We start from the raw sequence: 56,467 nt of genomic DNA on the forward strand, positions 1-56,467 counted from the left end.
GGCCGTACCCGGACGTCACCGACCGTCCGTCGGATCGGCGGTAGCCAGCAGCGCTCCGAGCCGTTCGACGCCGTCCCTGATCATCTGGCCGTACGGGTCGTCGCCGAGCGCCGGCAGACTCTCCCGGGCCAGGGCCAGATGCGCCCGGGCCTCGTCCGGCCGGCCGAGCTTGCGGTAGTCCTCGGCGAGGTTGAGCTGCAACGACGGCCGGAACGCCGCGACCTGGAGGCTGGCGTCGTGCCGCCGCGCCCGCTCGTCGGTCAGCGTGTCGGCGGCCGCCAACGCCCGCAGGTCCCAGCGGAGTTCCTCGGCCGGGTCGTCCTGGAGGTCGGCCAGATAGTGCGCCAGGGTGCAGCGGTGGAACGGGTCACCGCTCGGACCGATCCGCCCCCACAGCTCGGTCAGCCGCTCCCGCGCCGCGCCGGTACGCCCGGCCTGGCCCCACTCGACCGCCTCGATGATGCTCGCCATCGTGTCGTCGGTGTCCTGCTCCATCGTCCACTCCCCTGTGTCGGCCGGTTCGGCACCGCCGATGCTGGAGCCTCGACGAGGTCGAGGGTCAAGCGCACAGCCTCCGGACGCTCTCCGGCCACCCCGACGTCGGCGGCCGTGGCCACCGGGAGGAACACCAGCATGGCCACGGCGAGCAGGATGTAACTGTTCGAGCCGAAGAACCCGAGGACACCGCTGTGGTCCACCGACCACAACCAGACGACGCTGCCGCAGAGCAGCAGGTAGGCGCCGGTCCACCAGCACCACGCCCGGCGGCCGGTGCCGCGTCGGGACGCCGCGCCCCCGGCCGACCGGCGCAGCAGCGCGGAGTCGGCGAGGACGACCAGGGCCGGCACCAGCCAGACCAGGTGGTGTACCCAGGTCACGGGGCTGACCAGGCAGCCGGCCACCCCGGTCAGGGCAAAGCCCGCCCGCTCGTCGCCGCGCCGGGCCGCCTGGCGGGACCGGTACGCCCACACCGCCAGGACCACCGCGACCAGCACGATCCAGACGAGCCGGTCCGGATGCTCGGGATTCCACCGCGCCACCAACCCGAGCAGCGACTGGTTGGAGACGTAGTCCAGCGCACCGACCCGGCCGGTGTCCCAGAGCGCCCGCCCGAAGTACTCCCGGCTGGCCTCCGGGGCCACCAGCCCGGCCAGCAGGGTCGCCGCCGCCCCGGTCGCCGCCGCCGTGCCCGCCGCCCGCCAGCGCCGGGTGACCACGAGATAGCCGATGAAGATCGCCGGGGTGAGTTTGACCGCCGCCGCGATGCCGGTGCCGACGCCGGCGAGCCGGTGACCCCGGTCGAGCAGCCAGGCGTCGGCGTAGACCAGCGCGAGCAGCACCAGGTTGACCTGGCCGAAGCTGACCGTGTCGCGTACCGGTCCGAGCATCGCGAACAGGCACGCGGCGAGCGCGAAGCCGAACCCCCGGTGCCAGCCCTCGCGCCGGGCGATCGGGTCGACCAGCAGCCACAGCACCAGCCCGGCGGCCAGCGCGCTGACCGCGACGTTGACCGCGATCGTCGGGTGCCAGTCCAGCCAGGCCATCGGCAGCATGCACAGCGCCGCGAACGGCGGATAGGTGAAGCCGTAGTCGGTGCCGGGCCGGACGTAGTCGTAGAGCTGGCCACGGTCGTGCAGCCAGTGGTTGACGGCCCCGTGGTAGACGCCGACGTCGAACCAGCCCCGGTGCCCGGGCAGCAGCGCGATCGCGACCGCGATCGCCCCGGCCAGCCCGAGGACCACGCTGACCCGGGCGTACCTGCCGGACGGTCCGGTGCTCATCGGGACGTTCCCTCCAGGGCCCGGCCGTTCCAGGTCGGGCCGGCCAGTGCCGCGTTGGTGCCCAGCCGGAAGCACCCGACCGCGACGATGCCGAGCACCACCCCGGTGGTGGCGAGGACGAGCTGTGCCGGATCCGGCCCGAAGCCGCTGGGCAGGGTCAGGAAGGCCACCGCCGCGGCGACCAGGGAGGCCAGCCGGCGTACCGGTCGGTCGGGTGCGGCGGCGGCGATCAGCACCAGGCCCCAGAGCAGGTACCAGGGCCGGGTGGCCGGCCCGAGTACCGCCACCGCGGCCAGGACCAGGCCCAGCGCGTACGTCGGTCCGAGCCGGTGCCGGTGCCACCAGACGACGGCCGTACCGCCGAGGGCGGCGAGCAGGCCGCCCCAGGTCCAGAACTGCATCGGGGCGGTGCCGAGGTCCCACCCGGCCGCCTGGCCGAGCCGGTCCGACGCTCGCCCGAGGGCGCTGGAGACCGACCAGCTGTGCTTGTAGATCGGTGTCCGGAGCGCGGCGATCCAGCCGTACCCGAGACCGGTGGCGGCGGTGACCGCGACCGCCGTCAGCAGCGCCAGCCCGGCGGCACGCAGCGTCGCGGACCGGATCCCGTGGTGCGGCCGGGCCAGCGCCACGACCACCAGCAGCCCCGCCACCGCCGGCACCTTGACCAGCGCGGCCAGGGTCACCAGCACCGTGGCCAGCCCGAAGCGGCGCTCGAACGCGAGGCAGAGCCCGGCCACCAGCAGCCCGAGCATCACCGCCTCGTTGTGCGCCCCGGCGACCAGGTGCAGTGGCACCAACGGGTTGAGCACGCCCAGCCACACCGCCGCGCCCGGCTCGACCCCGCCGTGCCGGGCCAGTCGGGGCAGGAACACCGCCAGCAGGCCGACGCCGAGCAGGGCCACCAGGCGCAGCCCGATCACCCCGGCCGCCACCTTCGTACCGGCCGCACCGGCGACCAGCGCGGAGAGGCCGAGGAACACCGGCCCGTACGGTGCCGGCGTGTGCTGCCACATCTGGGGCACCTCGGCGGCGAACCGGCCGCCGAGCTGCGACACCCCGTGTTCGTAGACGTCGCCGCCGGCCAGCACCATCGCGCCCTGGGCGAGATAGCTGTAGACGTCGCGGCTGAACAGGGGCGGACCGAGCAGCAGCGGGCCGGACCAGAGGGCGAGGGTGGCCAGCAGGCTGCGGACCTCGACGCCGTCCGGCCGCCGGATCTCGCGCCCCACCCACCACCAGGCGGCCACCAGCATGGTGAGCCCGAGATATCCGCAGAGCAGGGCCGGTCCCGGATGGTGCCGCCAGTCGGTCAGCCACAGCTCCGCCCCGGTCTGGTCGACCGGCAGCGCCCCGGCGGCCAGCCCGGCGCAGGCCAGGATCGTCGTCCCGGCGGTGCCCAGGATGCGGTAGGCGATCACCGCGGGCGGTGAACCTCTTCCAACCTCCCTTGCGGCCCGACGGACCGCAAGGTCGGACGCGGTGGGTGGGCGCCGCGCGGTTCAGGTTGAAAAGGGTTCAGTCTCAGCACACCGGAAGGATTCCTGTGTGATATGGCCGCAAAACGACGGTTCGATGATGCGCCGGTGGCGTCGGCGTGCACGCGGACAGGGGCCACCGGTCGTCGCCCGCCGCCGGGTCGGCTGGCGGATCCGGGCACCGGACTACCGCGTTCGTGGTACGCCTCCGGGTGCCCGGCTTCGTACAGTGGCCGGATGAGGGGCGGGGCGGTGGCGGCGCTCGGCGGTGCCCGGGGGCGGCGCTGGGCGGTGGACGCCGGGATCGCGGCGGCGGCCGGCGCCATCACGGCGTACCGGATCGCGGTCGTGGCGGTGCAGCCGGGCGACCAGGCGCCGGACATCTGGGCGTACCTCCTCGGCGCGGCGATGGCGGCGGCCCTGCTCGCCCGGCGGCGCTGGCCGGCCGCGGTGCTGGCGGTGGTCGGCGGCCTGTTCCTGGCCTACCACGTCTCGCGGTATCCCGGCGGCGCACCGGCCGCCCCGGTCTGGGTCGCGCTCTACTCGGTCGCGGTGGCCCCGCGCCGCCGGCTCGGCCTGGCGCTGGCCGCGCTCTTCGTCCTGCTGGACGCGCAGGGCCGGATCGTGGTGGCCGGGGTGGAGCCGCTGGACGCGACGCTGGACAGCTCGACCGTGGTGTTCGTGGCGACGCTGCTGCTCGGCGAGACGGTGCGGAGCCGCCGGCTGCGGCTCGCCCTGCTCACCGCCGAACGGGACCGTACGGCGCAGCGGCGGGTGGTCGAGGAGCGGATCCGGATCGCCCGGGAACTGCACGACGTCACCGCACACACCCTGGCGGTGGTCGGCGTGCAGGCCGGGGTGGCCGCCGACGTGCTGGACGACGACCCGGAGCAGGCCCGGGCGGCGTTGGAGGCGGTCCGGCAGGCCGCCCGGGAAGCGCTGACCGAACTGCGGGCGGCGGTCGGGGTACTCCGGGACGGCACCCGCCCGGCCGGCCCGGAACCGCCGGCGCCCGGCCTGGACCGGCTGCCCGCACTGGCCGAGACGACCGGCGCGGTACTACGGCACGACGGTACGCCGCGCCCGCTGCCCCGCGCGGTGGAGGCGACCGCGTACCGGATCGTGCAGGAGGCGGTGGCGAACGCGGTCCGGCACGCCGACGCCGACCGGATCGAGGTACGGGTCGGCTACCGCTCCGACGGGCTCGACCTGACCGTCTCCGACGACGGCCGGGGCCCGGCCGGACCGCCCGGCAACGGCCTGCGCGGGATGGCGGAACGGGCCGTCGGGCTGGGCGGCTGGCTGCGCACCGGTCCAGCCGACGGTGGCGGTGGTTTCCAGGTACGGGGGTGGCTGCCGGGATGACGGTCCGGGTGTTGCTGGCCGACGACCAGACACTGGTCCGGGCCGGCTTCCGGGTGCTGCTGGAGCGGGCACCGGAGATCGAGGTGGTCGCCGAGGCCACCGACGGGGACGAGGCGATCGCGCTGACCCGGGCGCACCGGCCGGACGTCGTGCTGATGGACATCCGGATGCCGGGCACCGACGGGCTGACCGCGACCCGGCGGATCCTCGCCGACGACCGGCTGCCCGGGGTCCGGGTCGTCGTGCTGACCACCTTCGAACTCGACGAGTACGTCTACGCGGCGCTGCACGCCGGGGCGAGCGGCTTCCTGCTGAAGAACCTGGAGCCGGACGAGCTGCGCCGGGCGGTCCGGGTGGTGGCGGCCGGCGACGCGCTGCTGGCACCCGAGGTGACCCGCCGGCTGATCGCCGCGTACGCCGCCGGTCCGGAGGTGCCCGGCCTGCACACGCTGACCGCCCGGGAACGCGAGGTGGTGACGCTGGTCGCGGACGGGCTCTCCAACGCGGAGGTGGGTACCCGGCTCGGGATGAGCGCGGCGACCGCGAAGACGCACGCGAACCGGGCGATGACCAAGCTCGGCGCCCGGGACCGGGCCCAGCTCGTGGTCTTCGCCTACCGCAGCGGGCTCGCCGGGATACGACGACCGCGGTAGCCCGGCAGCGCCGTCGGGCGGATCCGACGCCGGCCGGCCGTTCGTAGCGTTTCCGGCATGTTTCTTCTTCTGGGACCGTTGCTGAACTTCGTCTCCGGCTTCTTCTGGGAGCCCGACTCGCAGGGCATCACCGCCGGCACGCTCGCCGCGCTCTCCTGCGCCTGCTGGCTGATCGGCCTGATCGGCCTCTACGACCGGCTCCGCGCCGCCGCGCCCCGCTACGTCGCGGTGGCGATGCCGCTGACCGTCTTCGCGGCCGTCGGCGGGGTGGCGTTCGGAGTGCAGAGCATCCACGAGGGGCTCTTCGACGCCTCGCACGCCGCAACGATCGAACTGCTCGACCAGCATCCGCTCGCCGCCTGGCCGCTCTACTGGGTGGCGGGTCCGCTCTTCCCGCTCGCCCTGTTCGGGCTGGGCGTGGCCCTGCTCCGGCTGCGCGCCGCACCGGTGCCGGTCGGCGTACTGGTCTGCCTGGGCGCGGTGGCGTTCCCGCTCAGCCGGATCACCCGGGACGCGACGATCGCGCACGTGGCCGATCTGCTCCTGCTGCTGCCCTTCCTCTATCTCGGCGTACGCGCGCTGACCGGGCGGCGTGACCCCGCTGCCCTGGAGACCGGAGTCGGGTCCCCGCGCCCCGGACAGCCGGTGGGAAGCGCCTGACCGGCCGCGGGAGGGCGGATGCGGGCGCTCAGGCCGAGACCAGTTGCCGGGCCTGGGCCAGGGTGACCGGCTCGCCGTGGCTGTCGACGTACCACTGGTAGTCGTCGTCGAGCAGGTCGCGCATCATCGCCAGGTCGGGGCCGTCGTCCGGGTCGCGCAGGTGTGCCGGCGGTGGGTAGAAGCAGTCGCCGAGCAGCGCAACCCGGGCGTCCGGGACGTACACCACGGTCGAGTCGGGGGCGTGCGCGCCGCCGACGTGCCGCAGCCGTACCCCGGTCGGCAGGGTCAGCTCGTCGGTGAAGGTACGGGTCGGGGGCAGGACGGTGAAGTCGGCCCAGTCGTCCATGGCCAGCGCCCGGGCCCGGAAGCTCGGGCCGAGTCGCGGATTCTCGCGTACCTGGGCGCGCAGGTAGCGGTGGCTCCACGGCCGGGCCGCCTCCTGCCGGAGCAGCTCCCGCCCCGCGACCTGCCCGACGATCTCCACGTCCGGCCAGGCGCAGGCGCCCCAGACGTGGTCCCAGTGGTGGTGGGTGTAGACCAGCCACCGGGCCGGGGGGAGCCCGGCGGCCCGCATCGCCGCCTGGACCGCCCGGGCGTGCGCGGGGCTGTGCCCGGCGTCGACGACCACGCTGCCCCGGTCGTCGGCGACGACCGCCACCGCGGCCTGGACGTTCGCCGGGTCCGGGTCGCCGGGCGAGAGCCAGACCCGGCCGGCGAGCTGCCGGATGGTGACGCCGTCGATGATCGCGTGACCTCCTCGAACGGGGCCCGGGGCGGACCGGGGTGCCGTGCCCCACACCCTATCCGCGCCATCCGGCGGCCCCGGATACGGTACGGCGTACCAGGTGGAAGGGGCGACGAGGGTGATCACCCGTACCGATGTGCAGGAGGCGGCGGCCCGGATCGCCGGACACGTCCGGACGACCCCGCTGGCCCGGGTCGAACCCGACCTCGCCGGTCCGGCCGGGGCGCTCTGGCTGAAGCTGGAGTTCCTGCAGCACTCCGGGTCGTTCAAGGCGCGGGGCGCGTTCAACCGGGTGCTGGCCGCCGCCGAGCGCGGCGAGCTGCCGGCCGCCGGGGTGGTCACCGCGTCCGGCGGCAACGCCGGCGCCGCCGTGGCGTACGCGGCGAGGTCTCTCGGGATACCGGCCGAGGTGTACGTGCCGACCGCCGCCCCCGCCGTCAAGGTCGGCAAGCTGCGCCAGCTCGGCGCCACCGTGGTCCGGCACGGCACCGAGTACGCCGAGGCGTACGACGCCGCGGTCAAGCGGGCCGCCGACACCGGGGCACTGTTCTGCCACGCCTACGACCAGCCGGAGATCTGCGCGGGTCAGGGCACCCTCGGGCTGGAGCTGCTGGCGCAGACCGGTGAGCTGGACACCGTGCTGGTGGCGGTCGGCGGCGGCGGGCTGATGGCCGGGGTGGCCACCGCACTGGACGGTCGGGCCAGGGTGGTGGCGGTCGAGCCGGAGGGCGCCTCGGCGCTGCACGCGGCGCTGGCGGCGGGCGGGCCGGTCGACGTACCGGTCGCCGGGGTGGCCGCCGACTCGCTCGGCGCCCGCCGGGTCGGCGCGATCGCGTACGAGGTGGCGGTCCGGGCCGGGGTGCGCAGCGTGCTGGTCACCGACGAGCAGATCGTGCAGGCGCGACGGCTGCTCTGGAGCCGCTACCGGGTCGCCGTCGAGCACGGTACCGCCGCCGCGATGGCCGCGCTCACCTCCGGGGCGTACCGGCCGGTCGCCGGGGAGCGGCTCGCCGTGCTGCTCTGCGGGGCCAACACCGACCCCGCCGACCTGGCCGGCTGATCCGCTCAGAGCTAGCGCACCACCCGCAGGGCGGCGCGGCGCCGGGCGTACCGGCCGGGCCAGTCCGCCTCCGGGCCGAGCAGGGCGGCGAGGCTGGCCGCGTCCCGCTGTGCCTGGCCCGCGCAGCAGTTGTTCAACAGGACGTGCAGCTCGTCGGTCTCGTCGGCGAGGCCGCGCAGCCGCTTCGCCCAGTCGGCGAGTTCGTCGTCGCCGTACGCGTACCGGAACCGGGCCTCCTTGTCGCCGGTGGTCCACTCCGGGCTGTGGCCGTGGAACCGCATCACCGCCGGCTCGGCGGTGGCCAGCAGCAGCGGCGGGATCGACGACTCGTGCCCCTGCGGCATGTCGACACTGACCATCGTGATGTCGTGCCGGGCGAGGAAGCCGACGGTGTCCGGCGCGTTGTCACCGTCGAACCAGGACGCGTTGCGCAGTTCGACCGCGACCCGCCAGGGCCGGGCGCGCTCGGCGGCGTCGCGGATCCGCTCCTTCGCCCGCTCGCCGTGCGCCAGCCAGGGCGGGAACTGGAACAGCAGTACGCCGAGCTTGCCGGCTCCGGCGATCGGCTCGACGGCCTCCCGGAACCGCTGCCACAGCTCGTCGTAGGTCGACTCCGGCAGGTCGCGGCGGCGTACCCGACCGGTGTCCCGGCCGTCCGGCCGCAGGTCCCGGGGCAGCGCCGCCAGCTCCGCCCCGTGCCCGGTGAACAGGCCGAACGCCTTGACGTTGAAGGTGAAGTCCGGCGGGGTACGGTCCGCCCAGGCCGACGTCGTCTCCGGCGCCGGTACGGCGTAGTAGGTGGTGTCCACTTCGACCAGACCGAACCGCTCGGCGTAGTAGGCCAGCCGCCCGGCCGGGGTGTTGGCCGACCGGGGGTACCAGCCGGACGCGAGCAGCGACCGGTCCGCCCAGGAGGAGGTGCCCACCTTAATCTCGCCCATGTCCACAGTCTCTCCCCACCGGCCACGGTGGTCGAAACCTACCGACCCGGGACAGACCGGAGAACTACTCGATCGTGGAGGGCCCGCCCACCCTGCTGCCGTCCGCCGGGTACCCGACCTGACGCCGGCATTCCGGAGCGGGTCGCCCGCTGGCTCGATGGCTGGCCGACCCCGTTTCCAGACCGGGCCGCCGCCGTCCGGCACGTCGGCGGCGGCCGGCCGGCGGTCAGCACGGCGGAGATCCGGATGCCGGGCACGACGTACACCTGGACGGCCCGGATCGGTGGTGGGAGGTGCTCGGCGACTTGCCGGCTTCCGCGCCACGGCAGCGGACCTGACTCCGCCGCCTTGTCACCTCGGGTCGGCACGGGGACGGCGAACGGCGTTATCGAGACCGACAGTTCCGACAAATCATATGCTGGTGCGGTGACGACCAGCGGCTCCGACGGCCACCGCCGGGCACACACCGGTCGGCGCCGCAACGAGGAGGCTCGGCAGGCGATCCTCGACGCGGCGCTCCGGCTGCTCACCACCCGGCACGACGGCGGGCTGACCGTCGACGTCATCGCCCACGAGGCCGGGGTCGGCAAGCAGACGATCTACCGCTGGTGGCAGTCGAAGGGCACGGTCCTGCTGGAGGCGCTGACCGACTGGAGCGACTCGCTGGTGCCGGTCCCGGACACCGGATCACTCCGGGAGGATCTCTGCACCTACCTCGCGCACACCTTCCGCCGGGCGGGCGAGCCGGCGACGGCGGCGGTGCTGCGTACCCTGGCCGCCGAGGCGGCCCGCGACCCGGGCACCGCCGAGTTGTTCCGGCAGTTCACCCAGACCCGCCGGGACGCGCTGCACGCCATCGTCCGGCGGGGCCGGGAGCGCGGTGAAGTCGGCCCGGAACTGGATCTCGACCTCCTGGTCGACCAGGCGTACGGACTGTTCTGGTACCGCTTCCTGCTCGGACACGGGCCGCTGAACCAGGAGACCGCCGTCCGGCTGACCGACGCCCTGATCTGCCAGTGAGATCACTGCAGGTTGTCGTGCAACGACCAGCGGCAACGAGATCGGACATCTCGTCCGGCCGGTCGCCGGCGTGTCATGCTGGCCCGTCGGGAGCCTGCGGCTGCGATGCTCGGCCGGAGCCCCCGCCGACCGACCAGACGAGGAAGGCCAGCAGTCGAGCCAATGAGTTCCGAACACACGCACAGCCACCTGCCCCGCCCCGGCCGGCCGACCAGCCGCGCCGCGCGCCGGCTCAGTCTGGCCCTGCTGATCCCGGCGGCGGTGCTCACCCTCGTGTCGATGGTGCTGCTGTGGCCCCGGGACACCCCGGCGCCCGGTCCGGCCGACGGTCCGATCCGGGTGCTCGGCACGGTCGTCGCCGTCGCGTCGACCCCCTGCGCCGCGCCGCCCGCCGGGGAGGAACTGCCGACCGGCGCCCCGACCGACTGCGGCACGGTCACGGTGGACCTGACCGAGGGCATCGGGGCCGGCCAGCAGGTCACCACCGACGTACCGTCCGGGCCGGGTGCGGTCCGGGTGGCCGCCGGGGACGAGGTGGTGCTGCTCTATCTGGAGGAGAGTCCGGAGCGGCAGTACTCGATCATCGACCACCAGCGGTCCACCCAGTTGTGGCTGCTCGGCGCGGTGTTCGCGCTCGCCGTACTCGCCTTCGGCCGGTGGCGCGGCCTGAGCGCCCTGGCCGGGCTCGGCGTCACCTTCGCGGTGCTGCTGATGTTCATCGTGCCGGCCATCCTCGACGGGCGCTCACCGCTGCTGGTCGCCATCGTCGGCGCCGCGGCGATCATGCTCACCGTGCTGTACCTGACGCACGGGTTCAGCATGACCACCACGATCGCGGTGGCCGGCACCCTGGCCAGCCTGACCATCACCGCGGCCCTCTCCGCGATCGCCACCGCCGCCGCCCACCTCTCCGGGATCGCCGACGAGACCTCCAACTACCTCTCCATCACCCAGGGTGAGGTCAACATGCGCGGCCTGCTGCTGGCTGGCATCGTGATCGGCTCGCTCGGGGTACTCGACGACGTCACCGTCACCCAGTCGGCCACGGTCAGCGAACTCGCGCTGGCCAATCCCGGGTACGGCTTCCGGCGGCTCTACTCGGCCGCCACCCGGATCGGTCGGGCACACATCGCATCAGTGATCAACACGATCGTGCTGGCGTACGCCGGCGCCTCCCTGCCGCTGATGCTGCTCTTCGCCGCCGACGCCGCCACCCCGATCGGCGAGCTGCTCACCAGCCAACTGATCGCCCAGGAGCTGGTACGCAGCGCGGTCGGCACCATCGGGCTGATCACCGCCGTCCCGATCACCACCGCCCTGGCGGCCCTGCTCGCCGCCCGGCGCGGCATCGAGCCGGGGGCAGGTCCGGTACCACCGGTCCCGGCCACGCCCGCTCCGGCTCCGGCGGCCCGGCGCGACGACGCCGAGGTCGGGGGCGGAGAGCGGCCATCGCCGTCGGTACCGTCGGGCGGGCCCGCGCCGGGGGCAGGTGGCGACGCGCCGGTGCCGGCAGCGGGTGGCGATGCCCCGGAGGCCGATCCGTGGATGGCCTTCGTCGACCGCCACCCGGACGGGAAGCGGTAACCGGGGGCCGCGACCAGGGCAACGCCCACAGCGGCCGGGACGGCGGGGTACGCCGCAGGCTCGGCCCCCCGCGACGGTGCCGGCCCGGCCGCGCAGTGCCGGATCGAGGCGTTCGACGGCGAGGGCCACCGGCTGGGCAACGCCGAGAGGGTCGTCACCACCCTGCCCGTACCCCGGACCGGGTGCTGCTGCTGACCCGTGAGCCCGCCGGCCTCAGCCCGGGGTCGGTACCGGCGGGGTCGGCCGGTTGGCGTCGGCGGCGGCCTGGACGAACTCCCGGACCCGGGCGGTGGTGTTGGTGGCCAGCCAGATCGGGCCGCGTTCGATCGGCGGCGCGTCGGAGATCGGCACGTACGCGAGGTCGGGGCGGGGATAGTAGCGGCGGCTGTGCTCGCCGACCGGCAGTACGCCCCGGCCGAGCGCGACCAGCGAGAGCATCTCGGAGAAGGTGTTCCCGACCGGCCCCTTCGGCACCGGCCGGCCCGACGGGGTGTGCTCGGGCGTACGGTCGCGCTTGAACTCGGCGGAGGTGACCGCCGGATACTGCACCACCGGATGGTCCGCGAGGATCTCCAGGGAGACCGATGCCGCGCCGGCCAACGGATGGTCGGCGGCGACCGCGAGGACCCGCCCCTCGGAGAGCAGCGCCGGCCCGTTCGCCATGCCGTCGAACGGGTACGAGGCGATCAGCACGTCCACCGAGCCGTCCAGCAGGCTCGACCGGGTGTTCGCGAGCTGCGCCTCGTGCACCTCGACCTCGCACTCGGGATGCCGCTCGGTGAAGAGGTTGACCGCCCGGAGCAGCAGCGGCGCTGTCCCCTCCCCCAGGAACGCCACCCGGAGCCGCCCGGTGACGTTGCGCCCGGCGTCGACGGCCCGGCGTACGGCCTCGTCGATCCCGGCCACCAGCGGGGTGAGGTCGGCGGCCAACTGCCGCCCGATCGGGGTGAGCCGGACGACCCGGCTGGTGCGCTCGAACAGCGGCGCCCCGACCCGGCGTTCGAGCTTCTTCACCACGTGGCTGATCCGCCCGGTGGTGACGTGGAGCCGCTCGGCGGTACGGCCGAAGTGCAGCTCCTCGGCGAGGGTCAGAAAGGTCTCGATCTCGTGTCGTTCCAGCACGTCGGCGCCCATCGTTGAATCTGGCTCAACGATCGTAGCCCGATCGCGGCTTGGTGCCGATCGCCGTGCGGCGGATCGTAAGAGGCGTCACCAGCGGGCCGGGGTTCCGGCCAGAACGCCGAGCAGCAGACGACCGGCGTGGTCCAACAGGAGGAAAACATGGGCACCACCGAGATCACCGACTACCTGCGCGGTCTCGACGCACCGCTGCGGGCGATCGGCGAGAAGCTCCGGCCGATCGTCGACGCGGCGCTGCCGGAGGCGACCAGCGGGATGTGGCACGGCCACCCGACCTGGAGCCTGGGCGGCAGGCCCGGACAGCAGCCGGTCTGCCTGGTGAAGGCGTACCGGTCGTACGTGACGTTCGGGCTGTGGCGGGGGCAGGAAGTGGCCGACCCGGGCGGCCGGCTCGTCCCGGGCGCCCGCCGGATGGCCGCGGTGAAACTGCACGCCGTCGACGAGATCGACCCGGCGCTCTTCACCGGCTGGCTGCACCGGGCCGCCGACCTGGAGAAGAGGTGACGACGATGAAGGTCACGGCATTCGACCATCTGGTACTCACCGTGCAGGACGTGGAGCGCTCCCTCGCGTTCTACTGCGGGACCCTCGGCCTGGCACCGGTCCGGGTGGACGAGTGGCGGGCGGGCAAGGTCCCGTTCCCCTCGGTCCGGATCACCCCGGAGACCATCATCGACCTGGTGCACGGCCAGCGGGGCGAGTCGAACGTCGACCACATCTGTCTGGTCGTGGAGCCGCTGGACTGGGCCGAGGTGATCGAGTCGGGGACCTTCACCGTCCTGGAGGGGCCGGTGGGCCGGTTCGGTGCCCGTGGCAACGCGATCTCGATCTACGTCTCCGACCCGGACGGCAACACCGTCGAGCTGCGCTGGTATCCGGAGGACCGCGCGGGATAGCGCGGGCGGGCCAGGTGCGGCGGACGGGCGAGCCGTCCCGTCCGCCGCGCCCGGTAGTCCCCGCCTCGGCTACCCGGACGACCGGCGGCGGAGATCGAGGCGTTCCCGCGTCGGCTCTCCGACCGGGGATGGCCGCGAAGATCAGCGCGCAGAACGATATCGTTGAATGTCTGAGTTGCGACCGGCGCTGCGCCGAGCGCACCCCACCTGCACCGAGGCGGCGATGTCATGGCCAACCTGCTCGACCGGATCGACCGGGCCACGTCTGGTCTCTGCCCCTGCGGCGCCGCCCCCGCCGCCGGCTCGGCATACTGCTCGGACGACTGTCGGCCCAGCCATGTCGGCGATGACACCGACACCCGGGAGACGGGTCACCTGGCCACGCCGATGCGGTGGCGCCCCGACCTGATCACCGAGGGCGACGACAGCGACCTGGTCGACCTCGGCGCCCAGACCTGGTACGACGGGCTCTACCGGGCCCAGATCTTCGACCGGGCCAGCCGACCCGGCAATTGGCACCTGCGGCTGGACGACGGACACCGGTACGTCGGCTGCGACCTCGGTGACCCGGTCGAGACCGGACCGGGGCCGGTGCCCGAGCATTTCGTCGGACGGATTCGGGACGTCTGGCGGCGGCTGGAACGGGAGCTGACCGACCCCCGCCGCACGGTGCCGTACGCCGGCCCGTGGCAGGCCGCCTTTGCCACCGGCGGCAGGCCGTCATCTGCCGGCGCGGCGTTCGGGCCGGCGCCACCGCGCAGTGCCCCGACCCAGGCGTGGCAGCGGCGGTGCCGGCGCTGCGACCGGCACGGCGTACCCGTGGACGGCCGGCGCAACGGCGAGCCCTGCCAACTGTGCCCGCACTGCCGGGCGCCGTTCCCCGGGCCGGCGCTGATCCCGACGCTCCAGTCCCACGGCCGGCACACCGTGTTGAAGCTGAGCTACGTCGCGAACGGCGAGTACTTCACCCGCAGCGCCTTCGTACCCGGGCGCGACATGATGACCGCCGAGGATCCGACGGAGCTGCTCCAGTCCGCGTGGGACCGGCTCGAATCCTTCCTGCTGGACCAGATTCCCCGGTCGCCGAGCGGGTCGGACGATCCGCCCGCTGAATAGCGGGGAAACGGCCAGCTCCCGGCACCCGGCCGCGCCATCAGGACGACGGACGGTTGCCGCGCCGTGTATGCCGGGCCGGCAGAATCGACCGGAAAGTTCCCCGCGTCGGCGGATGGAGTCGGTCAATGCCTGAGCACGCCACCGGACCCGATCCCCGCACAGCCACCTCCCCCACCGGGTACGTCGCGCTACTGCGCCAGGTCCGGTGCGGGTCCGGCCTGACTTACCGGGAGATCAGCCGACGGGCCCGGGAGACCGGCGGGACGCTCCCGCCCAGCACCCTCGCCAACATGCTGGGCCGGAACACCCTGCCCCGAGCCGAGTTGGTGGTCACCTTCCTCACCGCCTGCGGAAAGCCGCCGGAGCAGGTGGCCACCTGGGTCGACGTACGGCGCCGGATCGCCGAAGACGTCGCGGCCGCCGCCGCGACGGCGGCGCCGGCACGGCCGTCCACCGTGCACCCGCCGTCGGTCGCCGGCCAGGCACGGGTACGTCAATGGCGCCCCGCCCTGGCGATCGGCACCGTCGCACTGCTCGCGATCGTGGCGCTGGCCTGGCGTGGCCTCGACAGTGAACTCGCCTCGGCACACGACGGCCGCCCGCCGGCCGGTACGGCGATCCACACCCCGTCGCCGGGCGCCCCGGCCGTGCCGGCACCCGGCTACTACCTGGTCCGCGCGGCCCACTCCAGCCTGTGCCTGACCGAACGCGTCGGCACCGACGACGGGCAGCTCTTCCAGAGCGCCTGTGCCAGGGCCTTTCCGCCGAGGGCGCTCCGGCCGACCGGCACGGGACACCGGTTCGAGACGCTGCATCCCGAGTTCGGTCCCGGCTGCATGGGCGTGATGGCGGCGAGTCGGGACGTCGGCGGGGTGGTCCAGGACGGATTCTGCGGTGCGGGACTCGCGCAGGAGTTCTGGTTGGAGCCGGTCACCACCCCGGCCAGCGGCTTCCGGATCCACGCCGTGCACAGTGGGCTCTGCATCGGAGTGGTGGACGGCTCGACCGAGGACTGGGCACCGGTCCGCCAGGTCGCCTGTGACCTCAGCACACCCGGTCAGGTCTTCACCTTCGACGCCGCGCCCGCGCCGTCTCCGGCCGCTGACCGCCGCGATTCCGGCCGCTGACCTCCGCGATTCCGGCACGGCGTCGCGATGGGCCGATCGCCGAGGTCGGGGCAGGCCAACCGGGTGGATCGGCGGATCGGCTCGGCCTGGTCGTCCGGTCGGCCCTGGTTGTCGGCGGTTTTCGCGTCCCTCGCGAATATTTCCATGATCTTTTCGGGCCGACACGCGGTACGGTCCTTACTACCGCGGCGTGCACGCGCCCCGACGCACGTCGCCACCCACGGGGCATCGTGCACGGAGGACATACGCATGACCTATCGGTCGGATCGCACACCAGGCAGGAGACGCCGGCTCGTCGGCGTGGCGGCGGCAGCCGTACTCCTCGCCTCCCTGCTGCCGGGGACGGCGTCGGGCCAGGAACCCGCGCCGGACCCGCGGATCGGCCTCGGCGCGGGCTGGCTGGACGCGCAGAGCGCGAGCAACAACCTCGAACTGCTGGCCCACCGCGACAAGCCGGCAGGCTTCGTCAACCCGGCCAACCCGGGTGACTTCGGCTACGCCGGATCGGATCTCGCCTTCGGCGGCGCTCACGCCTTCATCGGCAACTTCAACGGCTTCAACATCTACGACATCTCGCAGCCGGCCAACCCGGCACTGGTCACCAGCGTGGTGTGCCCGGGTGGGCAGGGCGACCTGAGCGTCCACGGCGATCTGCTCTTCATGTCCGTCGAGGAGACCCGTGGACGCCTCGACTGCGGTACGGACCCGGCGGTCGGCACCCGCTTCCAGGGCGTACGCGTCTTCGACATCAGCGACGTGGCGAACCCGGTGCAGGTCGCCGCGGTGCAGACCTGCCGAGGCTCGCACACGCACACCCTGGTCACCGACCCGGACGACAGCGCGAACGTCTACGTGTACGTCTCCGGCACCGCCGGTGTCCGCCCGGCCACCACGATGGCCGGCTGCAACAACACCCCGGCGGCCGGCGACAACCCGGCCCGGTGGCGGATCGATGTCATCAAGGTGCCGGTGGCGGCCCCCGAGCAGGCGGCGATCGTCAGCGGTCCCCGGCTGTTCGCGAACCCGCAGACCGGTGCGGTCGACGGCCTGCAGAACACCCCGCCGGCTCCGACCCACCCCTCGGGCGGTTCGTGGAGCCCGTCGCCGGTGACCGACGCCTGCCACGACATCACCGCCTATCCGGAACTCGGCCTGGCGGCCGGCGCCTGCGAGGGCAACGGCATCCTGATCGACATCTCGAACCCCGCCAACCCGGTACGCATCGACGAGGTCTCCGACCCGAACTTCGCGTACTGGCACTCCGCGACGCTCAGCAACGACGGCAAGAAGGTCATCTTCACCGACGAGTGGGGCGGCGGCACCGGGGCCCGGTGCCGGACCACCGACCAGCCGCAGTGGGGCGCCAACGCGATCTTCGACATCGTGGACCGGAAGATGCGGTTCGCCAGCTACTACAAGCTGCCGGTGCCGCAGACGCTCCAGGAGAACTGCGCCGCGCACAATGGCTCGCTGATCCCGGTGCCGGGGCGGGACATCCTGGCCCAGGCGTGGTACCAGGGCGGCATCTCGCTGCTGGACTTCACCGACTCGGCCAACCCGCGCGAGATCGGCTACTTCGACCGGGGGCCGATCAGCCCCACCAGCATCATGCTCGGCGGCTTCTGGTCGGCGTACTGGTACAACGGTCAGGTCTACGGCAGTGAGATCGCCCGCGGCTTCGACGTCTTCGGGCTGAAGCCGAGCCAGGACCTCAGCGCGGCGGAGATCGCGGCCGCCCGCGAGGTGCGGGTGCCGGAGTTCAACGCCCAGCACCAGACCAGGACCACCTGGACGCCGAGCCTCGCGGTGGCCCGGGCCCGCTTCGACCAACTGGCCCGGACCTGCACCTCGACCATCTCGACGCGGCACAACGGGCCGCTGACGGTCACCGGCGTCACCTGCCTGACCGGGGCGACCGTCTCCGGCCCGGTCACGGTCCGCCCGGGTGCCTCGCTGCTGGCGCTCGGCTCGACGATCTCCGGCCCGGTGTCGGCGTCGAACGCGGCCGCGGTGCACCTCTACGGCAGCACGGTGCGCGGGCCGGTGAGCATCACCGGTACGAAGGGCAGCGCCGCCATCGTGCAGACCGAGATCTCCGGACCGGCCGTGCTGACCTCGAACCGTACCGGGACGGTCGAGCCGATCGTCGCGGACAGCACCGTACGCGGCCCGCTGAGCTGCACCGGCAACTCGCCGGCGCCGATCAACCTCGGTAAGGCCAACACGGTGCAGGGGCCGGTCGCCGGCCAGTGCGCCAGCCTTGACTGACCCGCGCTAGACACCGTTGGCAGTGGGGGCGTGTCCGGTCGGGGGGTACCCGGCGGGACGCGCCCCCGGCGCGTTCCCGGGCCGGCGGCGCAGTTCCGGGCCGGCCCAGCGCGTTCCCGGGCCAGCGGCAGGCCCTGGCACCCCGCTGGCTGGCTGCCCGGCCGGCGCCGAGCCGGCCGGGGACGTCCGCAAGAGGTGCCGGGCGTCGTCGCCGGCGGCTCAGCCGGCCAGCTTGGCCAGCAGTTCCTGGAGGCTTCTGATCTCGATCGCCTGGTCGGCGTTGACCTCGCGGGCGAACCGGTCGGTCGCCGGCTCCAGCCCGCCGCCGGCCGCGTAGAGCTGCTGCACCATCGTCAACGCCCCGTTGTGGTGGCGGATCATGAGGTCGACGAAAAGCCGGTCGAACTCCCTGCCCCGGGCCTGCCGCAGCTGGCTCATCTGCTCCGGAGTGAGCATTCCCGGCATCGCCGCCTCATGCCCGGCGTGGTGGGTGTGCGGGCCGGGGACCGGTGCGCCGCGTTCGGTCAGCCACCGCTCCATCTGCGCCGTCTCGTCCCGCTGCGACGTCTGGATCCGGCCGGCGAGCAGTGACACCTCGGGGCTCTCCGCGCGGTCGGCGACGAGGGCGGTCATCTCCAGCGCCTGCGCATGGTGCGCGATCATCCGCTGCATGAACTGGACGTCGGCTTCGGTGTGCGCCGGAGGCGGCGGCAGCTTGGACTGCTCGACCGGGGAGAGGGCGCGGCCCGGCTGACCCGGCGCTCCGGGCTGGACGACCCGGGTGGCGGCGGCCGGTTCGTCCGGTCGGTCCCCGGTGAACCGGAGCACGGCGAACGACCCCGCGCCGAGGGCGACGACGGCGGCCGGCAGGGCGATCAGGAGACGGCGACGGGACGAGAACACTATTTGATCACCGTAGCCGACAACGTCTCCTTGGGCGAGAGCCGGCGAGGCAGATCGGCATCACCGGCTCGGTCGACCGGCCTCGACGCTCACCGGGCCCTGCCGAAAGTACGACCGCTGGCAGCGGAAACTGTCGCGCAGGCCCTCGGAGCCGGAGATGGCCGCCTGGTTGGAGTGTGATCGGAAGATCCTCGTCGACGAGGCCATGCGACACTACCGACTCAGGCCGAGCCAGGTGATCGCCCATGCGTCCATCGAGGCGCCCGCCGACTCCTACAAGCGGGCACGGTTCCGCGGCGGGCCATGGCGTTACTCGAGATACCGCCTCCTGCCCTTCCTGTTGACCGATGACGGCGTACGCCAGGTGGACATCGATCTCGACTTCGAGAAGTGCTCCGCCAACCGGACGCAACGCCTGAACTACCGCTTCGACGCGGTAGCCGCCGTACGCGTGCACGGCGCCGCGAAACAGCAGCAGACGTTCGAGCTGACATTGGTCAACGGCGAGCCGGTCAGCGTACGGGTGACCGAGTCGCACACCGAGGATCCTCGGCAGGACGAGGATCCGGAGATGCTGTCCCAGGTCACACTGGACGCGTCTGGCCTTCCCCGCACGCTGAACGTGCTGGAGGGCATCGCCGCCGAGGGCAAGGAGTGGATCAGGCATCAGCGTCGGCGCGCCGACGAGCGTCTCGCCGATCTGACGGCAACCGTACGCAACCTGATCGACTGACCTTTCCGCTCCGGTCTGACCGGTCCGGCGCCTCCGATCGGGCGAAACCGACCGAGCCGACGGGCCACCATAAGTTTCCATTATCTCCGGTTCAAGAAACCCGCATTTCCGCCTGCTGCGTTTGGTCTCCCGGTGGACCGGTCCCTACGGTGTGCATGCGGCGTACGGGACGGCCGCGCGGCACCGATCTCGACCTCCGGGAGTTGTCGGGTCGTGAGTCACCGGAAGACGGTCGTCCGTCACGGCAGCCGGAACCCCCACCGGCCCGAGCCGCAGCGCATGATTTCGGGAGGTTCATACACATGCGACGGTCGCACCGCGGTCGCGCCTCCACCGGTTCCGGCCAGCGCCGCCGCCTCCTCGCCGTGGCCGCCGCTCTCGCCGTGTTCGGTGGCCTGGTCGGTGTCACACAGATCTCCAACGCGGAGAGCCAGCAAGCTGCCCCCGGCTGCGAGCCAGGCTCCCCACCGCCGTCCGCCGCCGCGTCGGAGAGTCCCGGCGCCGCCGGGGACGACGCGACCGCCGAGGCGTCGCCGCCGGCGTCCACCGAGACGTGTCCACCGTCGACCGGCCCGGCCAGGCCGTCGGGTACCCCTGGCGGAGCCACTCCGGGTGGCGGCGGCCTGAACGCCCTGGGCGACGACTGCGAGGCGAGCGAGCTTCCCGCGCACACCGGCTTCCAGGACGGCGGCCGGTGCGTGCCGACTGCCTTCGGTGAGGTGGGTGCCGCGGAGCAGAACCCGACACTGCTGATCGCCCAGGCGCCGCGGACCGTACGCGAGGGACAGCCGTTCCGGCTCGTGGTGAGCACCCGCAACCTCGTCCGCGACCGGTTCCTGCCGGCCGGGCGGGGCGGCTACTACCTGGAGTCCTCCCTGCTCAACGACGAGGGCCTGGTCCGGGGTCACTTCCACACCGCCTGCCGGATGCTCACCACCACGACCGAGGCGGCCGACCCGGCTCCGGTACCGGCGTTCTTCGTCGCGACGGAGGACGGCAAGGGCGGCGACGAACCGGACTCGGTGATCATCGAGGTACCCGGGCTGCCCGCCGGCCTCGCCCAGTGCTCGTCGTGGGCCGGTGACGGTTCACACCGCATCCCGATGATGGTGCGCGCCAACCAGATCCCCGCGCTCGACTCGGTCCGCATCCAGGTCCAGCCGGCCGAGGAGGAGCCGCCGGCCGAAGAGCCCGGCAACGAAGAGCCACCGGCGGAGGAGCCGGGCAACGAAGAGCCACCGGCCGAAGAGCCGGGCAACGAGCAACCGCCCGCCGAGCAGCCCGGCAACGAGCAACCGCCCGCCGGCAACCCCGGTGGCCAGCAGCCACCGGCGGAGCAGCCCGGTGACGACTCCCCCGAGCAGGAACCGGACCAGGAGCAGCCGGGGAACGGGCAGGAACCGGCCGGACAGAAGCCGACTCCGCAGAAGCCGACTCCGCAGAAGCCGGCGGCTGGCGCGACCACTCCGACCAGCCAAACCACCGAGCCGGTGACCGAGGAGTCGCCAGCGGGCGGGGCGAACGTGGCCCAGGGCCCGCCGGCCCGCGACAACGCCGAGACGGCGGCGTCCGGGGGTGGCGGCGGGTTGGCGCTCACCGGTACGAACACCATCACCTTCCTCGGGGTCGGCGTGGCGTTGCTGATCGCTGGCGCGGCCTTCCTCTACCTGAGCCGCCGACGCCGGACGGTACGCCGCTGACGCCGGTCGGCTGGACAGGCTGATCCAGCAGCGGACAAGCGCAGGCCCGGCTCGTCGGTGGACGAGCCGGGCCTGGCGGGTCCGGACCGACCCGGGTGGGCCGGTCCGGAACATCAGGATCAGGCGATGTCGAACCGGTCCAGGTTCATCACCTTGACCCACGCGGCGACGAAGTCGCGGACGAACTTCTGCCGGGCGTCGTCGCTGGCGTAGACCTCGGCGAGCGCCCGCAGCTCCGAGTTGGAGCCGAAGACGAGGTCGGCCCGGGTACCCGTCCACTTGACCTCGCCAGTGGCGGAGTCACGGCCCTCGAAGGTGTTCGCGTCCTCGGACGTCGCCCGCCACGTCGTGCCCAGGTCGAGCAGGTTGACGAAGAAGTCGTTGGTCAGCGACCCGGGGGTCGTGGTGAAGACGCCCAGCGGCGACTGCTGGTAGTTCGCACCCAGGACGCGCAGGCCACCGACCAGGACGGTCATCTCCGGCGCGCTCAGGGTCAGCAGGTTGGCCCGGTCGACCAGCAGGAACTCGGTCGGCAGCCGGTGGCCCTTGCCGAGGTAGTTGCGGAACCCGTCCACCGTCGGCTCCAGTGCCGCGAAGGACTCCACGTCGGTCTGCTCCTGCGACGCGTCCGTACGCCCCGGCGTGAACGGCACCTCGACCGTCTGGCCGGCGGTCTCGGCGGCCAGCTCGACGGCGGCGGAGCCGCCCAGCACGATCAGGTCGGCGAGCGAGATCTTCTTCCCGCCGGTCTGGGCGGCGTTGAACGCCTGCTGGATCCCCTCCAGGGTGTGCAGCACCCGGGCCAGCTCGTCGGGCTCGTTGACCTCCCAGCCGTTCTGCGGCTCCAGGCGGATGCGCGCCCCGTTGGCACCACCGCGCTTGTCGCCGCCCCGGAACGTCGACGCCGACGCCCAGGCGGTGGAGACCAACTGGGACACCGACAGCCCCGAGGCGAGGATCTGGGCCTTTAGCGCGGCGACGTCCGCGGCGTCGACCAGTTCGTGGTCCACCGCCGGGATCGGGTCCTGCCAGATCAGCGTCTCGGTCGGGACCTCCGGGCCGAGGTAGCGCACGACCGGACCCATGTCGCGGTGGGTCAGCTTGAACCAGGCCCGGGCGAACGCGTCCGCGAACTCGTCCGGGTGCTCCAGGAAGCGCCGCGAGATCTGCTCGTAGACGGGGTCGAACCGGAGCGCGAGGTCGCTGGTCAGCATCCGCGGCTCGCGGCGCTTCGACGGATCGTGCGCGTCCGGCACCATGTCGCTGCCCGCGCCGTTCTTGGGACGCCACTGGTGCGCGCCGGCCGGCGACTTCATCAGTTCCCACTCGTACGCGAACAGGATGTGGAAGAACTCGTTGTCCCACCGGGTCGGGTGGTAGGTCCAGGTCACCTCGAGACCGCTGGTGATCGTGTCCGCACCCTTGCCGGTGCCGAAGCTGCTCTTCCAGCCCAGGCCCTGCTCCTCGATGGGGGCGCCCTCGGGCTCCGGGCCGACGTGGTCGGCGGGACCCGCACCGTGGGTCTTGCCGAAGGTGTGGCCGCCGGCGATCAGCGCCACGGTCTCCTCGTCGTTCATCCCCATCCGGCGGAACGTCTCCCGGATGTCCCGGGCCGAGGCGATCGGGTCCGGGTTGCCGTTCGGGCCCTCCGGGTTGACGTAGATCAGGCCCATCTGGACGGCGGCGAGCGGGTTCTCCAGCTCCCGCTCGCCGGTGTAGCGGTCGTCACCGAGCCAGGTGGTTTCGGGACCCCAGTAGACGTCCTCGTCGGGCTCCCACACGTCGGCGCGGCCACCGGCGAAGCCGAAGGTCTTGAAGCCCATCGACTCCAGCGCGACGTTGCCGGCGAGGATCATGAGGTCGGCCCAGGAGAGGCTCTGCCCGTACTTCTTCTTGACCGGCCAGAGCAGCCGGCGGGCCTTGTCCAGGTTCCCGTTGTCCGGCCAGCTGTTCAGCGGCGCGAAGCGCTGCATCCCGGCGCCGGCACCGCCGCGACCGTCGCTGATCCGGTACGTGCCCGCGCTGTGCCAGGCCATCCGGATCATGAACGGGCCATAGTGCCCGTAGTCCGCCGGCCACCACTCCTGCGAGGTGGTCAGCACCTCCGCGATGTCCTGCTTCACGGCGGCCAGGTCGAGGCTCTGGAACGCCTCGGCGTAGTTGAACTCCTCGCCGAGTGGGTTGGCCACCGCCGGGTTCTTGGCGAGGATCTTCAGGTTGAGCTGGTTCGGCCACCAGCCGCGGTTGCCGCCCCCCTGGGTGGGGTGGGGGGCACGTCCGTGCGCGACGGGGCAGCGGGACTCGCTGCCCGCCTCCGCGTCGTGGACGACGGCGTCGTGGTTTTCGGACATCTGGTTCCTTCCGTGACTTCGCGGATCAGAGAATTCAGGATCGGCCTGCGGTGGAGGTTCGGGATCGGCCTGCGGTGGAGCAGTCGGGGCAGCGGCCCCAGTAGATGACCTCGGCCTCGTCGATGGCGAAGCCGTCGTCGTCGGAAGCGGTCAGGCAGGGCGCCTCGCCGACGGCGCAGTCGACGTCGGAGATGCGGCCGCACGACCGGCACACGGCGTGGTGGTGGTTGTCCCCGACCCGCGACTCGTAGCGGGCCACCGAGCCGGACGGCTGGATGCGCCGGATCAGACCCGCGCCGGTGAGCGCGTGCAGCGAGTCGTAGACGGCCTGGTGGGACACGTCGGGAAGATCGGTGCGCACGGCACCGATGATCGAATCGGTGTCGGCGTGCGGGTGTGCGTAGACCGCGTTCAGCACCGCGACCCGGGGGCGGGTCACCCGCAACGCGGCACCGCGCAGCATCTGCGGGAAGTCCAGGGTCGCAGTCACGCCCGGAAGTCTGGCCACTTTTCTGGAATCAGTCAAGAATATGGGTTCGACGTCACCCCGGGCCGGGACCACGCCGGCCCGGGACCATCCGGTCCCGGGCCGACTGCGGCATCCGCTATTTAATCAGCTTCCACGGGCCGAACGGATCACCCGGCGCCTGGTTCCGGGTGTACCAGCGGGCCCGGAAGACCTTCCCGTCGTAGGTCACCACGTCCCCAGAGTTGAAGATCCGGGACGCCGTCCAGATCGTCACGCCCTCCTCGGTCATGGCCAGTTCCTGCCACGGACCGAACGGATCACCCGGCTTCTGGTTCTTGGCGTACCAGGAGGCCAGGAAGATCCTGCCCTGGTAGCTGACCCGGTCACCACTGTGGTAGACCTTCGTCGCGCTCCAGGCCGGCGGCAGCTCCACCGTCACCGCGCCGGTGGCCTGTGCCGGGTCCAGGTGTTCGCTGCCGGAGTACGACGCGGTGAGCGGGTGTGCGCCGCCCGCGAGGCCCACCGGCAGGGTGAACGTCGCGGTGCCGCCGGAGAGCGTGGCCGAGCCGCGCATCGTGGTGCCCTCGCGCAGCTCCACCGTGCCGGAGACCGGCGCGGCACCGGCGGTGACCTTGACCGTCACCGTCGCCGCCGTGCCCCAGTCGACCGTGGCCGGGCTGACAGTCACCGTCGGGGTGCCCCTGGTGGTCCGGAACACCGCCGGCTGGGCCACCGCCGTACCGTCGTCGGCGCTGCGCGCCGAGACGATCCAGGCGTACGAGGTGCCCGGGAGCAGGCCGTTCCAGGTCACCGTGGCGGTGCCGTTCGCGCCCACCTCGTCCGTGCCGATCACGCCGGACGGCACGTACGCGGCCAGCGAGTCGGTGGAGAACGAGGTCTTCCGGGTGGTCAGGTCGACCGGCAGGGTCAGGTTGTCCTCCGCGCCGTTGTAGCGCGGCGTGGTCTGGCTGCCGTCCGCCCGGATGTCGTACTCGGTCGCCCCGAAGTTCTCCAGCAGCGGCGAGTACGTGTCGATGTGCATCTCGGCGCGGTCGACGTCGAACTGCATCAGGCGCAGGAAGCTCGCCCCGAACTGCAACCGGTCGGTGGACTTGTGGTCCGGCTTGCCGTCCCGGTTGAGGTCGATGTTGCCGGCCGCGTCGACCAGGTCGGGCCAGAGTTCCCCGGCCGGCACCGTGTAGAACTGGTAGTCCGCCAGCAGCTCGACCACGTCGTGCGTCACGGTCACCCCGACCTTCGTCTTCAGGTTGGTGCCGACGCCGTGCTCGTGCCCGGCGAGCACCAGGAAGACATTCGGGTTGTTCTCGACCACCAGCTTGTAGAGCGGCGAGCCGTCCGGCGCGGAGAACGCCGCACCCCGGCCGTCGGGGTTGGTCGACGGCTTCAGGTAGTCGTGCGAGAGCAGGATCCCGTTGCGGTCGGAGTAGCGCTTGAACACCGAGTCGGCCCAGCGGGCCTCGTCCGGGGTCACCCCGTACGACAGGCCCACCGCGACGAAGTCCAGCCCACCGGCGGTGAACAGCACGTAGTTGTTCTGGTTGTCCCGGCCGGGCGTGACGCTGCCGTCGGCGTTGGTCACCTCGTCCCAGGCGTGGTATTCCGCGCCTGCCGGCCAGCCCTTGGCCACCTGGTAGTACCGGTCGGCGCCGAAGGTCCGGCTGAACCGGGAGTTCGGGCCGGTCTCGGCACCGAGCTGGTTGTCGTGGTTGCCGGCGATGACCTGGTTGACCACGCCCTTGTCGTCGAGGATCCGCTGGTAGTCCGAGGCGCGCTCGAACTCCCGGTCGACCTGCTCGGCGAGGCCGGGCCGCTGCAACGAACCGTCCGGGTTCTTCGCGAGCGGGTCGTAGTAGTCGTTCTCGATCACGTCACCGGTGTGCGCGGTGTACGCGATCTTGCGGCCTGCCGCGTTGTCGGCGATCCACTGGGTCTGCCCCCGGTACGCCGCCTCGAAGATCGCCTGCTCCTCCGCCGTCTGGATGTCCGAGGGCTCCGCCCGGCCGTCGAAGTCGTCGTAGGTGCCGCCGGCCGCGCCCTCGCTCAGGTACTGGGTGTCGGTGAAGTGCGCGAGCGCGAAGTCGTACGTGGCCGGGTCCTCGAAGCGATCCTTGTCGTTCTGCGCCGACGAGTCGCGTGGCGACAGGTCGTCGGCGAACGGGTCCTCGCCGGTGACCAGCACATGCACGATGCCGCCGTCCCGGTAACCCGGGGTCAGCGGCGCGGTGAGCACGGTGCTCTGCGCAGCCTGGCCACGGGAGCTGGTCAGCACCACCCACTTCTTGCCGGCCGGGTCCCAGGCCCGCAGCGCCACCACCCGCTTCGGGTCGGCGGTACCCTCCCAGCGCAGGATCGGCGTCTCGGCGGTGGCCCCGAGCTTCACGTCGTACCGCTGGAAGACCACGTCCCGGCTGGACGGGGTGTCGATGGTCCGGCCGTCGAGCGGACGCAGCGAGCCGACGTCGACACTCTTGTCGTGCGCCACGTCGAGCGTGGTCGGCACGGCCGACGCCTCGCCCTGGTAGCCCGCGCTCGGGAGCACCAGGTCCGCCTTGCTGAAGGTGGCGGTCAGCGGTACCCCGTCCTCGCCGGGAATCTTCGCCGACAGCGTGGCCGACGGCGCGTTGCCACCGGCGACGGCCGCGCTCAGCCCGGTCGGCACGTCCGGGATGCTGGCGCTGGTGAACCGCACCTCGCGGGTGGCCGTGTTGCCGAGCGTGTCGGTCGCGGTCACCGCGAGGGTGTGGCTGCCGGCGGGCAGGCCGTGGCCGATCTGGTCGCCCTGGGCGACCGGCTTGCCGTCCAGGGTGATGCTGGGCGTCCCGGCCACCCCGGTGGCGTCGGTGACCCTGACGTCCAGCGCGACGGTCGCGGTCAGCCGCTGGCCCTGCGCCGGGACGCTGCTCTGCACCACCGGGGCGGTGTTGTCCACGGTGAACTGCCGGGTCGAGGTCTTGTCCCCGACGGTCGCCCGGATGGTGTGCGCGCCGTCCGCGATCGCGGTCGTGTCGACGTCGGCCCGCGTGCCCAGTGCCCGCAGCGCGGAGCCGTCCTCGGCGGTGATATCGAACAGGATCGTCTTGGTCAGCGCGGCGTTGTGGCTGCTGCCACAGGTGCCGTCGCCGATGTGCACGGTCACCGGGGAGCCCACCGGATAGCTGGTCGAGCCGATGCTGACGGTGGTCCCGGCGATCATCCGGGTCAACTGGGTCGCCTTCCCGGCGACCGGGGCGAGCTGGAAGTCGCGCAGGGTGAGGTCGTCGTAGTTGTCGCAGCCGCCCGGCCGGTCACCGCCGTGGTCGCTGCCGGCGGCGAACTCCAGGACGTTGACGCCGGGTACCAGCCACTCGTTCGGGAAGGCGAGGTCCGCGACCTCCTTCTCCCAGACGCCGAGGTTCAGCGGGATGCCGTTCACCAGCACCTTGTTGTCGAAGCCGTTGTCGGCACCGTTGCCCCCGACGAAGACCTTCAGGTGCGCGTCGCCGCCGCTGCCGAGGGTGTCGATGGTACGGGTGGTCGGCGCGCCGGAGATGTCGAAGTGGAACTCGGCCTCCTTGTTGGCCCCGCAGGTCCCGTCGCCGAGCGCGAGCGAGGCGTCCGTGGTCTCCGCCTTCGTCACCGTCGAGCCGCTGGTGGTGACCAGATAGGTGGTGCCGGGCGTGACCGTCCCCGGCGTGCTCAGCGCCAGGCTCACCGAGCTGCGGGCGAGCCGGAAGTCGTCGTGGTTGGCGCAGGTGGCACCGTTGGCACTGCCGTTGTAGTCGCCGGTCTTGACCTCGACCACGTTCTCCCCCGGCCGCAGGAACCGGGTCGGGAAGTCGAGGCTGACGTACGCCGCGCCGCTCACCGCGTAGTCGCCGCCGAGCTCGACCCGGTTGCCGTTGACGAGTACGTAGTTGTGGTACTTCGCCTCCACCGAGTTGCCGGCCTCGACCGTGAAGCCGAGGGTCGCGGTCCCGGCGGCGAGCGTCTCCGCGTTCTCGGCGGGCCGGTCGTCGATGGCCAGCGAATCGACCGTGTCGGTGCTGCCGGCCGGCAGCGCGGCGATCACCGGCCGGGTACCCCGAACCAGCGCACCGTCCGCCGGAGTCAGCTTCGCCGACCCGGGCGCGGCGTTGTTGACCTCGACCGTGACGCTCTGCTTCGCCCCCGACCTGGTGGTCGCGGCGATGGTGTGCCGGCCGTTGTCGAGCTTCGTGGTGTCCAGGGCGGCGGTCAACCCGGCCGTGCTGCCGGGCTCGCCGGAGACGACGAAGGTGAGATCCTGGCGCAGCAGGTTCCGGCCACTGCCGCAGGTGCCGTCGCCGAAGTTGTAGCTGAACAGGTTCTGCTCGCCGTCCGCGACCACGCCGAGCAGGCTGAGGCTGATGCTGCTCACCGGGAAGTCGTCATAGTTCGGGCAGCGGCCGCCCTCGCCGTACGGGAGTTGCTCGTAGCCGGTGGCGCTGGTGTTGGTGGTGTCGACCCAGGCCCAGCCGGCGTGCACGGTGAGGGTGTTCACCCCGGAGCGCAGCCAGTCGCCGGGGAAGGCCAGGCTGCCGCTGTTCCCGCCGGGGATGGTCGGGAAGTAGATCCGGTCCGCCTCGGCGGTGCGGCCGTTGACGGTGATGTAGTTGCGGTAGCGGGCCTCGGTGCCGTTGCCGCCCATGTCGAAGCCGAAGCGCGCGGTGCCGGCGGTCCGGTCGGCGTCGATCGCGTCGCCGTCGACGGTCAGGCTCACGACCGAGTCGTCCTCGCCGGTGGGCTCGGCGGTGACGGTGACCGTGCCGTCCAGGGTCTGCCCGTCGGTCAGGTCGAGGCTCGGCGTCCCGGCAACGGCCGGCGGCGGGGGTTCCTCCGCCACCGCTGACGGCGGGACGAGCGCCGGCCCGGTCGCGGCGACGAGCGCGACGACGAGTACCGGCCAGAGCGCGCGCAGGCGTCTGGCGCCCACCCGCGATTGGTGCGTCATGACGGGTTTCTCCTTATGTGACAGCGGTGAGGTGGATCGCCGCGACTGCGGTGAGGCCGACGCCGAAGACGGTGATGCCGGCGGCGGCGAGGACCGGAGCCACCCGGGTGGCGTGGCGCAGCAGTGCGTACGAGCGCGCGCCGCGTACGACCACGGAGTTGCCCGCGATGGCGAGCAGGCCGACGCCGAACAGGACGACCGCCATCCCGATGCCGAAGGTCAGGACCAGCAGCAGGGCGAAGCCGGCCCGCCCGATGAACAGGCCGGTGACCAAGACGAGGAACGCGGCCGGCGACGGGATGAGCCCACCGGAGATGCCGAGCAGCAGCAGCCCGGGCCGCTTGCCGTGCTCCTGACCGAGGCTGTGCTCCTGACCGTGGCAGTGCGGGTGGCTGTGCGGGTGGCCGTGGCTGTGTGGGTGGCCGTGGCGGTGCAGGTGGCGGCGTACCAGCCAGAGGCCGGTGGCGACCACCAGCAGGCCGGCGACCAGTTCCAGCCAGGTGGTGAGCTGCGGCAACCGGACGACGTCGGCGAGGGAGAGGAACGTCCACGCCACGGCGATCACCAGTACCGAGAGCGTGTGCATCACCGCCACCGAGCCGCCCAGCCAGGCGGCGTCCCGGATCCTCCCCCGCGACCCGACGAGGTACGCGGCCGCCAGGCTCTTGCCATGCCCCGGCGTCACGGCATGGCCGGCCCTGGCGAGGAACGCGAGCGCGAACGCCAGCGGTGGTACGCCCGGCGCGGAGACCAGGCCCGGTAGCCGGTCGGAGAGGTCGGCGGCCTGGATGACGGCGGCGGCGGTCGCGCTCATCCGAGCTGCCCGGGACGCCCGTCCGGTAGCGCTCCGGTCACTCGGCGGCGTCCGGCCGACCGGCGGAACAGCAGCAGTCCACCGAGCGCGACCAGCAGTACCCCGCCGAGCACGGCACCGATCTGCACGGCGGCGCTCCGGCCGAGCTGCTGCTCCTGGGTACCGGTGGCCGACGGGTCAGCCGGCGCCGCCGCCTCGCCGAGTACCCAGTCGTGCGAGTCCTTGCCCGACTCGTACACGGCGCGGGCGCCCCCCGGGCCGGTGGCCAGCGTCCGGTACGCCGGATGCAGGTCGGTCAGCATCCGCACCGCGACGGTGACCGTGCCGACCGGGCCGGGACAGGTGTAGTCGACGGTGGCGCCGGTCCGGGCCAGGTCGCCCGGCGGCTGGACGGATCCGGTGCACGGCTGCCCGGCGCTGGTGACGGTGATCTGGTTGCGCAGGTAGGTCGTGAACCGGTCGGAGGTGGTGAGCGCTGCCGCGTCCGAGTCCTGGTAGAAGACCGCGCCGTCGAGCATCACCCGGTCCTGCGGCAGCAGTCCGAGCGAGACCCCGAGCAGAGTCAGGTCGTCGAGGCCGCCGACCTTCCAGCGGACGTGTACGACCTCGGGGCGCTGCTGGTCGGGCGCGATGGCGACGGTCTGCGGATCGCCGAACGGGTGCGCCTCGGCCGGGGCGGGCGCGCCGATCACGGTCACGGCGGACACGGTCACGGCGAACGCCAGCAGTGCGAGCGCGTCAACTCGATTTCGGTGCGGCCGACGTCCACGGAGGGGCAAGGAGAACGCTCCAGGTCTGAGGGTGTGCGGCGCGCCGAGGACACGACCGGGCCGCAACTCTGCCGAAGCTTCGAGAACCCACAGGCCCAACCCAGTGATCAGCAGGGAAGGTCGAGGTGAACAGTTAGTTGATCAATCGCGGGCGGACGAGCCCGAGAACGGCCACGCGGACGCCGTACCTCCGGAGCCGGCCGACTACGATCCGGACGCCGCAGTGGCCGCGCGGCGGACGACTTCCTCTGTCGTCAGCGGACTGCGCGGGTGGTGGCTCTGCGCGGCCTCGAGTAGCTGTGCCGTGCCGGCGGCCAGCGCCTCGTGAACGGCGAGACCCTGATCGCCTCCGCCGGCGACGACCAGGCCACCCGGTTGTGGCACCCGCACACGGCAACGTACGCGCGGTCCTGCTCGGCCACGTCACTCCGCCTGGGTGACCGCGTTGGCCACGGTCGGTTGGCCGCGCTCCGAGGCGCTCGCCTCGGCGGACGAGAGCGGCACCGTGCTGCTGTGGGGCGGTGGCGACACCCTGCTGGTGGGCCTCGACCAGGGAATGCTGGCTCTGGCGATCACCGACTGACGGCGCTCAAGGCCCCCCGCGCCGTCACGGTACAGGAGGGTCGGGGTGATCGGCCCGGAAACGATCCGCCGCCTCGACGTCGATCAGCGAGTTGTCGAGCAGCCACTCGACGGCCCGGCGCATGGCCCGCACGTCACGGAACGTGTGCCAGGCCGGGAGCAGATGGGGGTACTCCTCGTGCAACTCGGCCCTGAACCGGCGGAACGCCCCTCTACCGTCGAGCGCACGCCCCAGCCTGCGTGCCGCCCGCTCGTCGCTGACCAACTCGGTGAAGTCGGCCATGTCCCGGTACCAGACACGCGACGGCAGCGGCTCGACCGGAACCAGATCCAGTTCGTCGAGCTCGACCGGCGTCTTGCCGTCGACGCCGCCATCCGTCGTCCAGACCACGATCTCCCCGGTTTCCGGATTGATCAGCCAACGGTGCTCATAGGCGGTCTGATCTGCCAGGGCGGTCGCGAGCTCGTCAAGATCTACAACATGGATCTCCAGCATCAGCCACTCCAGACGACGCAGTACCCGTCGTCACGTAGCCTGCCATGTCCCGCCGTGCCGCTCAGGTTCGCTCGCACCGTCACACAACCGCAGGTTGCCGCACTCGAATCGCCGAAGGAAACTGCGAGGTCCAGAACAGTGAAAGGACGGCGAGCAGAAAAAGTCGGCAATGCTCCGTGGCCCGCACAGTTGGCCCTTGCCGACGCGGACCGGAACCTGCGGCAGCACTCGGGCCTGAGCGATGCTAGATCGCCAGGCAAATCTCCGTGCGCAGGGCCGGAGTGCCGTCGACCGGGGCCGGGTCCTCGGCCGTCGGCGCCACGCCGCCTGCGGCGATCCGATCGAGGGTACCCAGACCAAGTGGCCGCACGCTGCCGAAGATCGTGTAGTTCGGCCGCAGCGCCGAGTCGGCAAAGACCAGGAAGAACTGACTGCCGTTGGTGTCCGGCCCGGCGTTGGCCATCGCCAGCACTCCGCGGGCGTAGACCTTCCGCTCGCCGGTCGGGTCGGTGGGCGCGGGCGGCAGGTCCGTCGGCAGTTCGTCCTTGTACCGGTATCCAGGGCCGCCCGAGCCCGTGCCCGACGGATCGCCGCACTGCAGCACCTTCAGCGTCGGGTAGGTGGTGAGCCGGTGGCAGATGGTCCGGTTGTAGAACCTGTGCCGTACCAGGTGCAGGAAGCTCTGCACGGTGCATGGCGCCTGCGCACGGTCAAGGGTCAGCGGGATGAGGCCAAGGTTGGTGACCAGAGTGGTCGTCACCGTGCCACGGTCGGGCGTATGCCGGGGATCGCGCGGCAGCGGCACCGGTCGTGCCGCCGGTTCGTCCGGAGTCTCGGTGTACTGGCAGGGCCCCTTCGTCACCTCCGGCGACACGGCGGCGGCATGCGCCGGAGCGGCGCCAGCGCCGAGCAGCAGGCCGGCAGTGAGCACCGTGACAGCGATACGGCGTGGGGCCACGTTGTCCTCCATTGACCGGTAGGAGTTCCCCCGCAGGTCTAACGGACATCGATGTTCCCGTCAAGCACGGAGCCACCTGATGCCCCAGGCATGCTTGCGCTCGACCCTCGGCGATCTCGTAGTACGCGAGGCAGGTCATCGCCGTGGCCGGCCATACCGACTCGTAGGGGCTTCCTATCGGCACGGAGCACTGACATGTCGATGAGCGGGCACACTCGCCGCGATGGGCGGCTGTCGCTCCACTGGGCGCTCAGTGGTTGCGGTGGTCCCACCAGGCCCGGGGACCGGGCTCGCCCCAGCCCGACCCCCGGGGTTACCGCCTCGCGCCCTGGTTCAGGCCGATGCGTAGACCCGCGTCGTCAACCAGGGTCACGCAAGTCTTGCTTGAACCTGGCGACTCTCCCTCGATCAGACGTCGTCGGGATGTCACCCCCGACCGTCAGCCTGGCGGAGCATCGCGTCCGTTTCGGGGTCGGGCATGAGCTCCCGCACCTCTTGCGCGCAGCGGCAAGCGACGGCGATCTTGGCAGCCCACGCCAGCGCCTCCTCGCGGGTGGCCACGTCGACGACCGCGAACCCGCCAATAACCTCCTTGGTCTCCGGGTAAGGGCCGTCGGTGACCGTCCCGTCCGTGGCCACGATGCTTGCCGTCTGCCTTTCGAGTCCGCCGCCGTACACCCACACCCCGGCGTTCACGGCCTCCTGGACCACCGCGTGCGAGGCCTTGCCCACGTCGGGCCAATCCTCGGCGGGGATGTGGTCCATCGCGCCGTCATTGAACGAGATCAAGTACTGCGTCACCCCATGACTCCCTTGTCCCAGCGGCCTCCTCCGGCCGCCTTTCGCCTGTTCTACGAATGACTCGCCTCGGATCCGACGCTATGCCAGCAGAATTTTCCGGGATCTCCGCCGCTCAGCGTTGGGGGCTCGTCCTGTCGCCCCTGTTCGCGGGGATAATGCCTGCTGCCGGTTCTCCGTCGACAGGCGCCCGGCCCTCGGCTCTCGCACCAGCGCCGCTCGCCCGCGATCCGATGCACCTCTTACTACCGATCGCCGCGAAGTGGATCGCCACCGTCGATCCGTCGCTGGTGGGCCACGACCTCGCGCAGGCGATCGTTCCGACCCGGAACCATCAGCCGCCAAGGAGAGTCGGCCGCTTCGCGAAGGTCGGCCGCGAGATGCACGGCGGCCGGCAGCGGTGGGCGGCCGGCAGCGGGAACGGCGACCTTTGGGCGGAGCAGAGCCTACTGTCGCCAGTTCGAGTGCTGTGGGTGGGGCGGACGCGTCGCCGCGCGAACCGCAAATCCAGGTCGCCGGTGATCCACCGGTAGAACCCGGGGGCGTCCCGCGGCAGCCGCCCACCCCACAGGCCAAGTCGTTGATCGCGCGGCCCGAACCTGGGCGGTGCGGAACAAGGTCGAGCTCTGCCGCACCCCGACCTACGCCTCCTAGGCCAATCCGATCGAAGCCCAGGTCGATCTTTTGCCCATATTTGTGATGGAAGCGCCTGCTGCCGTGCGACCATGAGCGGCGAGTGGCCGATCCGCTGGCGCCCCGGTGCCGGTCGACCAGCCCAGGAGGTGGAGAACTTGTCCAACAACAACAAAATCCGTCCCTTTCGCCTCGACACGCCGGAAGAAGCGATCGCCGACCTGCGTCGCCGGATCGCGGCCACGCGCTGGCCCTCCCGAGAGCTGGTCACCGATCGCTCCCAGGGCGTCCGGCTGGCGACGGTCCAGGAGCTGGCCCGCTACTGGACGACCGAGCACGACTGGCGCGCGTTCGAGGCGAAGCTGAACGCCCTGCCGCAGTACGCGACCGACATCGACGGCGTCGAGATCCACTTCATCCACGTACGGTCGCGGCACGAGAACGCCCTGCCGCTGATCATGACGCACGGCTGGCCGGGCTCGGTCGTCGAGCTGCTCGGGGTCGTCGGCCCGCTCACCGACCCGACCGCGCACGGCGGACGGGCCGAGGACGCCTTCCATCTTGTCCTACCGTCACTACCCGGCTACGGCTTCTCGGGCGAGCCGACCGAACTCGGCTGGGATTCCAACCGTATGGCACGCGCGTGGGCGGAGCTGATGGGCCGCCTCGGCTACACGCGCTACGTCGCCCAGGGCGGCGACGTGGGCGCCAGCGTCACGGACGCGATGGGCCGCCAAGCACCCGAGGGGTTGCTCGGCATCCACGTCAACCTGCTCGCCGGGGCGATCGCTATCAAGGACCAACTGCCGGCAGAGTCCGAGCAGGAACGCGCGGCACACGACGCGCTCAACACGTTCATGATGGACGGCTTCGGCTATTTCCTGGAGCAGTCCACCCGGCCGCAGACGATCGGCTACTCCCTGCTGGATTCACCCGTCGGGCTGGCGGCCTGGATGCTCGACCACGACACGGACAGCTACTACAAGATGTCCCGCGCGTTCGTCGAGGGCGAACCCGTGGGCAAGCTCACTCGGGACAGCATCGTCGACAACATCACGCTGTACTGGCTGACGGGCACCGGCGCCTCGGCCGCCCGGTGGTACTGGGAATTTGGACGGTTCCAGGCCACAGCCCGTGCGGCCGGCCAGGCTCCTCCGCCGGTCCGGGTTCCGGTCGGCTTCACGACGTTCCCCGGCGAACTCTGGGCTGCCCCGCGCAGCTGGGTCGAGGCGGTCTATCCCAACCCCTCGTACTTCAACGAGGCCGACAGCGGCGGCCACTTCGCCGCCTGGGAGGAGCCCGACCTGTTCGCGACCGAGGTGCGAGCCGCGTTCCGGCCGCTACAAAGAACCTGAACCCACTCTCGGGTTCACGCGGTCGCGCGCTCGGTCAGCGGATGCCAGGTGACACCACGGTCGACATGCGGTCGGCGACGGAGCTCGGGTCGCCGGGCTGCGCATCCGACGACTGAACTGAGAATCTGCTTCGACCGCCACGAAGCCGGCTCCCGGCGCCCGGGAAGGCAAAAGGATGACGATGGAAAACGCCATCTTGATCCACAAGTGTGAACGATACGGTTCGCGTACTGCGACCTTGTGGGCCGGACGCGTCGGCGCGCGAACCGCATATCCGCGTGACCGGTGATCCACTACCCGTACGTTTGACCAGATCACGGGCGCGCGGTGGAGCCCGATGAGCCCTATCCACCGCCGCCTGGGAACTCTGGCAACACTCGACCGGCCGTCTGGGCAACGTCGCATCTGCCACCACGCCGGGCCGTCCGCCGCGAGGTCGTCGCGACACAATCAAGAGGTCGTCGCGACCTCCTCACCAGGACCACCATCTCGGACAACGAGGCGTACGCGGTATTGGTGCGCACGCTGGCGCTCCTCAAGATGTACGTCGTGGAGGAGCACCGATTCGACTCGCAGCGGGGTCGGGCTCCGAGCCGAATCTGTGCCATCCGTCGGGTCGACCCAGCAGCCGATCACTCGTACGCGACCGCTTGCCGCCCGTGCAGTAAAGCCCGGTCGGCCGCTGCCCGGCCCGACGCCCAGCCCGCCCGGTTGTTGATGGCCGTCGCATGCTGTGTCAACTCCGGGAACTGCTTCTCGAAGACATCGCGCACCGCGTCGTCGCGCGCCGCGAGCACAGGCAGCAGTTGGGCGGCGCCCGCCGAGGCGGTCATCTCCCGGTCCACTCCCTCGGTGGCGGTGCTGAGTCGTTCACCGATCCGGGACGCGTACGCGGTCAGGAACGACTGGCGGAACGAGCGGGTCGTGTTGCGCCCGTACTTGTCAGTGCTCGGCTTGGCTTGCGTCATCGCCCTCGTCGCCTGCACGAGCAGCGAGGTGAACAGCAGTTCGGTCGACTCCAGATCGGCCGGGAAACCGACGACGGTGGTGAAGCCGAACCGCTTCATCCACACCGCCCGACAACTGTTGGCCTCCGCGACAACCTGCAACAGCAGCGTCTTCGGCGCCTCGTACGGATTGTCGATGCCCACCCGGCGGGTGACCGGCTGGTCGCGTTCGCCCATCGTCGCGACGAGCAGGGCGTGATCGATGCGATGACGGGCCATCAACTCCTGCGCCTTGGCCGTGAACGCGTCGGCCTCCTCCGGGAAGTCCGTGGACTCCGCCTTGGCCAGCAACGCCCGGACCCGATCAAGCATCCGCTGATCGAGATCCGCGGGAGGCGTCACCGCGGCGGACATGGCAGTGCCCGGCATCGGACCGACCGGCTCGATCGGCGGCAGCGTCACGAGCAGATGAAGCACCTCGATCATGGTGGCGATCATCCCGGCGCGGTCGAGGCCCTGCCGTTCACCCCAGACAGTCACATAGTGGTCGTCGTGATCCCACCACACCTGCGCGTCGAGGGCAGCCAACTGCGACTGCCACCGCTGATCGACGGTCGCCCTGGAATAGCCGCGCATCTGCGCCGCGATGGCATCAACCATGAGCCGACCGTGACGCGCGGAGTACTCGCGGCGGGCCACCCGTACCAGCTCGGCCGGCTGCCAGCCACGCCGCCAAGCGTGCTCGACCTCCCGGAGCAGGCAGGCCAACAAGGCCCGGTTGACGACCTGGACGCCGGTAGCACCGCCAGGGCCAGCGGTCAGCAGGGCGCGGCAACGGTCGAGCTCGGCCGTCTCTTCGCGGTGCTGGGCGTGAACCGCCTGGTCGATGATCTGTTCCGCGAGCTGACGCTGAGACGGAACACGTGGCGCGCCGAGCAGGCCCAGCGGGTCGTCGGGGCCGAGCGGCCCGGCGGCCCTTCGACGCTGAGCAGCCTCCGCGGCCTTCCGCTTGGCCTTGTGCCGTACACGACTGTTCCTGCCCATTGGCCTCCGCCCGATCCGACGACACCAAACCACAGACGTTACCAATCCAGACCGGCGGGAAGCCCACGGCTCGAGGACGATGGCAGCGGGTCGGGCACAACCCGGGTACCGAATCCACCGTGTCGGTAGAGACAGCCCGTCAGTCCAGGCTCATCGGACGGGTAAGGCGTAACCCAGCGCCCGCAGCGCCCGACGGAAGGCCGGTTCCTGTTCCGTCGTGACGGCAAGGTGCCGTTCACCAATCGCCGTGCAGAACGACCGGAGCCGGCGGTCGTGGTGGATCAGTGCGGCCAGTGCCGAATCGGCGCATTCGATGAGGCGCACCTGACCCAAGTCGCGTAGTCGCCCGGCGCGGGCAGTCACATCATCGAGCAACACCAGCAGGGTCGCGGGCAGCTCTGGCTGCGCCATGCGACCACCTAGGAAGTCGCGGAGCTGGTCAACGCTGCGACCCGCGGCGACGGCGGCGAGTACAGTGTCCGCGGTGAGCGTCCAGACCCGCTCGGCGGTCGTCTTCGCATAGGCGTCGAGGACGAGGCGGTCGGCCGGGCTCAGCTCACCGGTGGCGACCACATCCAGGTTGGACAAGACCTTCAGGTTTCGAACCTGTGCCGCGTCTGCGGGCGTCCGGTACGACGCGGTCAGATCGAGGGCGTACGCGCCGAGCCCGGTGAGCCGCACCGCACGCAGCCCGTCGTAACGGCTCAGGTAGTCGAGATCATCGGCGCCCCAGTTGCCGTGGTAGTCGTCGCGCGCACCGGCCGGCTCGTCATAGGCGACATCGACCAGGCCCAGCGTGGCCGCGTACTCGAAGATGACCGCAAGCGTGTACCGGCCTTCCAGGATCTCCCACTCACCGAACCCGGCATAGCCGAGACTGCCGTACTGGGCGTCGACCAGGTACAGCTTCCACAGCGCCCGGTCGCTGCGCGCGACGGTCGGTGACAGGCCCGCGCCACGCATCGATGCGAACAGATCATCCACCTCGACCCAGGCACCGGGGCGGCAGGTGGCCAGCGCCGCCGACACCCGCTGCCGGCGGGTCTTCGCCGAGGTCAGCACGTTGGTGGCGCGCTGGCCCTTGATGTGCTCGACCCGGCTCAGCTCGTCGAGCACCGCCTTGCTGAGCCAGGAACGCCACAGACCTCTGATGACCTCCGCAGCCGGCTTCCCGAGTGCCGACCGGCCCCGGGCGGTCAGCTGAAGTTTCCCGCCCACGATATCGGTCAAGCCGCCGGCCTGCACAAGCAGCGGCCAGGCGTACGCAGCGATCGCCTCGTCCGGGTAGAAGTCGCCAGCCGACAGCGCATCAGCGATCATAACGACACTGGTCGCAGCCGGTCGCCGGGTCCTGTCACTGCAGCGCAACCGCCCCGAGTCACACAGCCGCAGCACAGCATGCACATCAGCCAACGCATGACACTCGGTCAGACGCAGTTCGTCAGCCTCGGGGCTGTGATCGATCAGCGCGACCGCCGGTTCAGACATGCGGCGATCCTATTCACCGCCCGCCGCAGACAAACCATCGGCTGATCACGGCGGAGGGGCGGTTCGCGCATAAGATCATTGTGGGGCGGGCGGGACTCGAACCCGCGACCGAGGGATTATGAGTCCCCTGCTCTAACCTGCTGAGCTACCGCCCCCTGACGGGCGCCGGGATAGTAACCCGGCACAGCGTCGACCGGCCACCGACATGTGGCGCCCCCCGTTGAAGATCGAGTTGGCCGTGCCCGGCCCACCGGATCGTGCTCGCCGGTTCGGCACCGCCCCGGCGGTTCCGGCACGGCGAGGATACCAACCGGCATCGACATCCAGGTGACGCCGAGCGGTCGGCCGGGTCCGGTACCCACCTGACCTGGGTCGGGGCGGAGGCATGCGCGCCGGAGTCGGACTCCGGCCCACCCCGGCGGGACCGAGGTCAACCGCCCAGGTACCGGTTGATCGCGCCGGCCGCCCGCCACCCGCTGGCCAGCGCGCCCTGCACGGACGGGGTCCCCCGGTGGTCCCCGGCCACGAAGATTCCCTCCCCAGACGCCACCGGCTTCCGCAGCCGCCCCTGCGGAGCTGGCGCGGCGGGCAGCGCCTCCGGCACCGAGACCGTGGTCAGGTGCTCCCAGTCGTCAACCGGACGGCCGTACAGCCGGGCCAGCTCGGCGCGGACCACCGGCTCCGGCGGCACCATCGGCCCGGCCACCGAGGTCGCCACCAGGTGCCACCCGGCCGGGGCGTACGTCGGTGCCGCGCGACTGACCACCACCGTGTTCGCCACCAGCTCCCGCCGGTCCCCGTCGAGCAGCAGGATCGGTTCGTTCAGCGGCGGCTCGGCCGTCGAGTGGTAGTAGGTGGTCAGGGTGTTCATGCGTACCCGGCCCAGCGGCGGCAGCAGGGCGGTCGCGGTGGCCGGGTCGGTGGCGACGAGTACGGCCCGACAGCGCACCGCGCCGGCCGAGGTGCGTACCAGTCCGGGCCGCACCGACGTGGCGGAGACGCCGAGCGCGATCAGCGACTCCGGCAGCGGGGCGGCGACCGCCTCCGGCAGGGCCGCGATCCCGGCCGCCGGCAGCCCGATCCGGCCCCGGGCGAAGGATCGGACGATCATCGCGAAGACGTGACTGGAGGTGGCGAGCTCCCGCTCGCCGAAGACGCCGGAGAGGAACGGCCGGAGGAGTTCCTCGACGATCCGGTCGGAGAGCCCGGCCCGGCGCAGCGCCGCCTCGGTGCTGGTCTCCGGGGCCGCGAGCAGCCGGTCCACCGGAAGGCTCGCACATCGGGCCGCCAGCGCGGCCAGCCGGAGCCGGTCGCTGGCCCGCCCCACACTGCTGATCCGGCGTACGTCCGCGAGCCGCCCGCCCCCGACCACGCCGCGCCCGGCGCCGTCCCCGGCGTTCGCCAGCCGCCCCACTCCGGCCGCGTCGGCGAGGCCGGTCAGCACGGTCCGGGCCGCGCCGAGCGGGTCCCGCAGCGGATGGACCATCCGGTGCAGGGTCTCGCCCCGGCGCACCAGTACGCCCTGGGTGAAGTAGCCGAGCCCCAGCGAGGTCAGGTCCACCAGGGCCGACAGCCGGGGATAGCCGGTGTTCACCACCTGGAAGCCGCGGTCGATCAGGTAGCCGTCCACCGCGTCGGTGCCGACCCGGCCACCGAGCCGGTCGACGGCCTCCACCAGCAGCCAGGGCGTGCCGGCGCGGTGCAGCCGGCGGGCGGCGGCCAGCCCGGCCAGCCCGCCGCCGACGATCACCACATCAATCTCCGCCGGCAACTCGGAGACGGCCATCATTCCCCACCCGGATGGTTGGGGATCCGGGAGAGCCGGGACGGCCACCAGACCGCCGGCCCGATGTCGTAGGTCAGCGCCGGCACCAGCAGCGACCGTACGACGATGGTGTCCAGCAGGACGCCGAGCGCGACCGCCAGCCCCAGTTCGATCAGGATCACCAGCGGCAGTACGGCCAGCGCCGAGAAGGTCGCCGCCAGCACGAAGCCCGCCGAGGTGATTACCCCACCGGTGACCACCAGCCCGCGCAGCACCCCGGACCGGGTGCCCCGGCGCACGGACTCCTCGCGTACCCGGCTCATCAGGAAGATGTTGTAGTCGATGCCGAGCGCCACCAGGAAGACGAACGCGAACAGCGGAAACGACGCGTCGACGCCGGGGAAGCCGAAGGCGTATCTGAAGAGGAACGCGCAGAGCCCGAGGGTGGCCAGGAACGACAGCACCACCGTGAGGATCAGCAGGATCGGCGCGAGCAGGGCCCGCAGCAGCAGGGCCAGGATCACCACGATCACGCCGAGCACCACCGGGATGATCACGTTCCGGTCCCGGGTGGAGGCGTCGGAGGTGTCCACGCCGATCGCGGTGCGCCCGCCGACCACCGCGTCCGCGTCCGGCACCGCGTGTACGGCGACGCGCAGCTCGCGTACCGCCTGCTCCGCCTCGGCGCCGTCGGCCGGCGCCATCAGGGTGGCCTGGAGCTGGACGCGGCCGTCCACCACCTTCGGCGGGCCGCCGGACGCACCCGGCGCGCCCGGCGCGGTTTCCGAACCGACCGCGTTGGGATCGGCGGCCGGGACGGTACGCACCTCGGCCACCCCGGGCACGGAACGGGCGGCCGCCGCCACCTGGTCGGCCGCGCCGGCCCGGGCGAAGATCGTGGCGGGGCTGCCCAGCCCGCCGGGATAGTGCCGGTCGATCACCTCCTGGGCGATCACCGAGTCGGTCCGGTTGGTGAACAGCTCGGCCTGGCCGAGCCGGGTGGCGCCGAGTTGGGTCAGGCCGAAGCCGAGCGCGATCAGGGCCAGGGTGGTCAGTACCCAGACCAGCCGGGCCCGGCGGGCGATGAAGTGCGCGACCGGTTTCCACAGCCGGCCGACCGTGGCGGCGTGCTCGACGTACGGCGACCGGGGCCAGAACGCCCACCGCCCACCGAGCAGCAGCAGCGCGGGCAGGAAGGTCAGCATCACCACCAGGGTGGCGCCGATGCCGACCGCCGCGACCGGCCCGAGGGCCTGGTTGGAGCTGAGGCTGGAGAGCAGCAGGCAGAGCAGTCCGGCGATGACCGTACCGCCGGAGGCGAAGATGGCCGGGGCGGCGCCCCGCCAGGCGGCGCGCATCGCCGCGACCGTGTCGTGGTGCCGGCACAGCTCCTCTCGGTAGCGGGCGATCAGCAGCAGGGCGTAGTCGGTACCGGCCCCGAAGACCAGCACGGTGAGGATGCCCTGGGCCTGCCCGTTCAGCGTGATCACGTCGCTGCGGGCCAGGAAGTAGACGGCCAGCGCGGCGAGCGCGTACGACAGGCCGGCGGCCAGCAGCGGGATGATCCAGAGCACCGGGCTGCGGTAGACCACCAGCAGGATGACGAGTACCACGGCGAGAGTGACCAGCAGCAGCGGCCCGTCGATCGACGAGAAGACCTCGGTCAGGTCGCCGAGCAGCCCGGCCGGACCGCCGACCACGACGACCTGGCCGGCGTCGCCGTGCTCGGCGATCCGGCGCAGTTCGCTGACCACCTCACGGGTCCGGTCGCCCTCGGCGTTGTCCACCGGCACGATCACCTGGAGCGCCTTGCCGTCGGCGCTGGGTATCGGCGGCGGCAGCGGCGGCACCACCCCGGGTACGGTGGCGAACCGGGCCGCGTCGGCGCTCACCCGCTGCCGGTCGGTGTCGGTGACACCACTGTCCCGGACGTAGACGACCAGCGCCGGAAGGGTCTGCCGCTCGACGAATCCGGCGGCGAGCCGTTCCCCACGGGTGGCCTCGGCGTCCGCCGGCAGGAACGCCGCGTTGTCGTTGGTGGCGACCTCGCTGAGCCTGCCCGGGTACGGCGTCGACAGCGCACCCACCGCCAGCCAGCCGACCGCGAGCAGGACGGCGAGCAGCATGGCGGTGCGGCGCCGCGATCCAGCCATCTCCCACCCATCCGTTCCATGCCACGCCCGCACTGCCCGGCCCGCCGACTGCCCGGCCCATCGACTGCCGGCCCGCCGACCGCCCCGCCCGCCGACTGCCCGGCCACCACGCCGCCGGGCCAGCGCGGGACCCAGCCACCGCGCGGCCAGGCCACCGCACCGCCGGTGCGGGGCGCCGGGCAGCACGACGAGCGAGCGCCGCCGTGCGCTGACGGGTGCCGGAGGGCGGGTGCCGGAGGCCGGAGGGGCCCCAGATATGACGATGCCCGTCGGCGGGGCCGACGGGCGGGATGTTGGGAAAGCTCCCCCGTTTGGACTCGAACCAAAAACCTGCCGGTTAACAGCCGGCTGCTCTGCCAATTGAGCTACGGGGGATCGCGTGTCCGGCACTGGATCTCTCCAGCGCCGTGCGACGGGACAAGAGTACAGGACGGGCGGGGGTAGGGGGCTACCGGGTTATCGCCGGAGGCGGTCCGGACCAGATATCTGGACAAAACGGCACGGGGGCCACAACCAGGCATGACATCGGTGGAGGATGGGTACGGACCTGGGGACAGACGACGCAGGCGCGACACGGTCGCCCACCGGGGATACCGAGGGCGCTGACCGCGTCAGAACACGGAGAGGAGCCGTCATGCGCGGAAAGCTGTGGTTCGTCGGCGGGCTGGCTGTGGGCTTCGTCCTGGGCGCCCGCGCGGGCCGGGAGAGGTACGAAGAGCTGGTTCTCAAGGGCCGCAAGGTCCTCGACCACCCGACGGTGCAGGAGGCGGCCGGGGTGGCTCAGGCCCAGGCTTCCCGGCTGTACACCGAGGGCAAGGACCGGCTCAGCCACACCCGGCTGGCCGAGAAGCTCGCCGTGGGCAACGGCAGCTCGTCCGAGTCGGGCACCGGCGACAGCGGTCGCACGGACGCGACCGTCGGATCGGGTACGGCGTCCGGATCGGGTACGAAGTCCTCGACGACCGCCCCCGCCTCCCGGGCGGCGTCGGGAGCGAACGGCACCAGTTTCTGAGCGGAGCACGACCAGTTCCGAGCGGGCGCGCCAACCGCGTGCACGGTGCGGGGCCGACCCGGGATCGGGCCGGCCCCGCGCCGTTCGCCGTGCCCGGACCGGTTGGTTACCCGCCGATCGGCCCCGGGCCACCAGTGCGGTGGCGCCTCACTCCTTGCTGCTGAACGCGGCGTCGAAGGCCGCGCTCGGGGCGTCGAAGGCCAGCCGGCGGACGAACTGCAACGCCTCGGGCGCACCGACCAGCCGGTCCATCCCGGCGTCCTCCCACTCGATCGAGATCGGGCCGTCGTAGCCGATCGCGTTCAGCGCCCGGAACGAGTCCTCCCACGGCACGTCGCCGTGCCCGGTCGAGACGAAGTCCCAGCCCCGGCGCAGGTCCGCCCAGGGCAGGTGGGACGAGAGCCGGCCCCGCCGCCCGTCCCCGGTACGCACCTTCGCGTCCTTGCAGTCGACGTGGTAGATCCGGTCGGCGAAGTCGAAGATGAAGTTCACCGGGTCCAGCTCCTGCCAGACGAAGTGCGACGGGTCCCAGTTCAACCCGAACGCCGGCCGGTGCCCGATCGCCTCCAGGGTCCGCCGGGTGGTCCAGTAGTCGTACGCGATCTCGCTCGGGTGCACCTCGTGGGCGAAGCGCACGCCCACCTCGTCGAAGACGTCGAGGATCGGGTTCCACCGATCGGCGAAGTCCTGGTAACCCCGCTCGATCATCGACGGCGGGACCGGCGGGAACATCGCCAGGGTGTGCCAGATCGACGAGCCGGTGAACCCGACGACGGTCTTGACGCCGAGCTTCGCCGCCGCCCGGGCGGTGTCCTTGATCTCCTCGGCGGCCCGCTGCCGGACCCCCTCCGGCTCACCGTCGCCCCAGATCCGGGCCGGCAGGATGTCCTGGTGGCGCTCGTCGATCGGGTGGTCGCAGACCGCCTGCCCGACCAGGTGGTTGGAGATCGTCCAGACCTTGAGGTTGTACTTGGCCAGCGTCTCCCGCTTGCGGTCGACGTACGAGTCGTCGGCGAGCGCCTTGTCGACCTCGAAGTGATCACCCCAACAGGCGATCTCCAGCCCGTCGTAGCCCCACTCCGAGGCGAGCCGGCACACCTCCTCGAAGGGTAGGTCGGCCCACTGGCCGGTGAAGAGCGTGATGGGTCGCGCCATGATCTTTCTCCCTGTTGATCGCACGCGGGATTCGCGACTGCGCCGGGAACGGCGCCGGTGGACCGGGGCGAGGGTGACCGTCCGGGACGGTGGCGGGAACTCCCCCGGCGGTGTGGTCGGCACGTGCGGAAACCGCACCTGGGCCGGGCGGGTTGCGCCTCCCGCCCGGTCACCGGCCAGCGCCGGGGATCGCCACGACCACTCTAGGCCGTGCCGGCCGGACCAAGGAAGCCCCGACCCGGCAACCGGGGCCACCGGGCCGGGCAGGGCCGGGCGGACAGAGCCCCGCCTCCCGGACCGGAGGAGTCCGGGAGGACGGGGCGAGACGGCGGGCGGCGGGGTCGCGCTGGGCGGGTGGTGGGGATGCGCGCCGCCCGCTACCCGCTCATCTCAGGGCAACGTCCACTTCTGGTTGGCGGCACCGGCGATGCAGTCCCACAGGTGTACGTCCTGGCCGTCGGCCGAGCTGTTGTTCGAGACATCCAGGCACTTGCCCGAGCCGGGGTTGCGCAGCGTGCCGTCGGCCTGGGCGGCCCAGTTCTGCGCCCCGGTGGAGTTGCAGGTCCAGAGCTGGATCTTGGTGCCGTTCGCCGTACCCGAGCCGGAGATGTCGAGGCACTTGCCCAGGGCCCGCAGGGTCTGCCCGGTCCTCGTCCAGGTCTGCCGGGCCGAGCCGGCGACGCAGGAGTTGATCTGTGCCTGGGTACCGTCGGCGGTGCCGCCGCCGTCGATCTCCAGGCACTTGCCGGCCAGCCCGACGACCGGCCCGGTCCCGGTGCCGCCGGTGGTCGACCTGACCAGGGTGAACTCGTCGACGTCGTACAGCCCGGTGCCGGATCCGGCGACGGTGAGGTAGAGGTTCTGGGTGCCGGTCGGCACCCCGGACAGCGCGGTGCTCACCTCGGCGTAGCTCTCCCAGCCGCCGGTGTTGGAGATCGTCGCGGTGCCGTGCACCGGACCGGTCTGCGAACCGGTCCGGACCTGGAGGGTGCCGCCGGCGCCGCCGGAGACCACCCGGGCCCGCAGCGAGGTGACCCCGCTCAGGTTCTGCCCGTTGTACGCCGCCCAGTCACCCGGGTCCAGGTACCCGATCGTCGACCCGCCGTTGGCGCCGGCCTTGCCGACCACCTGCACCCCGCTCTGCGCACTGAACGCCTCGGCCTGGACCGTGGTGTTGGTGCCCGGGTCCGGGTCCGGTCCGGGACCGCCGCCGAGTTCCTTGATCCGGATGTTCCGGAACGAGACGTCGTCGCCGGTGCCGTGGTTCTGGATGCCGATGTGCCCGGCCAGCGACCGCACCGGGTTGGTGTTGGTGAAGTCGTTGATCAGCACACCGTTGAGGTAGATCCGCAGCCGCTCCCCCTCGACCAGCAGCTCGTAGCTGTTCCACTCGCCCGGCGGGTTGAGCGCGGCGTCCCGGGCCGCGATGTCGGCGGACTTGAAGGTGTAGACCGCGCCGGTGGTCCGGTCGGCCGCGTCGGTGGCGTCGATCTGGATCTCGTAGCCGTTGTCCACCGCCGACCACGGGTCGGACGACGGCGGGAAGCCGATGAAGATCCCGGAGTTGTCGTCACCGGCCATCCGCCAGTCCAGCTTCAGCGAGTACGACGCGAACTGCTTGGCGCTGTACCAGTAGAGCCCCATGCCGCCGACCGAGGTCAGCGTGGCGTCGGAGTTGGTGAAGCTGCCCGGCCCGGCCTGGGACCAGCCGGTGGTGGAGCCGTTGTAGAGGGTGGTGTAGCCGGACTCGGGCCGGCAGTCGGCCTTGGTCCGGCCGGCCGCGTACCGGATGCCGCCGAGCAGGTGCGCCCGGAACGCCGGCTCGGCGTACGACGCCTGGGTGTGCCCGCCGCCGGTGTAGAAGGAGCGGCCGCCCTCGTACGTCTTGCACCAGGCGTGCGGGTGGTCCGCCCCCATCCCGCCGCCGGAGTACGACGACTCGTCCAGCGTCGCCAGCACCCGGGCGGTGGAGCGGGCGTTGGTGCGGTAGTTGTACCACTCGTCGGTGCGGGTCCAGGTCTGCGGCAGGTGGGCCGTTGCCGCGTGCCCCCGGTCCACCGCCTTGACGTTGGCCTGCTGGATCGCCGGGTGCGAGGCGAAGTACGCCCCGACCAGGTTGCCGTAGAACGGCCAGTCGTACTCGGTGTCGGCCGCGGCGTGCACCCCGACGTACCCCTTGCCGCTGCGGATGTACGACTCGAAGGCGCTCTGCTGGCTGGCGTTGAGGGCGTCGCCGGTGGTGTTCAGGAAGACCACCACCTCGTACTGGGCGAGGTTGGCGGTGGTGAACTGGGCGGCGTCCTCGGTGGCGGTCACGGTGAAGCTGTTTGCCGCGCCGAGTTCCCGGATCGCCTGGGTGCCGGCGGCGATCGAGTCGTGCCGGAACCCGGCGGTCTTGGAGAAGACCAGCACGTCGTAGGGGGCGTCGGCGGCGCTGGCCGGGCCGGCCGGCACGGTGGTGCAGGCCAGCACCGCGAGCGTGGTGGTGGCGATGGCGAGGCTGGGACGGATCGTCTTCCGGCTTCTGCCGCGGAACAGTCGCGTCTTTCTGCTGCGGAACAGTCGCATCGTCGCTCTCCTTCGAGGGCGGTGGGGAGGGGCGCCCGCCGTGCGGGGCGGGCGCCGTCCGGCTACGTCAGGGCAGGGTCCACTTCTGGTTGGCGGCGCCGGCTATGCAGTCCCAGAGGTGCACGTTCTGCCCGTCGGCGGAGCTGTTGTTGGAGACGTCCAGGCACTTGCCCGAGCCGGGGTTGCGCAGCGAGCCGTCGGCCTGCGGGGCCCAGTTCTGGGCGGCGGTGCCGTTGCAGGTCCAGAGCTGGATCTTGGTGCCGTTCGCAGTACCGGCGCCGGAAATATCCAGACACTTGCCCAGGGTACGCAGCGTCTGGCCGTTCCTCGTCCAGGTCTGGTGCGCCGATCCGGTGCAGGTCCAGATCTGCGCCTGGCTGCCGTCGGCGGTGCCGCCGGCCTCGATCTCCAGGCACTTTCCGGCCAACCCGACGATCGGGCCGGTGCCGCCGCCCCCGCCGGAGCTGCCGGTGTTGATGGTGAAGGCGTCCACGTCGTAGAGGGCACCGGTGCCGGAGCCGGCGAAGGTCAGGTAGAGCGTGGTGGTGCCGGCCGGCGGGGTGCTGATCGTGCCGGTGACGGTGGTGAAGGTGTCCCAGCCGCCGGTGACCGGCACGGTGGCGCTGCCCAGTACGGTGCCGGTGGCCGAGCCGGCCCGGAGCGCGATGGTGCCGCCGGCACCGGCCGACGAGACCCGGGCGCTGAACGAGGTGGCGCCCACGAGTCGGTACGGCTGGAACGCGATCCAGTCCCCGTTGTTGATGTCGCCGACGGTCTGGCCGCCCTCGGCCGCGGCCTTGGCGAACTTGTTCACCCCGGACGAGCTGTTGTAGTGCTCGGCCTGCCGGTGCTTCGGCACCAGCACGTGCTGGGTGTGCGTGGTCAGCCCGCCCCGGTCGGTGTACTCGGCGTCGAAGATCGGGAAGATGTTCGCCGCGTCGTCGTGCTCACCGTCCACCGGGATGGTGATGGTGCCGGAACAGCCGGTGGCGGAGGTGATCTGGTGGCCGTGGCTGTCGTGCCCGAGTACGTAGGTCATCTTGGCCCGGGAGCAGTCGATGGTGCCGTCCTCCGGGTCGGTGATGCTGATCGAGAAGGGCACCGTGTCACCGAAGGCGACGAGCTGCCCGCTGGCCGGGGCGGTGATGGTCACCGTCGGCGCGGTGTTGCCGACCCCGATGGTGACGCTGGCGGTGCCGGTGGCGCCGGCCGGGTCGCGTACGGTCAGCGTCGCCGTGTACGTGCCGTTCGCGGTGTAGGTCTTCGTCGGGTTCGCCGCCGTCGAGGTGCTGCCGTCGCCGAACGCCCAGGAGTAGCTGAGCGCACCGCCGTCGGGGTCGGAGGAGCCGGCCGAGGAGAAGTTGACGGTCAGCGGTGCGACCCCGGAGGTCGGGTTGGCGCTGGCCACCGCGATCGGGGCCCGGTTGCCACCGCCGACGTAGTCGAACCGGTAGAGCGCCGAGTTGGCGTCCCCGTTGAAATAGCCGGTGCCGTAGTCGAGCACGTAGTACGAGCCGTCCGGCCCGAACGCCGAGTCCATCACCTGCTTGCCGACCCAGGGAAAGGTGTCGATGGTGCCGGGCGAGCCGTCGGCGTTGACGTGGATCGGCTTGATCCAGCCCCGGCCGAACTCGGTGGCGAAGAACTGGCCGTCGAAGGAGGCCGGGAACTTCGTGGTCGACGGGTTCGACGCGCTGTACCGGTAGACCGGGCCGCCCATCGGCGACTCCGAGCCGCCGCCGAACTCCGGCGGGGTGCCGGCGTCACCGGCGTACCGGATCCAGGCGGGGCGGGCCGCCGGCAGGGTGCCCTGGCCGGTGTTCCGGAACGAGTTGTTGGTCGGGCCACCGGTGCAGTTGTACTTCGCCCCACCCGGCCCGTCCGGGAAGGTCCACTCGTTGTACGTCTCGGTGCTGGTGTTCGTCCCGGTGCAGTACGGCCAGCCGTAGTTGCCGGGCGAGGTGATCCGGTTGAACTCGACCTGCCCGCTCGGGCCCCGGCTGGCGTTGGTGGAGCCGGCGTCCGGGCCGTAGTCACCGACGTAGACGTGCCTGGTGGCCTTGTCCACGCTCATCCGGAACGGGTTGCGGAAGCCCATCGCGTAGATCTCGGGCCGGGTGTTCGCGGTACCGGCCGCGAAGAGGTTCCCGGCCGGGATCGAGTACGTCCCGTTGGCGTTCACCTTGATCCGCAGGATCTTGCCCCGCAGGTCGTTGGTGTTGCCGGCCGAGCGCTGCGCGTCGTACGCCGGGTAGCGGTTGGTCCGCTCGTCGATCGGCGCGTAGCCGGCGGACTCGAACGGGTTGGTGTCGTCCCCTGTGGAGAGATAGAGGTTGCCGGCGGCGTCGAAGTCGATGTCGCCGCCGACGTGGCAGCACATCCCCCGGTCCGCCGGTACGTCCAGCACCGTCACCTGGCTGGACATGTTAAGGGTGAAGTCGGCGTTCAGGGTGAACCGGGAGAGCCGGTTGACCCCGGCGAACGGCGCGAACTGCGCGGCCGTGCCGGTGGCCGGCGCGTCACCGGCCGGGGTGGACAGCGGCGGGGCGTAGTAGAGGTAGATCTGCCGGTTGGTGGCGAAGCCGGGGTCTACGCCGACGCCCTGCAATCCCTCCTCGTCATGGGTGTAGACCGGCAGCGTGCCGAGTACCGCCGTGTTGCCGGCCGCGTCGGTGCGGCGCAGCGTGCCGTTGCGGGCGGTGTGCAGCACCGAGCGGTCCGGCAGCACCGCGATGGTCATCGGCTCGCCCACCTCGGCGACGCCGCGGGCCAGGGTCACCTGCTGGAAGTCGGCGGCGCTGATCGGGTGCGCCCCGGCGGGGGCGGCCGGGGCGAGTACCGCCGGGAGGGTGGTCGCGGCCAGCAGCAGCGCCGCACCGGAGGCCCACCGCCGCTGTCTCGAAGCGGCTCGACCGGCCCGGAGGGGTCGGCTGGGCGGATGTGGATGGTCGGTGGAAGACATGGTCGTGCACTCCCGTCCTGAACAGTTGCGTACAGGCAGGGCGCTCGCCGTCGCGCCAGATGCCGTCGGGTGGATCTCCGCCCGGGGGCCGCCGTTCCCGCCAAGCCGCGACCGTGCACCGGCATGGGCACACCGGTACGCCAGTCGCTGTCGTGGGCTAACCGCGCCGTCGGTTACCTCGACGTAACAACTCTGAGCTGTGCTCGACACAGTAATTTCTATGTGTTGATGTGTCTATACCTTCTGCCACGCCAACATAAACTTTTGTCGATACGGCGAAAAGGTACGACTTCGGTGATCGGCCGGGCGCTCTCCGTACCACTGTGGACCGTCGTACTGGCCGTCCGGCTATCCGTGCCGCTGCACGGCCTCGGCCGCCAGGGTGGCGAGCACCGTGGCCGCCTCGGCGGAGACCGGCGCCTCCGCCAGCGCCGCCAGCGCGGCGTCGGTGCGTACCTTGATCATCTGCTCGATCCGGTCCAGCGCGCCGGTCGCCACGATGATCGACCGCAGCTCGGCCGCGCCGTCCGGATCCAACTCCGGGTTGCCGAAGAGCGCCTTCAACCGCTGCGCCTGGGCCCGGTCGGCACTCCCCCGGGCCAGCGCCATCATCACCGTCGGCTTGCCCTCGCGCAGGTCGTCCAGGATGGACTTGCCGGTCAGCGCCGGGTCGCCGAAGACCCCGAGCACGTCGTCGCGGAGCTGGAACGCGTCGCCCAGCGGGTCACCGAACGCGGCCAGCGCGCCGAGCAACTCCGGCGACCCGGCCGCCAGCGCGGCACCGATCTGCAACGGCCGGGTCACCGTGTAGCGGGCCGCCTTCATCCGCACCACCGTCAACGCGCTCGCCACCGACCCGTCCCCCACCCCGGAGACCAGGTCGAGATACTGCCCCGCGATCACCTCGGTACGCATGGTCGCGAAGACGCCGTACCCCTGGTGCACCTCTTCCGGGGTCAGCCCCGACTCGTGGAAGAGCTGGTCCGCCCAGGCCGCGCAGAGGTCACCGCAGAGCAGGGCGGTACTGCGCCCGTACGAGGCCGGGTCGCCGCGCCAGGCGGACCGGGCGTGCAGGTCGGCGAAGAGCCGGTGCACCGAGGGCTCACCCCGGCGCCGGTCACTGCCGTCCATGATGTCGTCGTGGATCAGCGCGAAGGCGTGGAACAGCTCCAGCGCGGCGGCGGCGGCCACGATCGGGGTACCGTCCGCACCCCCGGCGGCCCGCCAGCCCCAGTAGCAGAAGAGCGGGCGCAGCCGCTTGCCGCCGGCCAGCACGAACCGGTGCAGGGTGGTGAAGACGCCCCGGGGCGCGCCGTCCGGCCAGTCCGGGTCCTGGCGGTCGAGGAAGGCGACGAGCTGGGCGTCGAAGCGCTTCCGTAGCTCGCCCAGATCCACCTCCGGCACGGTCGCCGTCATGGCCGCCCTCCCCCGGCAGCGCCAGCAGCGGAACCCGCAGCGGCGGCGGAATCCGCACCGCCAGCGGCGGGAGCGGTGCCGGCGAGGCGGAGCAGCAGGCTCTTGACCTCGGTGGCCTGGTAGCGGTCCCGGGCCGCCGACCGGTCCGAGCAGATCAGCACCGGGGCGTCCGCCGGATCGGCGGGCAGCCGGCCGTGCGAGCCGCGTACCGCCCGCGCGCCCGCGTCCAGCCCCACCACGCTCATCAGGTAGCGCATCCCGAGCTTCTTCCGGGCCAGCGCCACCGCCGCCCGGCGCTTCGCCGCACCCGGCGCGGCCGGGTCGAAGAAGAGCTCCGCCGGGTCGTACCCGGGTTTGCGGTGGATCTCCACCAGCCGGGCGAAGTCCGGGGCCCGGGCGTCGTCGCGCCAGTAGTAGTAGGTGAACCAGGCGTCCGGCTCGGCGACCAGCACCAACTCGCCGGCCCGCTCGTGGTCCAGCCCGTGCGCGGCCTTGCCGGCGGCGTCCAGCACCTCGGCGACCCCGGGCAGCCCGGCGCAGAGCAACGCCGCCGCCGGCACGTCGGCCGGGTCCTTGACGTAGACGTGCGCGACCTGGTGGTCGGCGACCGCGAACGCCCGGGACGTCCACGGGTCGAGATATTCCATCCCGTCCTGGGTGTAGACCCGGAGCAGCCCCTCGGCCCGGAGCAGCCGGTTCACGTCCACCGGCCGGCTCGCCTCGGTGATGCCGTACTCCGAGAGCACCACCACGGTGGCGTTCCGGGCGGCGGCCGCGTCCAGCAGCGGGCCGAGCACCTCGTCGAGTTCGGCCGCGGCGGCCGCCGCCTTCGGGGACGACGGGCCGAAGCGTTGCAGGTCGTAGTCGAGGTGCGGGACGTACACCAGGGTCAGGTCCGGGTTCTTCTCGGCCATGATCTGCTCGGCGGCCCGGCAGATCCACCGCGACGACGGCAGCCCCGCCCCCGGCCCCCAGTAGGTGAAGAGCGGAAACCCGCCCAGTTTTCCGGTCAGCTCGTCGTGCAGCTCCGGCGGGTCGGTGTAGCAGTCCGGCTCCTTGCGCCCGTCGGCGTAGTAGATCGGCCGGGGCGTCACCGTCCAGTTCACGTCGGCGCCCATCGCGTACCACCAGCAGACGTTGGCCACGGTGAAGTCCGGGCGCTCCCGGCGGGCCGCCTGCCAGACCTTCTCCCCGCCCATCAGCGCGTGGTGCTGGCGCCACAGGAAGACCTCGCCCAGGTCGCGGAAATACCAGCCGTTGCCCACGATGCCGTGCTCGGCCGGCAGCGCCCCGGTGAGCAGGGTCGCCTGCGCCGAGCAGGTCACCGCCGGCAGCACGGTGCCGAGTTCGGCCTGGCAGCCGGCATCGGCCAGGGCGCGCAGCCGGGGCATGTGGGCGAGCAGCCGGGGCGTCAGCCCGACCACGTCGACAACCACCAGTGGACTAGCCATCGTGCCTCCTCGGCGCGGGTGCGGGGGCGGCCGGGGCGCCGGAGATCCCGGTCACGTCACCGGAGACCTCGGTCAGCCCGAGCGCGACCAGTTCGTCGCGGGCGAAGGCCAGCTCGGCGGCGATCCCGCCGGCCAGCTCCGCGTCCGATCCCGGGCGCTGCGCGGCCGGCAGCACCCCCCAGGTGTACGTCTCGACGTCCAGGTGGTCGCAGCCGGCGACCGGCCCGGCGAACAACTCCCGCAGCGCGTCCCGGAGCACCGGAACGGTGGACTCCAGCGGCGCGGCGGGTACGGCGTGCAGCGGTACGTGGTAGTGCACCCGCCAGGCGCCCGGCAGGTCGGCGTCCAGCGCCGCGTCCAGGTCGTCGGCGGCATGCGCCGGGTCGGCCGGGTCGGCGGCCCGCCCGCAGGGTTCCGCCCGGGTCTGGTGCAGGAAGCGCGGTTCGACGTACCCGCGCAGGGTCTCGGCGGCCGCGACCGGGTCGGCGGCGGCCAGCGCGGCCGAGACCTGCACCTTCACCACCGGCAGCCCGGCGGCGCGCAGCCGGCCCAGCGCCTGCGCCGGGTCCTCCCAGGCACAGGCGAGATGGGCCAGGTCGAGGCAGATGCCGAGCCGGTCGGTGTCCACCCGGGACAGTGCGGCGACCGCCTGGCTCGTCGACTCGACCACGCAGCCCGGCTCCGGCTCGAAGCCGACCCGCACCGCCCGGCCGGTACGCCAGGCGATCTGGGTCAGCCCGGCGGCCAGCTCGTCCAGCACCCGGGCCGCCCGGTCGGCCTGCCGCTGCTCCCAGGGCTCCCGCCAGGCCAGCGGCAGGGTGGAGACCGAGCCCCGGACGGCGTCGTCGGGGAGCAGGTCGACCAGTACGGTGGCCAGGTTCAGGGTGTAGACCAGCCGCTCCCGGGTGGTCCAGTCCGGGTGGTAGACGGCCTGCTTCACCACCGGCGCGTGGAAGGACTGGTAGGGGAACCCGTTCAGGGTGACCACCTCCAGCCCGCGCGCGGTCAGCTCGGCGCGGAGTTTCCGCCGGGTCTGCGGGTCGGCGGCCAGCCCGGCCGCCACCGGCGCGGCCAGCCACAACCCCAACCCGAGTACGTCGGCGCCCAGCCGTTCCCGGATCGGCACCGCGTACGTGTCGAGCTGCCCCAGCACCCCGGCCAGGTCCTCGGCCGGATGCACGTTGGTGCAGTAGCTCAGGTGCACCAGTTGCCCGTCGGCGTGCCGCAGCCGCATCAGCTACCGCCCCGCAGGATCGAGTTCCCCTCGAAGGTGCCGGGTGGCCCGTCGGCCGGCCCGCCGGCCTCGGCCGGCGCGTCCGCGTCGAGTTCCAGCCGGCCGGACTGGCCGTAGAACTCCACCGGGTTGCGCCAGAGCACCCGGTCGACGTCGTCGGTGTCGAATCCGGCCGCCAGCATCGCCTCGCCGGTGGCCCGGGTCAGCAGCGGATCCGACCGGCCCCAGTCGGCGGCCGAGTTGACCAGCATCCGCTCGGTGCCGTACTTGCGGAGCAGCTCGACCATCCGCGGCGGCGACATCTTGGTCTCCGGATAGATGGAGAAGCCGAGCCAGCAGCCGGTGTCCCGGACCAGCGGCACGGTCACCTCGTTGAGGTGGTCGATCACCACCCGGCCGGGGTCGAGGCCGGACTCGGCGACCACCGCCAGGCTGCGTTCGGTGCCCCGGGCCTTGTCCCGGTGCGGGGTGTGCACCAGCGCCGGCAGTTCGTGCTCGACCGCCAGGGCGAGCTGGGCGGCGAAGACCTCGTCCTCCTCCGGCGTCATCGAGTCGTAGCCGACCTCGCCGACCGCCACCACGCCGTCCTTGTCCAGATAGCGGGGCAGCAGGTCGAGCACCTCCCGGCAGCGCGGGTCGTTGGCCTCCTTCGGGTTCAGCGCGATGGTGGCGTGGTGCCGGATGCCGAACTGGCTGGCCCGGAACGGCTCCCAGCCGACCAGCGCGTCGAAGTAGTCGACGAAGGAGGCGGCGCTGGTCCGGGGCTGGCCGAGCCAGAACGCCGGCTCCACCAGGGCGCGTACCCCGGCGGCGGCCATCCGTTCGTAGTCGTCGGTGGTCCGCGAGGTCATGTGGATGTGCGGGTCGAAGATCCTCATCAAGAGCCGCCCGCCAAACCCCTGGCATCAGCCAGGGGGAGGAAAGGGCGGTCAGGCGTGGTGGTGGTTTTCGCCATGGCGTCGACTCCTCTGTACGGGCGGAACTGTCGGATGCGGCTGGGATGCTTGCGGGTGTGGACGAGACGGTGCGGTACACCTTCCGGTTGCGTCCCGGCGCGGCCGCGCGGGCCGTGCTGTTGGCCGAGTGGGGGCGGTGTCGCTGGCTGTGGAACGAGGCCGTCCATCAACAGCGGTCCGGGCGTAAGCCGACCTTCGGCAAGTTGTCGAAGCTGCTGACTGAGGTACGGGCGGGCTCGTCGTGGTTGCGGGACGGGTCTCAGGTAGCCCAGCAACAGACGCTGCGTACCTACGCCCTGGCCCTTCAGCACTCTTTCAAGGTGAAGGGACGGGGCCGGCCGAGGGTCAAACGACTGAAGGACACGCTGCCAAGCCTGGAATACACCACGCGTGGTTTCTCGATCCGCGACCAGCGGCTGCGGCTGCCCGGCGGCGTCAGCATCCCGATCGTCTGGTCCCGCGAGCTGCCGACCGATCCCAGCAGTGTCCGGGTTTTTCAGGACTCGCTCGGCTACTGGTACGCCTCCTTCGTCGTCCGCCGCGAAGCTTTCACCGCTCCCGGGGCCGAGGGAGCGATCGGTGTCGACTGGGGTGTCACGACGACCGCGACGACCACCAACCCCGCCTACGACCTGCCACACCACGGCCACCGCAGACGGTGCGCCGCCGAACTCGCCAAGGCCCAGCGCAGAATGAGCCGCCGTCGACGCCCCAAGGGTGTCAAACCGTCGAACGGCTACCTGCGCGCCAAACGCCAGGCGGCGAAGATCGCGAAGAAGGCGGCCCGGCAGAACACCCACGACGCCCGCATCTGGGCGAAGAAGATCGTCGACAACCACGCCACGATCGCCGTCGAGGACTTCAAGCCGACATTCCTGGCCAGGTCCCGGATGGCGCGCAAGGCCGCCGACGCGGCGATCGGTGCGGCGAAACGGGAACTGATCGACCGTGGCA

Annotated in this window: 43 protein-coding genes and 2 tRNA genes; 17 read left to right on the forward strand and 28 right to left on the reverse strand. The window is 71.9% G+C overall.

Annotated features, from left to right (window positions below; translation table 11 throughout):
- Window positions 1-15 precede the first annotated feature (15 nt).
- From AAH979_RS36485 to mptB, 3 genes are read right to left on the reverse strand one after another with little or no spacing between them, the layout of a single operon-like run.
- The gene (locus tag AAH979_RS36485) at window positions 16-495 is read right to left on the reverse strand and encodes a hypothetical protein (RefSeq protein WP_346262692.1); all 480 of its coding nucleotides are present in this window, start codon (window positions 493-495) and stop codon (window positions 16-18) included.
- A complete protein-coding gene (locus AAH979_RS36490; protein WP_346262693.1) occupies window positions 402-1,781 on the reverse strand; it encodes a glycosyltransferase 87 family protein in 1,380 nt (459 codons plus the stop codon). The genes AAH979_RS36485 and AAH979_RS36490 overlap by 94 nt, the downstream gene beginning before the upstream one ends.
- Window positions 1,778-3,199 carry a polyprenol phosphomannose-dependent alpha 1,6 mannosyltransferase MptB gene (gene mptB, locus AAH979_RS36495; protein ID WP_346262694.1) on the reverse strand — a complete coding sequence of 474 codons (1,422 nt, stop codon included), beginning with the start codon at window positions 3,197-3,199 and terminating at the stop codon, window positions 1,778-1,780. Before mptB ends, AAH979_RS36490 begins: the two co-directional genes overlap by 4 nt.
- 294 nt (window positions 3,200-3,493) lie before the next feature.
- Here mptB and AAH979_RS36500 point away from each other — a divergent pair, with 294 nt between their 5' ends.
- From AAH979_RS36500 to AAH979_RS36510, 3 genes are read left to right on the forward strand one after another with little or no spacing between them, the layout of a single operon-like run.
- Window positions 3,494-4,621: a sensor histidine kinase gene (locus AAH979_RS36500; RefSeq protein ID WP_346262695.1), complete on the forward strand. Its 1,128-nt coding sequence runs from the start codon at window positions 3,494-3,496 to the stop codon at window positions 4,619-4,621.
- Window positions 4,618-5,274 (forward strand): response regulator transcription factor, encoded by a 657-nt coding sequence (locus tag AAH979_RS36505; RefSeq protein ID WP_346262696.1) that lies wholly within the window; start codon window positions 4,618-4,620, stop codon window positions 5,272-5,274. Before AAH979_RS36500 ends, AAH979_RS36505 begins: the two co-directional genes overlap by 4 nt.
- A 57-nt stretch (window positions 5,275-5,331) precedes the next feature.
- Complete coding sequence (locus AAH979_RS36510; protein WP_346262697.1) at window positions 5,332-5,934, forward strand: hypothetical protein; 603 nt, start codon at window positions 5,332-5,334, stop codon at window positions 5,932-5,934.
- A 28-nt stretch (window positions 5,935-5,962) separates the two neighbouring features.
- On the opposite strand, the gene AAH979_RS36515 is transcribed toward AAH979_RS36510, so the two are convergent.
- Window positions 5,963-6,805 carry an MBL fold metallo-hydrolase gene (locus AAH979_RS36515; RefSeq protein WP_346262698.1) on the reverse strand — a complete coding sequence of 281 codons (843 nt, stop codon included), beginning with the start codon at window positions 6,803-6,805 and terminating at the stop codon, window positions 5,963-5,965.
- Here AAH979_RS36515 and AAH979_RS36520 point away from each other — a divergent pair.
- Complete coding sequence (locus AAH979_RS36520) at window positions 6,798-7,739, forward strand: threonine/serine dehydratase (protein WP_346262699.1); 942 nt, start codon at window positions 6,798-6,800, stop codon at window positions 7,737-7,739. The two genes, AAH979_RS36515 and AAH979_RS36520, sit on opposite strands and share 8 nt — an antisense overlap.
- 11 nt (window positions 7,740-7,750) lie before the next feature.
- Here AAH979_RS36520 and AAH979_RS36525 read toward each other — a convergent pair whose 3' ends face one another.
- Window positions 7,751-8,680, reverse strand: a complete 930-nt coding sequence (locus AAH979_RS36525) for a DUF72 domain-containing protein (protein WP_346262700.1) — start codon at window positions 8,678-8,680, stop codon at window positions 7,751-7,753.
- A gap of 426 nt (window positions 8,681-9,106) precedes the next feature.
- On the opposite strand from AAH979_RS36525, the gene AAH979_RS36530 reads away from it, so the two are divergent.
- A complete protein-coding gene (locus tag AAH979_RS36530; protein WP_346262701.1) occupies window positions 9,107-9,700 on the forward strand; it encodes a TetR/AcrR family transcriptional regulator in 594 nt (197 codons plus the stop codon).
- A 162-nt stretch (window positions 9,701-9,862) separates the two neighbouring features.
- Window positions 9,863-11,284 (forward strand): YibE/F family protein, encoded by a 1,422-nt coding sequence (locus AAH979_RS36535; protein WP_346262702.1) that lies wholly within the window; start codon window positions 9,863-9,865, stop codon window positions 11,282-11,284.
- Between the two features lie 213 nt (window positions 11,285-11,497).
- On the opposite strand, the gene AAH979_RS36540 is transcribed toward AAH979_RS36535, so the two are convergent.
- Window positions 11,498-12,406 (reverse strand): LysR family transcriptional regulator, encoded by a 909-nt coding sequence (locus tag AAH979_RS36540; protein WP_346262732.1) that lies wholly within the window; start codon window positions 12,404-12,406, stop codon window positions 11,498-11,500.
- Between the two features lie 159 nt (window positions 12,407-12,565).
- Here AAH979_RS36540 and AAH979_RS36545 point away from each other — a divergent pair, with 159 nt between their 5' ends.
- The 5 genes from AAH979_RS36545 to AAH979_RS36565 all read left to right on the forward strand — a co-directional run bounded on the left by AAH979_RS36545 (window position 12,566) and on the right by AAH979_RS36565 (window position 17,831).
- Window positions 12,566-12,928 carry a DUF1801 domain-containing protein gene (locus tag AAH979_RS36545; RefSeq protein ID WP_346262703.1) on the forward strand — a complete coding sequence of 121 codons (363 nt, stop codon included), beginning with the start codon at window positions 12,566-12,568 and terminating at the stop codon, window positions 12,926-12,928.
- Window positions 12,929-12,933: 5 nt separating this feature from the next.
- A complete protein-coding gene (locus tag AAH979_RS36550) occupies window positions 12,934-13,320 on the forward strand; it encodes a VOC family protein (protein ID WP_346262704.1) in 387 nt (128 codons plus the stop codon).
- A 228-nt stretch (window positions 13,321-13,548) separates the two neighbouring features.
- Entirely contained in the window at window positions 13,549-14,436 is an 888-nt protein-coding gene (locus tag AAH979_RS36555) for a hypothetical protein (protein WP_346262705.1), read from the forward strand.
- Window positions 14,437-14,561: 125 nt separating this feature from the next.
- On the forward strand, window positions 14,562-15,563 hold the full coding sequence (locus tag AAH979_RS36560) for a hypothetical protein (protein WP_346262706.1): 1,002 nt from the start codon (window positions 14,562-14,564) through the stop codon (window positions 15,561-15,563).
- 249 nt (window positions 15,564-15,812) lie between these two features.
- Window positions 15,813-17,831: a hypothetical protein gene (locus AAH979_RS36565; RefSeq protein WP_346262707.1), complete on the forward strand. Its 2,019-nt coding sequence runs from the start codon at window positions 15,813-15,815 to the stop codon at window positions 17,829-17,831.
- A 219-nt stretch (window positions 17,832-18,050) separates the two neighbouring features.
- On the opposite strand, the gene AAH979_RS36570 is transcribed toward AAH979_RS36565, so the two are convergent.
- Complete coding sequence (locus tag AAH979_RS36570; RefSeq protein WP_346262708.1) at window positions 18,051-18,734, reverse strand: DUF305 domain-containing protein; 684 nt, start codon at window positions 18,732-18,734, stop codon at window positions 18,051-18,053.
- Between the two features lie 157 nt (window positions 18,735-18,891).
- On the opposite strand from AAH979_RS36570, the gene AAH979_RS36575 reads away from it, so the two are divergent.
- Both AAH979_RS36575 and AAH979_RS36580 read left to right on the forward strand, forming a co-directional pair.
- Window positions 18,892-19,467 (forward strand): hypothetical protein, encoded by a 576-nt coding sequence (locus AAH979_RS36575; protein ID WP_346262709.1) that lies wholly within the window; start codon window positions 18,892-18,894, stop codon window positions 19,465-19,467.
- Between the two features lie 302 nt (window positions 19,468-19,769).
- A complete protein-coding gene (locus tag AAH979_RS36580) occupies window positions 19,770-21,167 on the forward strand; it encodes an LPXTG cell wall anchor domain-containing protein (protein WP_346262710.1) in 1,398 nt (465 codons plus the stop codon).
- A 119-nt stretch (window positions 21,168-21,286) separates the two neighbouring features.
- On the opposite strand, the gene katG is transcribed toward AAH979_RS36580, so the two are convergent.
- The 5 genes from katG to AAH979_RS36605 all read right to left on the reverse strand — a co-directional run bounded on the left by katG (window position 21,287) and on the right by AAH979_RS36605 (window position 30,468).
- Window positions 21,287-23,518, reverse strand: a complete 2,232-nt coding sequence (gene katG / locus AAH979_RS36585; RefSeq protein WP_346262711.1) for a catalase/peroxidase HPI — start codon at window positions 23,516-23,518, stop codon at window positions 21,287-21,289.
- A gap of 34 nt (window positions 23,519-23,552) precedes the next feature.
- The gene (locus AAH979_RS36590; protein ID WP_346262733.1) at window positions 23,553-23,981 is read right to left on the reverse strand and encodes a Fur family transcriptional regulator; all 429 of its coding nucleotides are present in this window, start codon (window positions 23,979-23,981) and stop codon (window positions 23,553-23,555) included.
- A gap of 142 nt (window positions 23,982-24,123) precedes the next feature.
- Window positions 24,124-28,956: a carbohydrate-binding protein gene (locus AAH979_RS36595; protein WP_346262712.1), complete on the reverse strand. Its 4,833-nt coding sequence runs from the start codon at window positions 28,954-28,956 to the stop codon at window positions 24,124-24,126.
- Window positions 28,957-28,969: 13 nt separating this feature from the next.
- The gene (locus AAH979_RS36600; protein WP_346262713.1) at window positions 28,970-29,770 is read right to left on the reverse strand and encodes a cobalt transporter; all 801 of its coding nucleotides are present in this window, start codon (window positions 29,768-29,770) and stop codon (window positions 28,970-28,972) included.
- On the reverse strand, window positions 29,767-30,468 hold the full coding sequence (locus tag AAH979_RS36605) for a hypothetical protein (RefSeq protein ID WP_346262714.1): 702 nt from the start codon (window positions 30,466-30,468) through the stop codon (window positions 29,767-29,769). Before AAH979_RS36605 ends, AAH979_RS36600 begins: the two co-directional genes overlap by 4 nt.
- Window positions 30,469-30,976: 508 nt before the next feature.
- Here AAH979_RS36605 and AAH979_RS36610 point away from each other — a divergent pair.
- A complete protein-coding gene (locus AAH979_RS36610) occupies window positions 30,977-31,123 on the forward strand; it encodes a hypothetical protein (protein ID WP_346262715.1) in 147 nt (48 codons plus the stop codon).
- 24 nt (window positions 31,124-31,147) lie between these two features.
- Here the strand turns inward: AAH979_RS36610 and AAH979_RS36615 are convergent, their stop codons facing one another.
- From AAH979_RS36615 to AAH979_RS36625, 3 genes are all read right to left on the reverse strand, one after another.
- Window positions 31,148-31,618, reverse strand: a complete 471-nt coding sequence (locus AAH979_RS36615; RefSeq protein ID WP_346262716.1) for a UPF0158 family protein — start codon at window positions 31,616-31,618, stop codon at window positions 31,148-31,150.
- A 244-nt stretch (window positions 31,619-31,862) separates the two neighbouring features.
- Window positions 31,863-32,576: a peptidylprolyl isomerase gene (locus AAH979_RS36620; protein ID WP_346262717.1), complete on the reverse strand. Its 714-nt coding sequence runs from the start codon at window positions 32,574-32,576 to the stop codon at window positions 31,863-31,865.
- 426 nt (window positions 32,577-33,002) lie between these two features.
- Window positions 33,003-33,377: a YciI family protein gene (locus AAH979_RS36625; protein WP_346262718.1), complete on the reverse strand. Its 375-nt coding sequence runs from the start codon at window positions 33,375-33,377 to the stop codon at window positions 33,003-33,005.
- A gap of 722 nt (window positions 33,378-34,099) precedes the next feature.
- Between AAH979_RS36625 and AAH979_RS36630 the strand changes: the two genes are divergently transcribed.
- Window positions 34,100-35,362 carry an epoxide hydrolase family protein gene (locus tag AAH979_RS36630; RefSeq protein ID WP_346262719.1) on the forward strand — a complete coding sequence of 421 codons (1,263 nt, stop codon included), beginning with the start codon at window positions 34,100-34,102 and terminating at the stop codon, window positions 35,360-35,362.
- Window positions 35,363-35,994: 632 nt separating this feature from the next.
- Here AAH979_RS36630 and AAH979_RS36635 read toward each other — a convergent pair.
- The 6 genes from AAH979_RS36635 to AAH979_RS36660 form a co-directional block, all read right to left on the reverse strand.
- Window positions 35,995-37,353, reverse strand: a complete 1,359-nt coding sequence (locus AAH979_RS36635) for a DUF2786 domain-containing protein (RefSeq protein ID WP_346262720.1) — start codon at window positions 37,351-37,353, stop codon at window positions 35,995-35,997.
- Window positions 37,354-37,503: 150 nt separating this feature from the next.
- Window positions 37,504-38,841 (reverse strand): helicase-associated domain-containing protein, encoded by a 1,338-nt coding sequence (locus AAH979_RS36640; RefSeq protein WP_346262721.1) that lies wholly within the window; start codon window positions 38,839-38,841, stop codon window positions 37,504-37,506.
- Window positions 38,842-38,922: 81 nt separating this feature from the next.
- Window positions 38,923-38,996: transfer RNA gene (locus tag AAH979_RS36645), tRNA-Ile, on the reverse strand.
- Between the two features lie 275 nt (window positions 38,997-39,271).
- Window positions 39,272-40,612 carry an FAD-dependent oxidoreductase gene (locus AAH979_RS36650; protein ID WP_346262734.1) on the reverse strand — a complete coding sequence of 447 codons (1,341 nt, stop codon included), beginning with the start codon at window positions 40,610-40,612 and terminating at the stop codon, window positions 39,272-39,274.
- 14 nt (window positions 40,613-40,626) lie between these two features.
- A complete protein-coding gene (locus AAH979_RS36655) occupies window positions 40,627-42,759 on the reverse strand; it encodes an MMPL family transporter (protein WP_346262722.1) in 2,133 nt (710 codons plus the stop codon).
- A gap of 302 nt (window positions 42,760-43,061) precedes the next feature.
- Window positions 43,062-43,134, reverse strand: a tRNA-Asn gene (locus AAH979_RS36660).
- A 259-nt stretch (window positions 43,135-43,393) separates the two neighbouring features.
- Here AAH979_RS36660 and AAH979_RS36665 point away from each other — a divergent pair.
- Window positions 43,394-43,771, forward strand: coding sequence for a hypothetical protein (locus AAH979_RS36665; protein ID WP_346262723.1), 378 nt, complete (start codon window positions 43,394-43,396; stop codon window positions 43,769-43,771).
- A gap of 147 nt (window positions 43,772-43,918) precedes the next feature.
- On the opposite strand, the gene AAH979_RS36670 is transcribed toward AAH979_RS36665, so the two are convergent.
- The 7 genes from AAH979_RS36670 to AAH979_RS36700 all read right to left on the reverse strand — a co-directional run bounded on the left by AAH979_RS36670 (window position 43,919) and on the right by AAH979_RS36700 (window position 55,435).
- The gene (locus AAH979_RS36670) at window positions 43,919-44,926 is read right to left on the reverse strand and encodes a sugar phosphate isomerase/epimerase family protein (protein WP_346262724.1); all 1,008 of its coding nucleotides are present in this window, start codon (window positions 44,924-44,926) and stop codon (window positions 43,919-43,921) included.
- A 390-nt stretch (window positions 44,927-45,316) separates the two neighbouring features.
- Window positions 45,317-47,494: a ThuA domain-containing protein gene (locus AAH979_RS36675; protein ID WP_346262725.1), complete on the reverse strand. Its 2,178-nt coding sequence runs from the start codon at window positions 47,492-47,494 to the stop codon at window positions 45,317-45,319.
- Between the two features lie 67 nt (window positions 47,495-47,561).
- Window positions 47,562-50,456, reverse strand: a complete 2,895-nt coding sequence (locus AAH979_RS36680; protein WP_346262726.1) for a PQQ-dependent sugar dehydrogenase — start codon at window positions 50,454-50,456, stop codon at window positions 47,562-47,564.
- Window positions 50,457-50,804: 348 nt separating this feature from the next.
- On the reverse strand, window positions 50,805-51,872 hold the full coding sequence (locus tag AAH979_RS36685) for a polyprenyl synthetase family protein (RefSeq protein WP_346262727.1): 1,068 nt from the start codon (window positions 51,870-51,872) through the stop codon (window positions 50,805-50,807).
- Window positions 51,869-53,323 (reverse strand): nucleotide pyrophosphatase/phosphodiesterase family protein, encoded by a 1,455-nt coding sequence (locus AAH979_RS36690; protein WP_346262728.1) that lies wholly within the window; start codon window positions 53,321-53,323, stop codon window positions 51,869-51,871. Before AAH979_RS36690 ends, AAH979_RS36685 begins: the two co-directional genes overlap by 4 nt.
- Window positions 53,316-54,557, reverse strand: coding sequence for a metabolite traffic protein EboE (gene eboE / locus AAH979_RS36695; protein ID WP_346262729.1), 1,242 nt, complete (start codon window positions 54,555-54,557; stop codon window positions 53,316-53,318). The genes AAH979_RS36690 and eboE overlap by 8 nt, the downstream gene beginning before the upstream one ends.
- Entirely contained in the window at window positions 54,557-55,435 is an 879-nt protein-coding gene (locus AAH979_RS36700; protein ID WP_346262730.1) for a TatD family hydrolase, read from the reverse strand. The genes eboE and AAH979_RS36700 overlap by 1 nt, the downstream gene beginning before the upstream one ends.
- A 134-nt stretch (window positions 55,436-55,569) precedes the next feature.
- On the opposite strand from AAH979_RS36700, the gene AAH979_RS36705 reads away from it, so the two are divergent.
- On the forward strand, window positions 55,570-56,467 hold an 898-nt coding region (locus AAH979_RS36705; protein ID WP_346262731.1), incomplete at its 3' end, for a transposase.

Origin of the sequence: Plantactinospora sp. ZYX-F-223, assembly GCF_039649625.1 — a bacterium.
GTDB lineage: Bacteria > Actinomycetota > Actinomycetes > Mycobacteriales > Micromonosporaceae > Plantactinospora.

What these genes read in the sequence shown, in the direction of transcription:
- AAH979_RS36490 (WP_346262693.1), bottom strand. Translation starts at nt 1,781, where the DNA reads ATGAGCACCGGACCGTCCGGCAGGTACGCCCGGGTCAGCGTGGTCCTC.
- AAH979_RS36560 (WP_346262706.1), top strand. Translation starts at nt 14,562, where the DNA reads ATGCCTGAGCACGCCACCGGACCCGATCCCCGCACAGCCACCTCCCCC.
- AAH979_RS36505 (WP_346262696.1), top strand. Translation starts at nt 4,618, where the DNA reads ATGACGGTCCGGGTGTTGCTGGCCGACGACCAGACACTGGTCCGGGCC.
- AAH979_RS36700 (WP_346262730.1), bottom strand. Translation starts at nt 55,435, where the DNA reads ATGAGGATCTTCGACCCGCACATCCACATGACCTCGCGGACCACCGAC.
- AAH979_RS36640 (WP_346262721.1), bottom strand. Translation starts at nt 38,841, where the DNA reads ATGTCTGAACCGGCGGTCGCGCTGATCGATCACAGCCCCGAGGCTGAC.
- AAH979_RS36575 (WP_346262709.1), top strand. Translation starts at nt 18,892, where the DNA reads ATGGCCGCCTGGTTGGAGTGTGATCGGAAGATCCTCGTCGACGAGGCC.
- AAH979_RS36525 (WP_346262700.1), bottom strand. Translation starts at nt 8,680, where the DNA reads ATGGGCGAGATTAAGGTGGGCACCTCCTCCTGGGCGGACCGGTCGCTG.
- AAH979_RS36670 (WP_346262724.1), bottom strand. Translation starts at nt 44,926, where the DNA reads ATGGCGCGACCCATCACGCTCTTCACCGGCCAGTGGGCCGACCTACCC.
- AAH979_RS36685 (WP_346262727.1), bottom strand. Translation starts at nt 51,872, where the DNA reads ATGACGGCGACCGTGCCGGAGGTGGATCTGGGCGAGCTACGGAAGCGC.
- AAH979_RS36550 (WP_346262704.1), top strand. Translation starts at nt 12,934, where the DNA reads ATGAAGGTCACGGCATTCGACCATCTGGTACTCACCGTGCAGGACGTG.
- eboE (WP_346262729.1), bottom strand. Translation starts at nt 54,557, where the DNA reads ATGCGGCTGCGGCACGCCGACGGGCAACTGGTGCACCTGAGCTACTGC.
- AAH979_RS36675 (WP_346262725.1), bottom strand. Translation starts at nt 47,494, where the DNA reads ATGCGACTGTTCCGCAGCAGAAAGACGCGACTGTTCCGCGGCAGAAGC.
- katG (WP_346262711.1), bottom strand. Translation starts at nt 23,518, where the DNA reads ATGTCCGAAAACCACGACGCCGTCGTCCACGACGCGGAGGCGGGCAGC.
- AAH979_RS36500 (WP_346262695.1), top strand. Translation starts at nt 3,494, where the DNA reads ATGAGGGGCGGGGCGGTGGCGGCGCTCGGCGGTGCCCGGGGGCGGCGC.
- AAH979_RS36535 (WP_346262702.1), top strand. Translation starts at nt 9,863, where the DNA reads ATGAGTTCCGAACACACGCACAGCCACCTGCCCCGCCCCGGCCGGCCG.
- AAH979_RS36690 (WP_346262728.1), bottom strand. Translation starts at nt 53,323, where the DNA reads ATGGCTAGTCCACTGGTGGTTGTCGACGTGGTCGGGCTGACGCCCCGG.
- AAH979_RS36655 (WP_346262722.1), bottom strand. Translation starts at nt 42,759, where the DNA reads ATGGCTGGATCGCGGCGCCGCACCGCCATGCTGCTCGCCGTCCTGCTC.
- AAH979_RS36595 (WP_346262712.1), bottom strand. Translation starts at nt 28,956, where the DNA reads ATGACGCACCAATCGCGGGTGGGCGCCAGACGCCTGCGCGCGCTCTGG.
- AAH979_RS36580 (WP_346262710.1), top strand. Translation starts at nt 19,770, where the DNA reads ATGCGACGGTCGCACCGCGGTCGCGCCTCCACCGGTTCCGGCCAGCGC.
- AAH979_RS36510 (WP_346262697.1), top strand. Translation starts at nt 5,332, where the DNA reads ATGTTTCTTCTTCTGGGACCGTTGCTGAACTTCGTCTCCGGCTTCTTC.
- AAH979_RS36485 (WP_346262692.1), bottom strand. Translation starts at nt 495, where the DNA reads ATGGAGCAGGACACCGACGACACGATGGCGAGCATCATCGAGGCGGTC.
- AAH979_RS36615 (WP_346262716.1), bottom strand. Translation starts at nt 31,618, where the DNA reads ATGCTGGAGATCCATGTTGTAGATCTTGACGAGCTCGCGACCGCCCTG.
- AAH979_RS36635 (WP_346262720.1), bottom strand. Translation starts at nt 37,353, where the DNA reads ATGGGCAGGAACAGTCGTGTACGGCACAAGGCCAAGCGGAAGGCCGCG.
- AAH979_RS36590 (WP_346262733.1), bottom strand. Translation starts at nt 23,981, where the DNA reads ATGCTGCGCGGTGCCGCGTTGCGGGTGACCCGCCCCCGGGTCGCGGTG.
- AAH979_RS36630 (WP_346262719.1), top strand. Translation starts at nt 34,100, where the DNA reads ATGAGCGGCGAGTGGCCGATCCGCTGGCGCCCCGGTGCCGGTCGACCA.
- AAH979_RS36600 (WP_346262713.1), bottom strand. Translation starts at nt 29,770, where the DNA reads ATGAGCGCGACCGCCGCCGCCGTCATCCAGGCCGCCGACCTCTCCGAC.
- AAH979_RS36680 (WP_346262726.1), bottom strand. Translation starts at nt 50,456, where the DNA reads ATGTCTTCCACCGACCATCCACATCCGCCCAGCCGACCCCTCCGGGCC.
- AAH979_RS36555 (WP_346262705.1), top strand. Translation starts at nt 13,549, where the DNA reads ATGGCCAACCTGCTCGACCGGATCGACCGGGCCACGTCTGGTCTCTGC.
- AAH979_RS36665 (WP_346262723.1), top strand. Translation starts at nt 43,394, where the DNA reads ATGCGCGGAAAGCTGTGGTTCGTCGGCGGGCTGGCTGTGGGCTTCGTC.
- AAH979_RS36565 (WP_346262707.1), top strand. Translation starts at nt 15,813, where the DNA reads ATGACCTATCGGTCGGATCGCACACCAGGCAGGAGACGCCGGCTCGTC.
- AAH979_RS36545 (WP_346262703.1), top strand. Translation starts at nt 12,566, where the DNA reads ATGGGCACCACCGAGATCACCGACTACCTGCGCGGTCTCGACGCACCG.